Origin of the sequence: Methylomonas sp., from assembly GCF_023228165.1 — a bacterium.
Taxonomy (GTDB): domain Bacteria; phylum Pseudomonadota; class Gammaproteobacteria; order Methylococcales; family Methylomonadaceae; genus Methylomonas.
Genome location: NZ_JALOBS010000017.1, coordinates 73,009 through 113,924 on the forward strand (window position 1 = coordinate 73,009; position 40,916 = coordinate 113,924).

General features: G+C 44.0%; 32 protein-coding genes. 18 read left to right on the top strand and 14 right to left on the bottom strand.

All coding sequences use genetic code 11. The features are described from left to right. The first annotated feature begins 501 nt into the window (after positions 1-501). Positions 502-1,515 carry a hypothetical protein gene (locus M0R33_RS13995; protein WP_292570315.1) on the top strand — a complete coding sequence of 338 codons (1,014 nt, stop codon included), beginning with the start codon at positions 502-504 and terminating at the stop codon, positions 1,513-1,515. Between the two features lie 3 nt (positions 1,516-1,518). On the opposite strand, the gene M0R33_RS14000 is transcribed toward M0R33_RS13995, so the two are convergent. Further along, a complete protein-coding gene (locus M0R33_RS14000) occupies positions 1,519-2,142 on the bottom strand; it encodes a hypothetical protein (RefSeq protein WP_292570318.1) in 624 nt (207 codons plus the stop codon). Between the two features lie 103 nt (positions 2,143-2,245). Between M0R33_RS14000 and M0R33_RS14005 the strand changes: the two genes are divergently transcribed. Next, positions 2,246-6,022: a DNA gyrase subunit A gene (locus M0R33_RS14005; RefSeq protein WP_292570321.1), complete on the top strand. Its 3,777-nt coding sequence runs from the start codon at positions 2,246-2,248 to the stop codon at positions 6,020-6,022. 44 nt (positions 6,023-6,066) lie between these two features. Here the strand turns inward: M0R33_RS14005 and M0R33_RS14010 are convergent, their stop codons facing one another. Next, the gene (locus tag M0R33_RS14010) at positions 6,067-7,023 is read right to left on the bottom strand and encodes a hypothetical protein (protein WP_292570324.1); all 957 of its coding nucleotides are present in this window, start codon (positions 7,021-7,023) and stop codon (positions 6,067-6,069) included. A 16-nt stretch (positions 7,024-7,039) separates the two neighbouring features. On the opposite strand from M0R33_RS14010, the gene M0R33_RS14015 reads away from it, so the two are divergent. The 5 genes from M0R33_RS14015 to M0R33_RS14035 all read left to right on the top strand — a co-directional run bounded on the left by M0R33_RS14015 (position 7,040) and on the right by M0R33_RS14035 (position 10,782). Further along, positions 7,040-7,927 (top strand): hypothetical protein, encoded by an 888-nt coding sequence (locus tag M0R33_RS14015; protein ID WP_292570326.1) that lies wholly within the window; start codon positions 7,040-7,042, stop codon positions 7,925-7,927. Between the two features lie 101 nt (positions 7,928-8,028). Then, on the top strand, positions 8,029-8,649 hold the full coding sequence (locus tag M0R33_RS14020) for a hypothetical protein (protein ID WP_292570329.1): 621 nt from the start codon (positions 8,029-8,031) through the stop codon (positions 8,647-8,649). A gap of 116 nt (positions 8,650-8,765) precedes the next feature. Next, positions 8,766-9,461 carry a hypothetical protein gene (locus M0R33_RS14025; RefSeq protein ID WP_292570331.1) on the top strand — a complete coding sequence of 232 codons (696 nt, stop codon included), beginning with the start codon at positions 8,766-8,768 and terminating at the stop codon, positions 9,459-9,461. A gap of 60 nt (positions 9,462-9,521) precedes the next feature. Continuing rightward, complete coding sequence (locus M0R33_RS14030; RefSeq protein WP_292570334.1) at positions 9,522-10,361, top strand: hypothetical protein; 840 nt, start codon at positions 9,522-9,524, stop codon at positions 10,359-10,361. Between the two features lie 76 nt (positions 10,362-10,437). Continuing rightward, entirely contained in the window at positions 10,438-10,782 is a 345-nt protein-coding gene (locus M0R33_RS14035) for a hypothetical protein (protein WP_292570337.1), read from the top strand. A 32-nt stretch (positions 10,783-10,814) separates the two neighbouring features. Here M0R33_RS14035 and M0R33_RS14040 read toward each other — a convergent pair whose 3' ends face one another. Continuing rightward, positions 10,815-11,234, bottom strand: a complete 420-nt coding sequence (locus M0R33_RS14040) for a hypothetical protein (RefSeq protein ID WP_292570340.1) — start codon at positions 11,232-11,234, stop codon at positions 10,815-10,817. Positions 11,235-11,305: 71 nt separating this feature from the next. Between M0R33_RS14040 and M0R33_RS14045 the strand changes: the two genes are divergently transcribed. From M0R33_RS14045 to M0R33_RS14070, 6 genes are all read left to right on the top strand, one after another. Then, complete coding sequence (locus M0R33_RS14045) at positions 11,306-12,379, top strand: hypothetical protein (protein WP_292570343.1); 1,074 nt, start codon at positions 11,306-11,308, stop codon at positions 12,377-12,379. Between the two features lie 63 nt (positions 12,380-12,442). Next, positions 12,443-13,174, top strand: coding sequence for a hypothetical protein (locus M0R33_RS14050; RefSeq protein ID WP_292570345.1), 732 nt, complete (start codon positions 12,443-12,445; stop codon positions 13,172-13,174). 115 nt (positions 13,175-13,289) lie between these two features. Continuing rightward, entirely contained in the window at positions 13,290-13,676 is a 387-nt protein-coding gene (locus M0R33_RS14055) for a hypothetical protein (protein WP_292570348.1), read from the top strand. 87 nt (positions 13,677-13,763) lie between these two features. Beyond that, positions 13,764-15,035: a hypothetical protein gene (locus M0R33_RS14060; protein ID WP_292570350.1), complete on the top strand. Its 1,272-nt coding sequence runs from the start codon at positions 13,764-13,766 to the stop codon at positions 15,033-15,035. 66 nt (positions 15,036-15,101) lie between these two features. Next, positions 15,102-15,680 (top strand): hypothetical protein, encoded by a 579-nt coding sequence (locus M0R33_RS14065; RefSeq protein WP_292570352.1) that lies wholly within the window; start codon positions 15,102-15,104, stop codon positions 15,678-15,680. Positions 15,681-15,757: 77 nt separating this feature from the next. Continuing rightward, positions 15,758-16,477, top strand: a complete 720-nt coding sequence (locus tag M0R33_RS14070; RefSeq protein ID WP_292570355.1) for a hypothetical protein — start codon at positions 15,758-15,760, stop codon at positions 16,475-16,477. Here M0R33_RS14070 and M0R33_RS14075 read toward each other — a convergent pair. From M0R33_RS14075 to M0R33_RS14085, 3 genes are all read right to left on the bottom strand, one after another. Next, positions 16,470-18,959 (bottom strand): helicase-related protein, encoded by a 2,490-nt coding sequence (locus tag M0R33_RS14075; protein WP_292570357.1) that lies wholly within the window; start codon positions 18,957-18,959, stop codon positions 16,470-16,472. The genes M0R33_RS14070 and M0R33_RS14075 overlap by 8 nt on opposite strands. A gap of 401 nt (positions 18,960-19,360) precedes the next feature. Next, entirely contained in the window at positions 19,361-19,588 is a 228-nt protein-coding gene (locus tag M0R33_RS14080) for a hypothetical protein (protein ID WP_292570359.1), read from the bottom strand. Between the two features lie 310 nt (positions 19,589-19,898). Then, positions 19,899-21,170, bottom strand: coding sequence for a Ulp1 family isopeptidase (locus M0R33_RS14085; RefSeq protein ID WP_292570362.1), 1,272 nt, complete (start codon positions 21,168-21,170; stop codon positions 19,899-19,901). A 34-nt stretch (positions 21,171-21,204) separates the two neighbouring features. Here M0R33_RS14085 and M0R33_RS14090 point away from each other — a divergent pair, with 34 nt between their 5' ends. After that, a complete protein-coding gene (locus M0R33_RS14090) occupies positions 21,205-22,089 on the top strand; it encodes a hypothetical protein (RefSeq protein WP_292570365.1) in 885 nt (294 codons plus the stop codon). A 26-nt stretch (positions 22,090-22,115) separates the two neighbouring features. Here M0R33_RS14090 and M0R33_RS14095 read toward each other — a convergent pair whose 3' ends face one another. The 3 genes from M0R33_RS14095 to M0R33_RS14105 all read right to left on the bottom strand — a co-directional run bounded on the left by M0R33_RS14095 (position 22,116) and on the right by M0R33_RS14105 (position 27,421). Next, positions 22,116-23,729, bottom strand: coding sequence for a hypothetical protein (locus M0R33_RS14095; protein WP_292570367.1), 1,614 nt, complete (start codon positions 23,727-23,729; stop codon positions 22,116-22,118). Positions 23,730-24,262: 533 nt separating this feature from the next. After that, positions 24,263-26,047 carry a hypothetical protein gene (locus M0R33_RS14100; RefSeq protein ID WP_292570370.1) on the bottom strand — a complete coding sequence of 595 codons (1,785 nt, stop codon included), beginning with the start codon at positions 26,045-26,047 and terminating at the stop codon, positions 24,263-24,265. Between the two features lie 339 nt (positions 26,048-26,386). After that, positions 26,387-27,421, bottom strand: coding sequence for a hypothetical protein (locus tag M0R33_RS14105; RefSeq protein WP_292570373.1), 1,035 nt, complete (start codon positions 27,419-27,421; stop codon positions 26,387-26,389). A gap of 72 nt (positions 27,422-27,493) precedes the next feature. On the opposite strand from M0R33_RS14105, the gene M0R33_RS14110 reads away from it, so the two are divergent. After that, positions 27,494-29,008 carry a hypothetical protein gene (locus M0R33_RS14110; protein ID WP_292570376.1) on the top strand — a complete coding sequence of 505 codons (1,515 nt, stop codon included), beginning with the start codon at positions 27,494-27,496 and terminating at the stop codon, positions 29,006-29,008. A gap of 60 nt (positions 29,009-29,068) precedes the next feature. Beyond that, complete coding sequence (locus M0R33_RS14115) at positions 29,069-30,163, top strand: hypothetical protein (RefSeq protein ID WP_292570379.1); 1,095 nt, start codon at positions 29,069-29,071, stop codon at positions 30,161-30,163. A 35-nt stretch (positions 30,164-30,198) separates the two neighbouring features. On the opposite strand, the gene M0R33_RS14120 is transcribed toward M0R33_RS14115, so the two are convergent. Further along, positions 30,199-31,536 (bottom strand): aminotransferase class V-fold PLP-dependent enzyme, encoded by a 1,338-nt coding sequence (locus M0R33_RS14120; protein ID WP_292570382.1) that lies wholly within the window; start codon positions 31,534-31,536, stop codon positions 30,199-30,201. 51 nt (positions 31,537-31,587) lie between these two features. Further along, on the bottom strand, positions 31,588-33,366 hold the full coding sequence (locus M0R33_RS14125; RefSeq protein ID WP_292570385.1) for a hypothetical protein: 1,779 nt from the start codon (positions 33,364-33,366) through the stop codon (positions 31,588-31,590). Between the two features lie 102 nt (positions 33,367-33,468). Between M0R33_RS14125 and M0R33_RS14130 the strand changes: the two genes are divergently transcribed. Beyond that, positions 33,469-34,263 (top strand): hypothetical protein, encoded by a 795-nt coding sequence (locus tag M0R33_RS14130; RefSeq protein ID WP_292570389.1) that lies wholly within the window; start codon positions 33,469-33,471, stop codon positions 34,261-34,263. A gap of 67 nt (positions 34,264-34,330) precedes the next feature. Here the strand turns inward: M0R33_RS14130 and M0R33_RS14135 are convergent, their stop codons facing one another. Beyond that, entirely contained in the window at positions 34,331-37,930 is a 3,600-nt protein-coding gene (locus M0R33_RS14135; RefSeq protein ID WP_292570392.1) for a hypothetical protein, read from the bottom strand. Positions 37,931-38,155: 225 nt separating this feature from the next. On the opposite strand from M0R33_RS14135, the gene M0R33_RS14140 reads away from it, so the two are divergent. Next, positions 38,156-39,070: a Rho termination factor N-terminal domain-containing protein gene (locus M0R33_RS14140; RefSeq protein ID WP_292570394.1), complete on the top strand. Its 915-nt coding sequence runs from the start codon at positions 38,156-38,158 to the stop codon at positions 39,068-39,070. Here the strand turns inward: M0R33_RS14140 and M0R33_RS14145 are convergent. Further along, positions 39,067-40,344 carry a hypothetical protein gene (locus M0R33_RS14145; protein ID WP_292570397.1) on the bottom strand — a complete coding sequence of 426 codons (1,278 nt, stop codon included), beginning with the start codon at positions 40,342-40,344 and terminating at the stop codon, positions 39,067-39,069. The genes M0R33_RS14140 and M0R33_RS14145 overlap by 4 nt on opposite strands. A gap of 68 nt (positions 40,345-40,412) precedes the next feature. Next, positions 40,413-40,727, bottom strand: coding sequence for a hypothetical protein (locus M0R33_RS14150; protein ID WP_292570400.1), 315 nt, complete (start codon positions 40,725-40,727; stop codon positions 40,413-40,415). Positions 40,728-40,916 lie beyond the last annotated feature (189 nt).

Below are 40,916 nucleotides of genomic sequence, written 5' to 3' on the forward strand. Positions count from 1 at the left end.
TGCTAAATTATAAGACGAATTTAGCAAATTATCCCTATAAAAATTATAAAATTTTACAATGATTTGTTTGTTAAATTATAACAATATTACAAATAATTTTCTTGTGAAATTTTATATTTTGGCAAATTTTTATTTGCCAAAATATGAACAATAATAATATAACATCAAGAAAAACTGTGAGGATTGCTTCGCGCATATCGTGCTTTTACTGAAAAAATGCTCCGAGGTTCGGATTTGCGCGAGCGGAAGCAGTATCGCTGTGATCGATGTGGAAAGCAGTTTGACTTTCTTTCATTTTTATCTCGACATAAAAGCAAGAAAAATCCATGCATAGCTCCGGACATCACGGATGTACGGAATCCGCTTCGATGTAGTATCTGCCATAACGTATATTCATCGAAAGAATATCTGATTGTACATCTGCGCAGATGTAGCGCACGGAACGCCGAAAGAGAAACACTTACGAACGAATGTCGAGAAATCGAAAACAAAATAAGTGCGATGAAATTGGTTGCCGAAAAATGGCAACATGCATTGGAGGATAAGCAAATTCAAATACACGCGATTGACGCACTGCGGAAAACCGTAGATTCGAGTGTTGCTCCGCAACAAACATCCGCATGCGAAAATACTTCTCTTGAACTCACTGGTGTGAAGCACTCCGAGGATTTCCAAGATCGAGACTCTGCCGAACTAGAAAGAGACTCTAAAGGAAAAAAGCCATGTGAATCCGAAAATCAGGAAACAAAATACGCGCTGAGCGATAATACTCCTAAACGAGAAATACGCGGAGATATTGCGGCATTGCCAATTGTGCCAAGCATCCATGAACAATGCACTCTTCTTGCAAGTATTCCAGTATCTGCAGAGCTCCCGCGAAGTGGTCGAACGCTGCAGAGCAGTGACCCCTCCGGGAGAGCCTTTGGCGAGCTCGGCAAAGCCTCGACCGCGAAGCGGGAGCTACAAATCCAAGCAGACTCAAAACCCGACGAAAAAGATGAAATTTTTCCCATGCCAATATCGCAATGCGCAGAGCCAGGGATTCGAAATTGTTTAGATCCGAATATTTCTTATATGACCGAATGCACAAATGCGGCGTTTGAAGAATGGATTAACAAAAAGTCATATTTGCGAGTTGTAGTAGCATTTGTGAAATATTTATGGTTCTATGAAGCACATCCAGAAAATCATAGTATGCGCGCCATCATTGTCGTTCGGGCTGATTTTTCTTTTCGCGAAATCGAAATCATAGAACAAGGAAAATGGGTACTTTACACATTCGACACGGCAATGGTAAAAATTAGAGGATATCTTCTCGAATTTATTCGAGAATATTTCAAAAAACGAAAATCCTTGGACAATACGACTTTTCCAGAATTTTCCAGTGATATGGATGAGCAAATTGAACTCCATTGGCATGATGCGAGAATGATACGCACGATAGACGATTCGATTAACTACATGGTCTTCAGTAAGCAAATTTACGCCGAACGCGAGATTTTAGCATCATACTAATTTCTATTGCGTTGAAATTGGTATAACAGTTTCATATTTTTCTCCGAAATGAACTTGCGCAATTTGATATTTTGCATGGTCGCTAATTAATTGATTGATTATTTCAGAGAAACAACTAATAAAATTCGTTATGAGCGTATCGAATCGTTCCGTAACTGTTTCGCCATTAATAATATCAGTAAATTCTTCAGGCGGCGACTCTGGCTTCGGATCCGGCGCAAACGACCACAAAAATTTCTTTATCTCCCGATAAAAATCGCATGGATACCTTATCACAATTTGTGCAATCGCCGCTTTTTTTGGGTCGTCCTCCGCTGGATCGAAAAGGTGCTTACCAAATGTGATGACAAAATTAGTATTAAAAACGTTCGGCGGAGCTACAGTACACGCATCTGGAGTTTTATGCGTTCCGCAACTTCTGCTATGCGAGCAGTGAAGAAGATATCCTTTTCTTGTTGGGAAGCTTCTTGTGCATTTATCGCAAACCCATTTTGGTTGTTCAGGATTTTTACGTATCTCATGTGTGTCCGCCGTTGCCATTATTGCGCGATTGCTTCTATATTCGATGCGATGGTGGAATTTAATAGAAAGCGCGCATATTTCGCGAATTATTTTTTTGTCACCCATAAAATCTCCTCTGCGAAAAAAGAAGACTTTATCCCTTTAGCGCTCAGTCTTCTTTTGAATATGAAATGCTACGAAATATAAGCACTCGCGCCGCGAGTAAACCATGGCAGATAGTGCGCAGCAGATAGAAGATAAATACCCGATTATCGATATTTCAGAACATGTCCGAGATAAAGATATGTGGGCTGGCTCAAAAAATGCCTCAGAATCGCAAGAATTGGTATTCACAGTGGCAAAATCGCCGCAAGGAAGTAGCGATGCGCCGCCAAATTCGCGAATATCTGCCGTCGCAGAAACGCTACTGTTTTCTCCTTGCGCGTATAAATGCCTGGATGAGCCGATTGTTAATGCTCTTGACCATTTCGTGCGCTGCAATATTGCGGCGAAAAATGGCAAAAAAGTAACAATAATCTCGGCGAATATTTGCTTAACGGGCGAACATCGCGGCGAAATAGAAATCCGCAATGATGGCGCCGGCATTGAAATCGCGTTCCACAATAAAGCGCAAATGTATGTCCCGCAGCTCATTTTTGGTGAATTATTTCGCGGGTGCAATATTCACAAAGATAATGCCTCGGACATCACTGGCGGCACAAATGGAATAGGCGTCAAATTGACGAATATCCATTCCACGCGATTTTGCGTGGAAACAGCCGATGATAGCGGGCAAGTGTATTCGCAAACATGGGAAAATCATATGCGCGTCTGCGGGAAGCCGATAATTACGCGAAGAAAAAAAGGCGCACACGAAACAGGAACGCGACTGATTTTTACTTTGGATTATGGTGAATTGAATACGATGCCGGAAACCGCGGGAAAATTGCTAATGCAGCGCATGATATTCGCCGCGTTGTATGTGCGTTCTTTCGCAAAGAATCAATGCAGTGTTTATTTCGGCGATATATGCGTGAGTGATTTCACAGCAGAAGAATTAGCGGCGAGTATTTTAGGCGCTGAACGCATTCATTCCGCAATAATGAAGCCGAAAGTTGGCGGGCGAATGGCGCGCGATGATAAATTCACGTGGACTATTTTCGCGGCAGCAAATCGCGATTTGCTGACTTCCAGCCGCGCAGCCATTTCCGTCGTTAATGGCATAATTGTCCCGATTGGCAATCATATTGATAAAGTATTTTCTATTATTCTCGAAGGCGTCCGCAAAGAATGCAAGAAAGATGCGCTTCTAAAAGAAGAAACTATCATCACTCCTGCTTTGTTGCGCGGCGTTTTATCTTTGTTAATCGTCGCGCGAGTTGGAGAAGTCGGCTGGAGCGGTCAAAGCAAAGATAAATTGACTCTACCGAAAGAAATACTCGCCGGATATGATGAAATTCCTGCGAAATATTTACAGCCGATTGTCGAATTGGCGCATGTCGCTATTCTTGAACGATTTGTCAAAAAGTCGCAGAGAACGACTATCCAACATTCGAAAGAAATAGAATTGCCATCGAGCAAATATAATCGCGCTATTAGTGCCGGCACGCGAGAAGCTCATAAATGCAGATTATTAACTGTCGAAGGCGATAGTGCAATGAGCCAAATCCGAAACGGCATTACGCGGATTTTGAAGCCAAAATATTATGGCGCGATGTCAATGGGCGGCGTGATTATGAATGCGCGCAGAATTTGCCCGCGCATTAGCGATACTTCCGCGCTGCGATTGCTTAGGAAAGAATTTCTCAGTAATCAGTTCGTTGCTGCTTTCATTGCCGCAGTTGGGCTCGATTTCTCGCTGAAATACGAAACACCAGAAGAAATGAAGCACCTGAAATATGGTGGCGTTATTGCGTGCGTAGACCAAGATTATGATGGAATCGGCAATATATTCGGGCTGTTAATCAACCTCTTTGCGGCATTCTGGCCAGCTCTCATAGAAAACGGTTTCATCCAGCGGCTCTCAACGCCGATTCAGAGGGCTTATCCGAAGAATGGCGGAGAAGTTTTGGAATTTTATTCCGACCGCGAAGTAGAAGATTGGCGAGCAATCGCCGGTGAAGCAGGCGAAGCAAAATACAATATTAAGTACTATAAAGGTCTTGGCACTCATAGTACCGCCGAGATGCTGCAAATCTTTAATCATTTCGCAGACCATCTTTTCCGCTTTAAATTCGACGCAACAGCAGAACATCTTTTCGAGGTATATTATGGCGAAATTCCGCAATTGCGCAGAGAGCAACTTTCGCTGCCATGTACGCGTTTGCCATCGGAATTGCTCGCCGAAATCGAGAAGATGAAGATTATTCCTTGTTCTATTATGCTGACGACGGATGTCGATGTTTATCAGCGGGATAATCTCGAAAGAAAAATCAATTCCGCGATTGATGGATTTAATCAATCCGGGCGAAAAGTGTTCCACGGCATTGTGAAAGCATTCAAGAAGAAATCCACCGCCGAAATGAGAGTTTCGCAGCTCGCAGGCGCGATTTCGCTCACAGAAAATTATCATCACGGAGAAATGTCACTGGAAAAATCTATCACGAAAAAAGCATTTCTCGCGCCTGGCGGCTGTCAATTGCCCATTCTCGTGCCGCTTTCGATGTTCGGCTCGAGATTAATGGGCGGCAAAGATGCTTCAAGCCCGAGATATGTCCACACGCGCCCAAATACGCGCCTAAATCAATTGCTGTTTCCGATGGTCGATTATCCGCTCTTGGAATTTAATTTCGATGAGGGAAAGCAAGTTGAGCCGAAATATTATGTGCCGATTTTGCCAATAGCGATTCTCGAATCTGCGAAATTGCCGGCGCATGGCTGGGGAATGGCAATTTGGGCTCGAGAAGTAATGGATGTGATTTCACTCGTCAGAGCGAAAATCGTCGGCGCTGAATGCGGTTATCTTCCTTTGCGCCCGTGTTGCTTTCCTACGGCTGGCGGAAGGCGTGAAATAGAAGCCGAATTGCATTTCCCGGCGCAATATTACGATGATACATTTCGCGTTATTACTTCGCCTGCAGATGGCGAATACGCACACGCGCGATGCAAATGGAAAGGCATTATTATCTCCAAAGGCGGAGAAGAGTATTCTATTGGGAAATATGAGATTCGTGGCGAATCGATTGTCATCACTGAATTGCCGTTGCGCGTGTGGACAATGCCATATATTGAAATGCTCGGGAGACGTCACAATGCGGATGTAGACGCATCGCCAATAGAAAAGATTGCTAATAATTCCGATATGTCGGATGTGCGCATCGAGATAAAACTTAAGCCGGATGGATTAGCGCAGATTCTCACAATGCCGCGCGGAAATATCGGCGACCCAATTATTGAATTCTTCCTCTTGCGCAATAAACTGCAGAAGTATTTGAATTTCGTTCAGCCGGATTTAGCTGTGCGCGAATTCAAGTCTTATCGCGAAGTTGCGGATTATTGGTTTCCATTTCGCCGCGATTTGTATGCGCGCCGCATTGAGCGCGAAGTTGCGTTGATGGAACTAAAAGAGAAATATTATTCGGAGATAATCCGTTATATCGATGCGGGAATTGAAGCGAAGAAATATTCCGATGATGAATTGGAGACGATTCTAAATGGTGCGCAATTTGTGCGCTTCAATCGCGCGCGATTATTTGAGCCGGGATTTTTGCGAACGCGCGATGAATTGCGCGCCGAAATTATCGGCGGCAAAGGAGCATCGTTTGAATATCTGATTTCACTTGCGGACAAAAATAAGACGATAGAGGGGCGCAAAAAATACGATACACTTCTTCGCGACACTGGAAGCGAGCGGCGAACACTCCAAGCGCGCGCTGCACTTCCGCCATTTACAGCAGCGCAAATCTGGCTGGATGAGTTGGATGCGCTCGAAGTTGTCATTAATGACGGGCGCGCAACGGATTGGCTATTTGGCGATAAGGAATTATTCAAATTCACTACAAAATAGAAAAAATGAATGCACGAAATTATTTTTTGGATTATTTTTTTGGATTATTTATGAATGAGTGAGAGAATTAGCGCATTTAGCGTACTATCACCAGAGAATTTAAGAAGCGTTCCATCAATTTTATATTTTGCAATAATCTTACGCGCGAATGCGTATTGCTTATGGTCGATTGCATATTGTGCTGCTGTTGCGCAATTTGTATCGAAATGATACGCATCTGATATCTTAAGCAATATTGTTTCGAGGCTGGAGAAATTTTCGCACTCAATCGCGTAATTCGCTTCCTCCCAAGAGAACGGAACATCGATTTCCATTTGACGGGTGACATCGAGAAGAAAATTTGGCACACTCGCGGCATTTGCGATAATCGTTTGCCATGTTGTAGCTTTCGCGAATAATTGCGCTTTTTGCCAAGTGTTTATGGCATCGCTCGAAAGTGGGCATGGAGATGCATTTTCGCGTATCGCGAGATAAAGCGGATTTATGCGGAAATCAGTGCATCTCTTCCCGAATACTGCGGCAACATTTAACATTGAAACTGCGAAATGCATTCGCGCTGCAGAAATCGCAATTGCGTTATACGCTTCTGCAATGCGCTCTTGAGGCAAATCGGCATAATTTTCGCCAAGAAAAATCCTCATTCCCAGCGCGACTTCATCTAATTCGCACGCCAATATGATTGCGGGCATAATATAAAATCTAAGAGTAGTATTCATTTGTGGCAACTCCATGAGCGATTTAATCGCATCTTCATCTTTGTGCAGAATAGCGAAGCCGAGTATTTGCGAAATGTGGCAGATGAGAAAATCTATGGGCAGCGTTGCATAATCCGCCGTCAAATGAAATCCGCCGCCGGCATGAAATTGCGCGCAAACGGCGATATCCCCAGCGCTCGCTTCTTCATCGCCGCATTGGAATAAGCACCTTCTATTCGTGTCGCAAAGGGCGCAAATTGCGTTCATTCTTTGTTGTATATTAATTTGTCTATTAGCGGCTTTCAATTTGTGAGTTTTTTGAATGGCGAAATCTGAGGATAATTCGGCAATGAGTGTGGCGGAGTTACAACTGTTTCGCGGGAGTGTTTTGGCGAGCGATTATGCCGTTTTGGAACAACTATTCGCTACGATAATCAATGCATCAGAAGAATCCATACCATGTAAATTTAAAATAATCCTAACAATGCGCGCTGTTTCGCGCGAATGGCGAGATGCGATCGATACGTTTTTATGCGCGCAGAGTAGCATTATCTTTGATTGTCTCGAAATGGTGTATAATAAATTTCGCGTCTTTCCGATAATGCTCGCCGAAGGCTCGCTCGCTACGCGAGTGCTCAAAGGAGATTTCTCATTGGCTCGCGCGAAAATAGAAAAGATTGTTCGCAAAAATGGGACGCATTGCTTTCTTCCTTTGCGCGTAACTCTCACGCGCGGAATGTTCGCCGCCGGCATACCGGCAATCACCATCCTGTTTATCTTAGATTCGTTGTTTGGCGAAGATGCTTGCATATGTAGCATGCTAAATGAAATTTTAAAGATGTGTAGCATTAAAGATGATGCTTCGGTGATATATTCTGCAATATGCATCGCATACACATGTCGCACCATCTCCATCATGCATATCACATGGGATGATTTTATTCCACAATTAATATCTGCATCTCGTTATTGTTTTGAATTGATGGATGCAGGAAGATATAATATTAATTTTGATATACGCTTAGTAGTAATCGATTTAATCGGAAAATCGCTATTATCCCATCCAGCGCATGTGATTGCAGATATATGCGAAGGAAAAGTCGAACGATTAACCGCCATGTGGCACATGAGTGAAAAAATAATGAACAAACATTACGATTTTCATCAAGTTAAGCAAATTATGACCGCATTTGCTGATGCGACTGCATAATAAAAATGGAATAACCAGTGCGCTTTTATTTTTTTGAAATGCAGCTCCCGCGAAGCGGTCGAGCCGAAGGCGAGCTTCCTCGAAATTAATAAACTCGGCAAATGCAAAATGCCTCCAAAGAAGCGGCAAAATGCAATTATGCAGTTTTAGAACAAGTTGTCTATGTGATTTTTAGCTCCCGCGAAGCAGTCGAGGCGTTGCCGACTCTTCGAAGCCTCGACTGCTTCGCGGGAGTTTTTTTGAAATTCGTATTGATAGAATCAACAATAACACAGTTAAACAAGCATCAAGAGGAGAAAATGACAAGCCTCGCTCAAATAATGTGTAATAATGTCGACCCTCTTTTAAACGCGATCATGTTCGGCACGAGCGTTGTCTACATTCCGGAGACACTTAAAACGATGCTTTGCTTGCGCGCAGTTTCATGCGAAATGAAGGGCGCTGTTGATGATTTCCTCCTGGCAAAAAAAGCGCAAATTTTTGCCAAGATTTCTGAAGCATCCCGTATTTGGTCCCAGAGTTTCAATTCTGAAGCATTTCAGCAAGCGACTGCCGCCGAGGTAGCAAAGAATCGCCTCTTTATACCAACGCTGCAAAATTTTGCACAGTTGTTGTTTAATAATGGTATGCCATCGAAACAACTCAAGCAGCATCTTATCGTCATTTTCGGCGACCGCAAGGCAGTCAAAAGGATTCTTTTAAATTTCCCGTGGGGATTTTAGTTGCGAAATATCAAGTTTGATGTAACGGAATTTTAGTTATATTGTTTTTTTTGAATTTCGTTTCGATAGAATCAACAATAGTGTCACGCGATAGACATCAAATAGAAGATCGCAAAATGGCAAGCTTGGTTCAAATCATGTGCAACAATATTGACCCTCTTTTAGACGCGATCATGTTAAACATGAAACGCCCGCTATGCATTCCGGAATCGCTTAAAACGCTGTTTCGCATGCGTGCAGTTTCGTGCGAAATGAAAAACGCCGTCGACAATTTTCTCTTGGTGAATAAAGCGCAAATCTTCGCCGCGGTTTCTGAATGCGTTCGTTTTTGGTCTCAGCATTCCGAAGTCGAAGCATTTCAGTGCGTGATTGCTGATGAGTTAACGACGAATGGACTCTTTCTGCCATCACCGCAAAATTTCGCGCGGCTGATGCACAAAGGAAATTTGTCAATGAGGCAAATTAAATGGTATCTCGATACTATTTTCGATGAAGAAGAAGCATGTGTGTTTGGTATCGCATACGGCATTTTGGCAATGCCGAAGTTCGCGAATATTGATATTGGCGATGAAACGACTCAGAACTCATTACTCGATATTTTATATGAGTTATTGGCATACGGCGAACCGGGGCTTAAATTCGTTGATTGGGACGATTTCATGCCGGTCTTTATCGCTGCAGATAAAATATCGAAAGTAACGCAATATGGACGTGGTGTTGGTATCGATTCTAAAATCACCCGTCTTTTCGATTTGGCTCTTTTGAAGAAACCGCTCGCGAAAGTGATATTCGAACGGCAACAATCGCCATAGGAGTGTTGTTTAATATTTTTTTGAAATTCGCGCCAATAGAATCAACGAATACGCCACTAAATGGAAACGACAGATGCGAATTCCTGCTTGGTTCAAAACATGTGTAATAATCTCGACCCATTATTCGAGGCGATTATGGGAAACGCTGAAAATCCGCAACATCCAGCGGATTGGCTCAGAACACTGTTTTGCATGCGCGCAGTTTCGCGTGAATTGAAACTCGCTGTTGATGAATTCTTCTTGAGGAACAAAGTGCTGATTTTTGCAGCGATTTCAGACGTGATTGCATCTCGGAGCAATAAATGTACCGTTGAAAAATTTCAACATGCCAGTGCCGTGGAGATTGCAACCGAAAGACTCTTTTTGCCCGCTCCACAGAATTTCGCGAGATTATTGTTTGCTGATTGTGTGCCGAGTCCGCAGATAAGATATTATCTCGAAATTATATTCTGCGAAGATGCTGTATGCGTATATGGCATGATGTATGGAATTTTGACATTATCAAAATTCGCGAATATTAGTGATGCCGATGAACCAACGCAACTTTCGGTTCTCAATATTTTGCTGAGTGTCTTCTTCGCTTATGATGACAAGAGTCTTAAACTCGTAGCTTGGGATGATTTTCTTCCGGCATTTATTGCAGCAAATAGTGCCACGGATAGTGTAGATTATGATAACGCAATTGTATTTTATCTTCTGCATCTTATAGAAAAGTCTCTTTTGAAACAACCGGTTGGCGCGTTGATAGCACTTTGCGAAAATAGTTACGAACAGTTAATCAAATTATGGAAATCCACCGCTAATAATATTGATTCGCATCACAACACTGACTCTATAAAGTTGAGCACAATTTGTGCGGCATTTATGGGGGCTGCTAAAATTCTTGAACCAAAGGAATAGTGAATAATTTGTGAAGTCTTCTTTTTTTGAAATCCGGAATCCTGCGAGTTATATAGCCATCACGCGCGAGTCGCAAATGCCAAAAAAAGACCCTTATGCTTGTAAATTTTCAACATGCACAACCGCTGCATCATTCGGATATATTGGCGGAAAACGCGAATTTTGCAGCAGGCATAAAAAATCAGGAATGATTAACGTCGTTCATCCTCGCCCGCGAGGATATAGGAAAACGCGGCAATGCCGCGATATTCCGAAAGAAACTTCGGCACAGCCGTCGGGGCTTTGCCTAATTCCAAATTCACGCAAAGTAAATACGCCACATACGAAATTACAAACGCCGATTCTGCGTATCGGCATAATGACAAAGCAACAATGCAAAACAATCATCGCAATTCTGCGCAAATGGAAAAATGCCGCGTAGTGCGCGTCAATTCTTTTTTTATCCGCAGCGTGCTAATGCTTCAATCCCCATTCCACGAGAAAATCGCGGAAGATATTGGTCCATACTTCATCCCCGCGAACGCGCGCGATGAAATCCCAAAGCATATCACGATTTGTATCGAGAAAGCGAGCGGCAACATCTTCATCGTGTTTTAATAAGAAAAAGAAAATCCACATGAATACATCCAGATGCTCAGAGAATATAGAAATATTATCAACATTTACCATCTCTTCTGCAAGATTCGCGAGACAACACTCTACATTCATTTTTGTCTCAGTCAACCAAACTTCAACAAAAAGAAGCCGAAATAATTCATGTTTCGCGTGGAATGCCTGCCGTAACTCCGCAAATGCAGCGATTTTCGCGCGCCATTCGCCGCGAATGTCGAATTGCATTCGCGTGCGAATTGCTTCGCGAATTGCGCTATCCATTTGCTGCTATATTTTGATTTCGCGACGAAATCCGCCCTTTCAAAATTTGAATGGCGCATCATATATAAATAATGGCTACTCCTGCAGCTTCTCGCCCTTCAAAATCGGCAAAAGGTACGCCACAATCCGCGGTTTATAACCTGCAAAACCCTATAGTCGAGAAATTCGAAGACCATGAAATAGTCCCTCATTGTTCGCCTGAATTTCAGAAACTCTTACCAACGGTGTTCAATGTTCATCAATGTTCGCTAATTATTCGCGGAATAAATCAAGGAATAGCCAATGCAATTCGCCGCGCTATTTCTTGCGAGTTAATACTTAAACAACTCAAAATGGAAGAATTCGTCACTAACGACCGCTTTCTTCAGCGCGATTTAATCCTAAAACGAATCGCACTTATTCCTATTAATCAATCGATTCATCTCGGTGCGCGATTCGAATTATCAGCGGAAAATCCAGACAAGAGCATTCCTCTCGATATTAAATCTGCTGCGCTTGTCCAATCTGGTAGTGATACGAAAACTCGCCAGTTTAATGAAACTTTCACGCTATTCACTCTTGCGCCAAAGAAAAGTGCGAAAATGAATGCGATTGTGGTAGAAGCGCCTCAATCGTCGACAGACCCGGCTGATACACCGCCGAGCGTTGCATTTCGCGGGACTGCAATTCCTCTCGACCAACGCCCAATTGACCAATTCGCGCCGAACGAAAAAGAGCCGCATTTGCCATACAACGATACTGCAGTTTATTTGAAATCATCAAGTTTGAGTTTTCCGCATGATTTTCTTATTAAATTTGGCACAAACGGCAATATTCGAACGGCAGATTTGCTGAAAATGACGCTCTCTTCTATTGTTTCGCGTTTGGAGCGTACTGCAAAACTAATTCCGCAGACGATTAACACTGGCGAAGTAAGTGTGTTGGCAATCCCAAATGAAACGAATACTATCGGCGGCATAATTCGTTGTGGGATTTTCACGCGATATCCGGATATCGATTTTGCTTGTGATTGCGATGATACGCAAACTCGCGCAATTCTCATCAAAATTCTCGATAAGATGCCGCTGGAACAGCAAAAAGTAATGATTGGCGAAGTACTCAATGATGCGATTACGTCGCTGAAGAAAATCAGTGAGAAAATTTAATGCGATTGGTGCGCAAAATTAATTTTTTTCACTAAAAGATTGCTTTCTTTGAATATATAAAAAATGGCAGTATCTGGCAATAATTTCGCATATTTGTTGATTCAAGAAACAGAAAATTCCAAGAAGATTCTCCAATTTGTTCAGGAGAACCGCGAGCAATTTATTCGCGCAGCGTTTCAAATTCGCATATTGCGCGAGTTTGATGATGCGTTACTTACGAGATTTAATATTACGCGATTGCCTGCGTTGATTTTGAGCAATGGCAGTGTTGTGGTTGGCTTTGCGGCGATTTCCGAAGCATTACGTGGTGCAACTGGGCTACATTCGCCATATGCGATAAATATGCAATCATATCAAGATAGATGCATGTACGCAAAAGATGACGATGATTTGTCCGAAGACGCTGATGAAAAGCGCACGGAAATGTATCAAAAGAAAATACGCCAACTTAATAGTCGCCGCGGTTGTGTAATGCCGCCGGACGGTGCGCCCGCTGCTGATGTCGCTCGGCAGAGCCTCGACGCATCCGGCGGTGCCGCAAATGCGCCACGCGCACAGGGCGAAATTGCGAATGCTCGGCAAAGCCTTGACGCAGTTCCTCGGAATGTCCGAAAGCCAACTCATGTGGAAGAAATTCCAGCTGCTCCAGCTGCTCCAGCAGCACGCGCTGCTCCCACGGCGCCTCCACGTGGAGGCAGAGGAGCACCCAGAGGCGCGCCGAAATCATTCGAAGATGGAGAACGCCTCTGGTTAGAAAATACCGTACACGGCGGCGATAGTACATTTACAATATAATGCGAGAAAATAACATGGCATATTAAAAATAATTATCCTCCACCATATAAAAATGGCAGCGAAACCACCATCCGCGGCATCAGAATTCTGTAATCGCATATCACGGATTTTCATCTTGATTGGCAAACAACTCGAAACCGAAGAAGACAAAGCGCTCCTGGATGACATTAAGCGAAAATATCAGTTTTTTAGAGATACTGCCGGCGTTGAAAGTGTGATGGATGAAGCCGGAGAAGCACTTTTATCTTTCGATGAGCAGATAGCAAACCGCAATGAAGAGTTTTTCGCTAAATGCAAATTAGGTGAAGTTATCACAAATAAGAATCGAAAGAGAATCGCCGAAAACGCGGGAATTTGTGGAACTTCACCGGAAAAAATGTTTGCAAAAATGCAGTCTCGCGCTGCGGTTGTATTGGATGCACAAACAAAATCGAAGATTTTCGATTTGGCAGAAGAGTTACTGCAAATTTACGCGCAGAGCGAACTTGCGAAAAATAAGTGAAAATCGCGAATCGCACTTCGCGCTTCTTTTTTGCGCGAATGATTGTCGTTTTGGAGGAAACAGCGAAATGAAAATATATATTAATCGATGGCGGCGGTCAAAATCAAGCAGAAGAAAGTGCATCTCGCGGAATCCAATGATGAGCAGAAGTTAGCAGGCATGTTCGATAAAGTCCTCAACAGTGAAATCGGCGATGTTAAAGTCTCTTATCCGCGCTATCTGCGGCTCTGCGAGCTCATAGCGCGCATTTCGAAGGTTATCAGTCTTTTCTCGCAAAGCAATATTTTCGCGAATTTCGCATCGGCGCGCAAAGATTTGCTGAAATTTTTAGACAACATCAGCGAGTTTCAGTCAACGCATCTTTTCTTTCGCGCAGCAGAACAGCCGATCACGGATATAGCCGCTGCAACGCAGTTTACATTGACGCCAGAAGAGACAAAAATCTTTACGCGTATATATCCTGAAATTCGCGAAAAAGGCGTCGTCAGAATGCTCATCATTACTTGCGACCGCATTGTCGCATATAAGACGTATCTTTCAAATCCGGAATCTCTGAACGGCATATTTCTTGAGAACATGTCCGAACGCGGATTTCACCCATTCGCGTTTTGCGAATTCAATATTCGCGATGCGTATTTGAGCGGCTCAGAAGAAGAGAAGAAACTAATCTTATTTACTTTACATAAGCTTCTTATGCTCACTGGCATTCTGTATGGAGAATTATCATCGCCGGATATTTGCGTTGATGACCTCGCGAGTACTATTCTCGAATGTGTGGAGAAATTGTCTAAAGTGCCAAAATTGAGCCGCTGCAGAAAGGCATTCCAGAAGATTTTACAAGGAACAGATATGCTGAAGCAGAACTTTGGCGAATACTACAAAGATTACATACAAACGCGCACTCAATCTACTATTTTTGAGAGTTTTATTTCGGATGTAGCAAAGAAAAACGCAGAAGAAAGTGACCCAGAATTATCCATGCAATTCAAGAGGATAGTTGAATACTTCCGCGAAACAGCCGGCGCGAAAGTCGCCGAAAATAAAAGCCTGAAATTTCTCTTTGATTCAGTCGAGGACAAATTTAAGGTGCTGGATAAACAGACGACAAACACTGCACAAGTGAAAGAAGTCGCGAAAGAAGCGCGCCAAATGCTCGCGCCATCTGAAGGCGGCAAATTGGAGCCAGAACTGGCTGCTGAAGATGAACATTCGCGCGGCGACTCCGCCGAGCACGCCGAAGGCGCGACCGCAATGCGGGAGCAAAAAATTGACGATGCGAAACTTGATGAAATGATTCAGGCGCGCATCGATGAGCTCATGAAAGCGATGAAGCCGCCAACAAGCGGCGACGCGAAATAAATCGCCACGCGCGGCTATTTAACGCGCTTTTTTTTCGTCGGGCATTATTATACGAAATCATCTGCGATGGATGAAATAATCGTGTTCATATTTATCATTCTCTTGATAATCGTTATAACTGTCGCCACGCAATCGCGAAATGTACGCGATATTCCAACGGATTGCATTTTGGATGTTGCGTTAATTGCATCAGTTGTGTTTTTGCTTTATAGGACACAAAACGCTCAGCGAAGTGGTGTCGCCGAAAGCAAGCGCGAAGTCCCGAGCGCCGATACTATTTCCGTTGCGCCAGTACTCGTAGATGATACGCAGCCAAATAACGAAGCTCGGCAGAGCCTCGACCCCGAAGCGGGAGAAGAAATATCACCGCCCGGAAATCATGATGACGGAGAATTTCCCATGAATCCGCCGCCAAATTTGGAAACGCCTGAATATGCGGCAGACCAATTTTCATCCGACCAACTTACTGCATCTTCTTTCGACTTAAATACGCGAATTGCCGCTGATATGAGGCGCCGTGAACGCAACAAGCGAATGATAGATGGCGCAGTTGCAATTAATGCATCGCCGGGATTCCGCGAAATTTATCGGCAAGAATGCGATGAGTCCGAAAAGAGAATATGGTGGGAGGATGTTCTTGCTTAAAATATCCGTTTGCTACTATTTTTCTAAATCCAGCGGAAAATCTTTTTTTGATATAAAAATAGAATCAATCAGAAAAAATGCAGAACGCTGCGCAAAAGAAAGCAGTTTTGATTGTCGAAAATTCGCCAGATGCGAGAAGATTAGAATTATTGCGTAAATTGGGCATTTCGCGAACACCTCAGCCGTATCGCGCCGTGGCGAGCCAATCATCGGCGGCGATATTGCCGAAAACTAATCCGCCAGCGAAAATTATTCCGCCGGCGAGTGTTGCTATAATTCCCAAGCCGCTGCCCGTTGTGCCTGTAGTTATTGCAAAAGAAATCGTATCACCGCCCGTTGTGCCGGTAGTCGCAAAAGAAATAACACCACAGAAGCCAATTGCCGCGGCAATTATTCCACATTATAGCGAGGAATATCCTCGCGATAGCGATGAAATAATCCCGCGTGTTGCTCCAAGTGCAAAGTGCGATACCAAAGAAAAAATAGTGGTGTCAGAAATAGCAATCCCCGCGAGAATGGAGTCGCCATCTCTAATTGTCGAAAATCGCGAATTAAATGAGGTTCGTGCGGCATTACAGGCGATAACGGTCGCTACTTCTCTTGCGCCAAAAGTCATTGAAGCGGCGCGCGAAATAGTCACACCAGAGGTGCCGTGGCAGTGCCGAGTCGAAAAAAAGCAAACACCAATTGTCCCGCCGAACACGCACGCAGTGCGCGAGCCTTCGGCGAGCACTGCTGCAAGAGTGATTCTCTCGCCGAATATTTCCGCTATCGATATTGCGACATTGACTAAATAATTGCGAGGTCTTCATCATCTGATGCTGTTTCATACTTGCCGACGACTTTATCTTCTTTATTTTTTGCGATTTCTTGCTTTGGTTCTTGTTTTGCGCTTTCGACATGCTGTTTTGTTTCTGCAGTTTTTGCTTCCGCGGTTTTTGCTTCCGCGGTTTTTGCTTTGACGGCTGCTCGCGCTGCTTGCTCTTGCGCAGTAATCGCGCCGGCAATGGCAGAATAATCTGGCAAACTTTGGTCAACTTCCATGTACGCATTAATTCGCGGGTCGTGTTGATAAATTTTCACACCATAAATGCTTTGCGCGCTTGGAATGTAAAAATACGTATTGCCGCCGTATTGCACTTTGCGCGCGGAAACTGTATGCGTTTCAGCCGGAACGCATGGGTCGAGTGCTCGCAAATCGCGCATCAATTCCGCAGTGAATAGATTATGTTTATTGGGAACGCAAATACGACAATTTTGCCCACCATTTAGCGCGCATTCGATTGATACTTCTTTAAGCGCTTCTTCGAATGAATTAATGAGCTTTTTTCCTTGCATTGTCATTGCGAGAATTTCCTCATCGGTTGTGGTTCCTTTGAAGCCAGGAGGACCAACAGCAACATATAAATAAGTAGATACATTTTGCTCTTCTGGCGGCAAATCCGCATGCGAATTATTGCGAATGCCGCGCGCGCGAACTTGCTGAATTCTGCCATAATTCCAATACGGCTCGAGAATATGAATATGGCGCACGTGCATTAAATCGAGTCCTTCTGCGCCAGTTGAAGAAACAAGCAGAAGCGCGATTATTTCGCCATGCGCATTCTCTTTGGAATTGAATATATTGCGAATTATCTCTCTATCATCCGTAGGAATATCGCCGATTATTAGCGCGAATCGTTTTCCGCCGCCAACATCGAGCGGTAATTGTTTCTGCGGCGGCGTTTCAGGCGGCTGCGATTGTTGCGGAATTGCATTCGCATACATTTTCTCCGCCATGAGTTGCGAAGTGATACTTGTTGGCGGTTTGTCATCGAGAATTGGTACGGATTCATCGCCACTGCCATCTATTTTTTCGAGACTTTCTTGAAGCGCCTGCTGTTCTGCGGATTTAATGGGACGAAGTATTCCAACACCGCGGCTGGTTTTCTCTGGCAAAACGAATGCCGAATATCCATGTTGCTCCAGAAATCGCGCAAAGATGCCCAATCCGCCAATGCCAGTAAATTGCGAATAAATAAGCCCTAATTGTTTATCATGCGACGCAAGAATAACTTCCAACATTCTTTCGAATTTTACGGACTTTATAATGCCAGGTATCGCTGTTGGTTCTTTTATTTGTGTCAATCCTTTTGGCGGGCAATAATTCGAAAGCTGGCGACTCTGAACGCGATAAGTCGAGCGCGGTCCGCGCGGCTTCTGAAGTGGTCCCAAATCTTCGCGATTAAATACTCCAAAGCGTTCTGCGGATTCTGATTTTTCTTTGTCTCGCGCAAGAAGATAAACGCCGAATTGTTCTTCTTCCATTTTGCATTTTATTGTTTGCAAATCATATTCCTGAGGAAAACTCACGCCTTTGAGAACTGCATATTTCGTTTCTCCAGACACAGGTGCGCGTTCGGCGCGAATTCCTGGTGTGCTTTTTCTATCAACAAATGAAACGAGTCCGAATATGCGATTCTGGAAATAGTTTTTCTTTATGATGCTCGTTCCATCTTCGGAAACAAATTCGCGGCGGAAATCCTGATAATATTCTGTGAATAGCGTAAAATTGCGCGAACCGAGCATGTTAAAGCACACAGCGAGTTCGAAAGGGTCATGAACAATTGGTGTGCCACTCAGAAATACAATTTTCAAGTCGTGAGAACGCATGACGAGGTCGTATAATTTACTCGCATTCGCGGCGCCATTAGAAACTGCCCTAAAGAAATTATGCGCCTCGTCGACAATTAGCATTCGCCCATCTAAGCGAAGTTCATCAAGCAATAGTCCAATACGCGTCTCCAGCGATTGCCGCGTTAAATGCTCGGCGCTTCGTCGTTGCGCTGTTTCCATTTGCGCATACATATTCGAGGCGTTCATCGAAACAAAAGAGAAATGTTTATCTATCCATTCTTCGATTTCCGGTATTGATAATTTTTTCCAATTTGGGTCAAACTCACTGCGCATTTGATGATACTGGTGAATTGCAGCGCGCATATTCGTTATGAGCGATTTCGTCAGCAAAACAATAACCGGGCGTTCTTCTATTTGGTCAATTGCGATTGACATCGCGAGAAGGCTTTTTCCCATTCCCGTGCCATGATAAATGAGAAGTCCACGGGCAGTAGATGAAACATTGCGCATGTAGATGCGAACAATATTTTGATGATACAAAAGAAAATCTAATCCACTGTCCCATTTCGCGCTTTTCAGGTATTCGAAGAGTTCGACTGCAAAATTAGTTGAATTTCTATCTAATTCGCGCGTTTCACCTATTTCATCGCCACCATCTTCCATTATTTCGTGCGAATTCGCTACGCGAGCTCTTATATTCTTGTGTCGTGGAAGGTTCGAGAAGAAAATCTAACTCATTGCGCAAAAAAATAATAAAGCATGCGATTTCGCATGCGGGTGAAATATGCAAATCACATATTTACTTTGCCGCATGGCGAGAGCGACGAGAACGACGCTTCTTGCCTTCACCGCTCTTGCGCGAGCGACGACGAGCGCCTCCAGCTACACTTGCCGCATAGGGGCAACCTCCGTGGCGCTTGCCGCCACTCTTATGGGACCTGCGTGACCTTCTTCCTCCAGCGGGCATTTTATCTTCTCACGTTTGACACCTCGTATATATCTTTAGTTGGAATAACTTTTCGAAAAAAATAATTAATCGAATATGAAATATTTCGTGATGCGAATTATTTCGCAATGCCGAGTAATTTTGCCCGCAAATTTAATTCTCTTTCCTCTTGCGCGGAAAGTTTCTCTTTGCTACCAGTGAGGCGAACCACCAGCACAATAATGATAATGAAAACTAAAATTACGCCGATTAACATTGCCCAGCCCATCATCATGGAACGCGCTCCTTGCCCAATTTTATCGGCATTGGAAAGTGCCGGTCCCACCATCATCGCAGCGGTTGCCATTTTCTTGAAGTGACTATATATTCAGCTTCTCAAAAAATAAATAAAAATTCGCGTATTTGTGTTAATCTTAATATTCGAACGGCTCATGGTCCGGCAAACTGCGCGATGTGAAATCGGCATTGGAAGTTGGTACAAGCGCGACTGTTGGCAGAAAATATGGATTGAAAAACGCAGATTGCTTATTATTGCAGTTGCAAGGGATAAGCGGTTCTGTTTTTTCTCGCGTGAGGAACGCGATAATAATGATAAGTATAAGTATTATTATCGCAATGACATACATTGTCGGCATCGTGTATATTTATCGCGAACTTTATTCCCATTCGATTTTTACTAATTGTTTAAACTTATCATAATCAAACTTGCAGCGCATTTGTGCTCCATTTGCATTTAGTATTGCAGGTTGTTTTCCGCGGAAGCCCGCCGAAGGCACTGCTGCGCGGGAGCCGAAAAGATGCTGGCGAAATTCAAACATTAATTGGTCAGGGACTGGTGTTTTCAAGAAATAATCCGCGGGAACTCCATGAAGGCGCGCCCAAATATAAAACAGCGAATAAACGCCGCATTCAGTGCGCGAATGCTGATGGCGAATACGGCAAACATTAATCAATCGCGGCGCTGATTCGCCACCCGCGATTGCCTTCAATTCGCCACAGGCTCGAGCGCATTGCGCGAGTTCATCGCGCGTTTTAATCATCCATTTCACCCATTCTGGTGCTGGATTATTGCCGGCGCTATTAAAGAATTCAATACTCCATTTTTTGGGATTTTCATCTCGCGTATCAACGAACAATGCCATCCAATGTTTGCCGCCGCCAGAATAATTATCGCTGTTAATCACACACGCAGAGGTCCGATAATTCTCGGCATATAACTTTCGCCAATCAGTTGTCGCGAGAGAATCTGGCGAATTCACGATGCGAGTATCGCGGATGGAATGTTGCTCATAATCGCGCATATTAAAATTATATGCGAAAAAGCCCGCAGACTCGCCAGAGGCTCGGGCGCTTCGTGCAAACTGCGGTTCCATGCTCCAGGCGTTCAGTGTGTCATCAATATCATAATTATTAAGTAGTTTAACATCTACCGGACCTTTCCGCTTAAACGCAGTCGCATTTTCGAGGGCGAATGTCTGTGCATCAATTTTGTCTTTCATTCGATTCAGCACGCATTTCCCGTCTTCGCAATGAAGAGTTTCTTTTGCTTTTTCGGCAATTTGCTGTGGTTCGCCGGCGACAATCCCAAGTTTATCGCCGATTTTCTCAATCGTCGACGGCAAAAGGCACGCGCATTTTTCATCGCGCGTCAATGCGCAAACAGTGGAAATATTTTCCGGAATGAGTTTCGCGAGTGTAGCATCTTTTTTCGCCGCTTTGTCTTTGGGAAAATCGTAAAGAATTGGCGGCTCCAGTTTAAGGTCCACTAAAGCACCCGCGTTTTTTGGCGAAACATCCTCTTCATCGTCGACATCATCAAACGCGCCTACAATCGCGAAATCTTCCTCGTCAACATCGACGATTGCAAAATCGCTGCTTTGCGTATCATCGTCGCTCACAATCGATAAATCTGTATCTACTTTTTTCATCTGTTTTGTATATTATGCAGCGAGATAAAATAAGATGGCAACTGAATATGCAACTGATTATTCTTTTGATTTGCCTGATGATGGTACGATTCTTGTCGATGAGTGCGATATTCTCGGCGAATTGCGAGAAGGAGGATTTATCGAAGATGAACAAGATGTAAGCGACCACGAATCAACGCGCGCCGAATACAATGAAGTTTCCTATAAAATAATTCTATTTGCCGAAGAATTGCAGCACTTTCTCGAAACCAATCCCCCAACGGAAAGTTTGCAACTGAAGCTTAGAGATTTATTATCAAAGTCTCCATATGTGAAAATCGGCGATTATCTTTGCGAAATAGAGATTTGCAGCCACATTCGCGAAACCTCGGCGAAAATCGCGCGTGAATTCGATACATTACGGCGGAAATTCGCCGATTATTCTGTGCATCGGCTTCAAGCGAATGGTGCGATTACTATTATTGCGCCACCGCCGAGTTCTGGAGCTATTTCGATATTCGCCGATATGGCATCCGAACATCCTGATATTATCGGTTGTTGGCAAAATCTCATTATTGCGACGGAAGAATGCGTTGCGTTTGTGCGCGAAATTGCTGCTTTGCAGCCGATATGCGGACTAACGCCGGAATTTATTTCGCACATTGATGATTCATTCGCTTCTATATCTGCAGTCGATAGAACGCCGCTTCTGGAGAAAAAAATGATGCCAAACGGTGAGATTGATAAACTATTTCAGCGAATGATTGCCGCTGAGAATCAAACAAAACAGGATATTATTATTTGTATCAAAGAAGCACTTCACATCGAAATCGCAATCGCGAAAATTGCAAAAAAGATAGAAAAGCAATTTACCATTCTCGCTTCTATTTTGGCGCAAATAGCAGATTCTATTGATTGCGTAACTGCAGCAATGGAATAAGAGAATGGTAGCAAATATATGCGCGCTTAGAGTGGAATCACGATTGCGCGTTTTTCCTCTTTGTTGAATGTGATCATTTGCCGAGAAATGCAGCTTCTGCACCTATCATAACCGATACAGACTGTAAATATTTTAAATGGGTCGTCGAATATTACCGGTACCGCAATGATTGATTGCAACAAATCAATAAGAATGTCGACGCGATTGTACGGATTCATTTTCCCACTGCCCGTGTCGAGCGTCTGATAATCACCAAATATATTGCAAAAGATGGCAGTGATATGCTTTTTTTCGAAGGCATATGGGAGATTAGCCGCGGTTTTTATACGTTCTAATTCGCTACTATTTTGCGCGGACTGAAACTTAACGACAATTATATTTTGCTGCAAATTAAAGCAAGCCGTGACATCGCTGCCGCGTGTGCTTGTATCCTTTGTTTCGAATTTATCTTCGACACACCATGCGATATGTTTTTCTAGAATAGGAATAACGCTCAGAACAGCACTAAGAGTAGACTTCGGCGAGAAAATGGATGATTTTCTCGAGTCGGTCGATATTTCTTCGCGTGATTCTGCAGGCGGCGTATTCGCTGTTGATGGTTCTGCGACTATATGTGGCAGAGTGTTTGCCGTTGGCTCCGCAGCTTCGCGTACACTTGCCACTATTGGCTCTTGTGCGTTTGCTTGTAGCGCAATTGCTGCAGTGCGATATGATCCCGCCACCGATTTGAATGCATCACATAATTTTGCTGCTGATTCGATTGTTTTGCGTATTTTCTCTGGTGTTGCGCGATATTTTTCAGTCTTTGCAATTTTGCGCGGCGGCGGATTATCCGCATCTGAATCGTATTCTTTTGCGACGATCGATGCTTTATTCACTGGTATTGATTTTTGCAAACGCGAACCACGTGTTTTTGCTAAATTTTCGATCTTTTCGCGCATTCTCGCTAATGGTAAGAATTCGTCATCGGCATATGATTCGTCCATTGGAATTGTTTTTGGGTCTGCCGGATGCGTTGAGCATTTGGCGCGCCGTGTTATCAAGCCTTTGGCGAGCCGCGAAGCGATCGAGCCTTCACCAAGCTCCGCTGAAGGTGTCGAGCCTTCAGCGAGCTCGCCCTCGGCTCGACCGCAACGCGGGAGCTCGCCCTCGGCTTGACCGCTACGCGGGAGCTCCGCCGGAGGCGTCGAGGCTTCGGCGAGCTCCGCTGGAGGTGCCGAGACTCCTACAATTCCTCTTTCTGGCGATTTATTTTGGCATGGCGTTTTTGAATCTTCTTGTAATACAACCACATGTTTGTCGGTACGCCAATATCCAAACATTCCTTCTTTTTTATGGCGAGCACATGCCACGGCTTTTTTGCCAGGATATCCGTAACTCGCTTTATGCGGGCGTTGATATGCAAGGTAAGATTTACCGATTTCTCCTCCGCACTCGACACAAATTGCACCAATAACATACCAAAGATAATCCGGATTAGCTTTCGGGAAATCAGGCGATATTTTCTCGATGCGTTTATTACGTTTTTTAGCATGCTCAGCACAATAAGCGGGCATTTGCAAACGAGTGCCCCACGTTGCGCGTTTATTACAAGTGTGGACTACACAAATCGGCATTTCGTTAATATTTTGATTTGCCATGTTTCAAAAAAAGAATACGGTACAGCAGCCTTTCCATTACATTGAACTCGATATTTCTCGAAAAGAAGAATTATCCATTCATTTACCTTCCAGCCTATAAAGGCTAATAAGCAAGTTTTTGACAACTTGTAACAAGCCGAACGTATGGCGTTATTTTTTATTCTATATTGCGAGCACCACTAACATCCCTGCCAATATTCGAATGGCGGGTTATTGTGCGCGAGCTGTATTTTGCCAAATATTTTCGGGCAAAGAGCGTTATTCCTAAAATAAGATTGTTCGATAAGTGTTTTTTACTAACGCCGCCACTTTCTAATCCGAAAATGAGAAATGTTCTTTGCTCGAATATTGGATAATGCTGATTTATAATTGGCACAAGCCAGTTTTATTGTCATCCGCGCCAATTGATTTGTGGATAATTAACCAGAACGCGAAAAATCTCGAAGTGAAATGGGTATCCTATACCGCGGGTTGCGCCGCTTTTCAAAAAAATAATAGAATAATATTAGAATAATGAATTTGGCTGAATTTCCTTAAGACACCGGAGCATCCTTAGCAGTTTCTGCTGGCGCAGCGGGAGTTGCCGCTTTTACGCCGGGCTTTCGCCCCTTCTTCTTTGGTTCAGCAGACTCGCTGGGGGCTTTTCCAGCTGCAGTGCCACTTGGCACCACTGTGGATGATGCTCCAGCCTTCTTCTCACTCTGCTTTGCTTTCATTTCGGCATTTTGCTTCGCAAGCGCCGCAATAACAATTGCGTCAATATCGGTTATCACTTGCACAGCGCGGTCAGTCAAGAACGCCTCCATGCGCATATCGCCGCTCTTCTGCTGCACATTACGGATGCTGAATTCATCCGAAGGAATGCCCAGATTTGCACTGCCTTCATGAATGAAGAACCGAAGTGCGCCGGAAACTACAGCGATGCTTACAGTCTTCGCGCGTTGAGTGTGAATATACTCATGCGCATATGCGGCAGTGCGCTGAATCAGCGCAATGAGAATTCCATTGATGAAATCCTTAAATCCGAGATTGAGCCGCATATTGCTGATGCCGAGTTGCTTGAGAACGCGCTTATTGATGCGCGCGATATAAGTCTTAAAGCCGAGAGAATTAAGACTGGTTTCCTCAGTGTCCGCAGACTTTGCCGCATCCGCAGCAGCGGCTGCTGGCTCCCGCGGAGCGGTCGAGGCTTCGCCGAGCTCGCCTTCGGCTCGACCGCTACGCGGGAGCTCTTCATCTGCCGCTGGCGCTTCTGCTTCCTCTGCAACATCAAAGGATACCTCAACCGGCGAAATAATTGAGCGCACTTGAGTTGTCAACTTATGCTTGATGGCTTTAATATACTCATTTGCTGCGGCGAGTGCTGCATTCGTAACGCGCGTGTACATCTGCGTATCATATGCCTCATTGTAAATCGGCAAATTTTCAATCAGCGGCAACAGTGAAACAAACTTGCGGCGCGTATCAATATCCAAAGACATGAACATTTCAGTCGTCATAATCGATTTAGGATTCTTCTGTGCTTGCGCAGTCTTAATCACGGCATTAAGAATTTCGCACGTAAGCTTATTGCAAATATAAGTCATGTAAGCGACAACATCCTTACTTATGCGAACACGCACTTTACGCGCTGCTTCGAGCGCATCATCCAATTCCTTTTTCTTTGCTTCATTCTTTTCGGACTCTGATGCCGTGAGCATCTCGTGAATCTTGCCTTCCACGCAGACATTCAAGAGATGATTAAATTGATGGCGAACACGCGCTGCAGGAATGAGGTCAGTTGTTGTGCCGCTTTCCTTGAAATCAAATGGCGCTGCATTATCGATATGAATCGAGCCGCCATTTACTTTTGCGCAAATCGCAGAAAATGCGATTTTTGGCGAAACATCTCCAACCGCAGTTGCGGGAATTTCCTTCGCAGCGGCGGCTGCCGCTTTAGTGCGATTTGGCTTCGCCGCCGCAGATTGTGCAACCGGTGCATCGGCTGCTTTCTTCTTTCCTCCGCGATGTTTCTTTTCCTTTACGGCTTCGGTCGCCACTGCCGCGGGAACGGCAGCAGGTGCATTCTTTTCTGCGGCATTCTTCTTCTTGCGTCCCTTTGGAGCGGCTGCAGCCTCAGCCGGCTTCTCAACGGGTTTCTCAGCCGTGTTCTCAGTGGGCTTCACTGTGGCATTTTCAGTGGGTTTTTCAGTGGGCTTTTCAGTGGGCTTTGCGGGCTTCGCAGCATTCTTCTTTGTTTTTTTCGTTGTTGGCGCTGGTGCGCCAACGGCTGGGTCAGCAGAGACTCCTACGGGGTTCTTCTTCTCATCAGATGACATTTCTTGATTGTTTTGTGGTTTGCTTACTTGATTGAATGGTTCGTCGCCGATAATGCTCGTTTACGGTGTTTTCCACGTGATATAATGCTTCAGTAGCATTGTTTTATAATAAAATTCGCAACCTCAATTTTATGCCAAATTGGCAATAATTCGACCAATTCCGCAACAATTTCGCCGCCCCAAAAATACACAAAAAAGAAATGGAAAATAATGGTATTTATTTAGTTAGAATTGAATTTTGGTGTTATCTCGCGCGCGAACAATCCCTTACTCGAGCACAGTGAAAAACTCGCATCATTTCGGTAGAATCTCTGCGGAATCGCGCACGAGATGTACGATTCATTTCTTTGAATGCGCGGCGCACAATTCTGTACCTTCAACAACGCGATTTTTACACAATCCGCGCCCTACTTTCTTCTTGCACATCACTATTTCACTCGGAGTACTGCCTGATGCAGTGTCAGTGCTTGGCGAAGCCTCGACGCCTCCGGTGGGGCTCTGTCGAGCTGGATTGTGTTCCTTCAATATTGCATCAGAATCTTGCGCTGCAGCGGATTCATCTTCTGGCGAATTTGAAGGTGAACCTTCAACTGGTGCGCTTTGCATGAGTGGCGAATCATCTTCCACTTTTTGGGCTGAAGTATTATTATCTTCTTCATTTAGTGATTCTGCTTCATGTGGTACTCCGCCGGAGGCGTCGAGGCTTTGCCGAGTTGCTGGCGCAGCTGATTCCGCAGTTTCGCAATTTTCGACGCGTTTAGTTGCGGATGAGCGATTTTCTGCTGGTTTCGCAATCGGCGACACATCGGCGATTGGCGGCGCCCGTGAAGCCTCGGCGTCGCTTTCGCGCTTTGCTTGCTGCTCAATGATGCGTTTTAATTTTTCCGCACGAGTCAATTGTGGCTGAGTTGGTCTCTCTTGCGACGGAACTTGCTCATATACTGTTGGACCTGGCGGTGCATCGCCGGGTGGGTCTTTCTTTCGTTTCAAGATAAGATACGCGATTACAGCGATAATAATGATAATCAATACGATAATAATGACAATGAGCTTATTTTCGCGGATTGTATCCAAAATGCCCGGATGTTGTGCTACAGCGGCGGTTGTTGCAACTGCGCGCGCAGCAGCGCCATAACGCGCCCCGCGATTTAATACGACATCGCTATCTGCATTAATAACATGCGCTTCTTCGCGAACTGGCTGCATATGCGCGGCGGGCATAGTTTCGCCGATTATTTTCCTTGGCGCTCCAGTGGCAATTACGCGCGGAACATTTTGTCGCTCAGGCGCGCGCTGTGTAAATTCTGTATCGCCGCAGATATCGAGTGAAATTGGGATTCTTTCTTGGGATGGATCGCTTTCGCCGTGTTGCATTGTGTGATTTTCTTTAATTGACACGCCAATCTCGATAATATATATTCACTTTCAGTATATAGTAAAATGGAAATGTCGAAAACAGAAATTGCCGCGATTTCATCAGCGGCTGACTCAATTGTATCATCGATTCCCACTCTATCGCGAAGTCAAATTGACGCGCTACTTGAACCATTTCCGCAGGAATCCGAGGGTTCGCCTTCGTTGAGCACTCGCGCAGCGAGCGAGGCTCCGCCGAGCATTCTCACGACAATGGAGTGGCTTTCCAAAAAATATTCCGCGATTTTGACGACATGTACCGCCGAAAATCCAACCGTACTCGCTGCCGCGAAAAGTATTCTCGATGCAATTCCACAAAAAATAAATCCACCCGCCGCAGATAAGATTATGGAACTTATAGCAAATGAAATAACTGCCGGCAGGTGTAATGGTTTTCATATTAAGTTATCGCAAGTTCTCCAGCAATCCGGCAATAATACCGCGCAACTCCGCAATAGCGCAATTGCGCAGCGAAACGCATCATTCGGAATTGAAACTGTCGCGCTCGACCCGCAGATTCCTCTATTCGAGCAAATTCTCGCAGCAGGAGGACTTTCGCCGATTACACAGAGTATCTCGAGGAAAACGCTGTTTCACGCGATTGGCGAAGAATATCAAATCGCGCTATCACTGGAAGAAAATCTCGATTTCTTGGCGCGCAATTTGGGCGTAACTGTTTTCTTCTTGAATAGCATAAGCGAAAAACCCATCGAAACAGATTCACGCGGGCTTTTCGATGAGCAATTCATCACGACGCGCAAATTGTTTACAAATCCACGCGCTGGTTTGACTGAGCAATTTATCACGCGATTCAACACAATTCGCGAATATTCGCGCATGGAAAACGCAGATAAATTGCCGATGTTCTATGTTTCGAGTGGGAAACTTCAAGAAAAAGTCCTCATTCTTGAAACGATTACTGGCAATGTATTTCGCGTTGTGAGTTTGCCGGCGCAATTTACCAGTGATGATTTGGAGCAGATTGGCAATGATTTCGCCGCCGAATCTGGGAATATTGCGGAGATATTGCAACGCGTGTGCGTTCCTATTTCCGCTGCGAAATTTCTCCTTGAAGGGCAATCCAGGCGCGTAGATACTTATAATGCTATTCTTGAAGAAGAGATTTTGCGCGAATGCTTTGATGACCGCAGTACGCAATTCATCAATATGTATCGCGATTCGCCGCCCGACAAATCCGCGATTAGCACATTTATCGCGGCTTTACTTAGGAAAATCCTCGCGCGTTTGGATGAAAGCCGAGAGAGTTTATCCTTGAGCGAATATTATGGAATTGTATTTGATGCATACGCTACTGTCGCAGGTAGAGATTTTGTTGAGCCGGAAAAACACATTTCCGTATATGCGCGATTGCGCTCCATTTGCCAGCGATTAGCGAGCGGAGTAACGGAAATTCAGCAAAAAGCAGATGGCGATAGAGTTATTATCGAATCTGCGCTTTCGAAATTCTTCGAAACAACGCTAATCGACGATATAACTGAAATATTCGATATCCCGCTTAAAGTCTACTTTCTTCGGCGATTTGGTTGAGAGCGGCTCGCAAAAACGCCATCTAAATAAAATAGGAATAAAATTATATTTTTTGGTAATATGTCAGAGAATTGCGCCGCCGAAATTCCGAAGAAGCGCCCCGGGCGCCCGCGTAAGAAGCCGTCATTTCTCCAGCCGACGAGCGGCGGCATTCTTCAAGCCCCGCAGGATGCGAGAAATTCAGTAGAATTTACTTATCAACATCCCGCCGAAATCAAACGCATCGTTAATCTATTCAAAGCGTATAATACTATTAATCTCGAATTAGAGTTTGCAAAAAATCAATTCACCATCTCCGGCAAAGATTACACAAATAGAGTAACTATAATCGCCGCAGTTAATTGTAGATATGTTTCATCTTATTATTGCGCGGAACCCTGTTGTGTATCTGTGAAACGCGATAAGTTCGAAATCGCCCTTGCGCCGCTCGAAAAATCGCACAGTCAGATTACAATCTGTATCAATCGCCACGGAAATACAACTCTGTGTATTGTGCTGCATGATACGCTCTATAATAGCGATGACCAGTTTGAAATCGAATCGCCGCAGTTAACGCAGATAAGCGAAACTCCGAGTAAGAATTTCGATGATGCGACTTACCCAGTGCGATTTGTTATCAGTGGTGCACATCTGAAAAACAAGATAAAAGACCTGAAATATTCTGTCCGCGATTTCTCCATACAAAAGCAAGGAAATGAGCCGCTGCGCATTTGCATGCATGAGTTATCGCGTTTCGCATATTCCGGCATTTATACAGACCCGGATAAGATTCATCTTGAATCATCAATTGCGGATTGTGATATTTTCGTTTCTGTTGTTCCACTAAGTTATATTCGTCCATTAACATCTCCAAGCTTAACTGAAGATTTAATAATTGCCGCGGATTCTCAGCGGAAAATGATAGTACGCACTGGGCTTGGACGCTTAGCATTAGAAGCCGATGATTATGCTATTCAACTTACAGTTGCGATTGACGTGCTGACTTCTGAACAAGCTGCGCGCTATGAATCACCGGCGGCTGCGAGCGCTGCTCCGCAAGAAACCGCAATTGCGGCTCCGCAAAGCGAATCTGTGACAAAAAAAGAAGAATCAAGCGGCAAAACGCAGCAGACAGATGACCTTGTGGATGAAGATGATGCCGATGACGAGGACTAATTTCGCCGCACAATTTGTGCGCGGTGCGTTGCACGTTACTTATTTTTTTCATCTCGCACGGCTTTTCCGCTCTTTGTTATCTGCAATTGGCGAATTCCTTCCGCAAGAAAGCCATTCACAAATGCGCGAATATCGGCAATAGTGGTTTCAGTGCCCATCGAGACCCTGATTACGCCGTCCGATATGATTGTCGGCACATTCATCGCCAGTAAAACGTGCGATGCTCCTTTATGCGAAGAAAGACACGCGGACGAAACGCTCACAATAACGCCGGCATCTTCCAATTTCTGCTTGATGAGCGAATTGCACGCAGTTTCGCCTACATGCTTCGCAATGGACATTAATATTGTATTAGGTAAATAATCTCTCGGTCGCGCTGTATCTTGCAGAATAACGCATTCTAATTCGTATTTTTTGCGTGATTGCATGTATTCTTCGAATGTACGCGTTGGAATTCGCGCATGAAGCATCTTTACTAGTTCTGACTTCAGCGTGTAGTGATTTCTTGTTGTGGATTCCATTCTCTCGAAAGTAAATACTGTCCCGGCAAATGCCGCAGCAATATTGTGTGGCGCTTGTGTTCCGGAACGCCATTGCATTTCGCCTCCGCCTGGACTTAAAGGTTCGAGATGATATCCGCAGAGAAATTGCTCTTTGATGACAAGCGCGCCAAGCCCCGGAGCGCCATGAACTTTATGGAAACTTATGCTCACTGTATCAATACCACTTTTCACTAAATTAATAGGGATTTTCCCATATGACTGAACTATATCGCTATGAAACGGCACTCGCATTTTGTGCGAAACGGCGGCAATCGCGGCGATATCATTAATCGCGCCTGTTTCATTATTCGCATGTTGTATGCTTACCAGGCATGTATTTGGGCGAATTTCGCGCGCAACATCTTCTGCCAAAATATGCCCACTCATTTTCGGCAATATTCGCGATACTGTGCAATAGCCGCAGCGTTCTAATTGTTCGACAAGTGCGATTATTGATTTATGTTCAATAGCCGAAACAATAACATGTGGAATAACATGGGTTCGCAAAGTGAATGCCTCTATAGTACAGCGAATGATGAAGCAATTTGATTCCGACCCACAAGATGTAAAAATTACTTTATAGAGATTCGGCGCGATTTCGCCAATCGTTTGGGCGCGTTTCGCAGTATCTGCGGCATCGGGGCGATCCGTGCAGCAACTCTGCACACCGAGACTTTTCGCTATGTAATCGCGAAATTCGTCCATCATCTTTTTGGCTTCGCGCGCAGATGGATAAGTCGCCGATGGATTGCCATGATTCGTCCATTTTATCATTTCTTGCTTTGCACATTCTGGCATAAGCGTCGTGGCATTGTTATCGAGATAAATCATCTTAAAAAATAAGCGAGTATATATTTGTTCGCTCGCTCATTTTTTGATGAATTATTCGTCCGTATTGTCAGCGCCATAATAATGGAAACGCAAAGGAAAGCGCGCGTGAATATGCAGCAGACTCTTAATTATGATTGTCTCCAACGAGACAGAAACGATATCTGTTATATTTTCCAAATCTGCAAGAGAATAATCCAAGAATAAATGCGGATGCTTTGAAAGATTGAGTTTCCAATCATAAATTTCGCGCGCATCAATCGTAAATATTTTATGCGCTGCATTGGCAACTTTCTTTGGAATTTTTGCGCCGGAATGATAAACCTGTATGCCGGCTAATATTCTGGGGCGAAATATGGCTCGCGCTTCGCCATTTGTAATGACTAAAATATTTCCTACGGCGTGTTGCTGCGATTTCGGCACAATTTCTCCAAATTCCCCACGGCAGCTTTCCGCCGGCGTGGAAAGTAGTGAATTTTTCAATATATGCGCGGTTATTAATTCTAACTCATTTAATCCTGCATATTCGGGGTCATCTTCGATTAAAGTTTCCCAATTAAGCCCGGCACAAGAATAATCCACGAGTAGTTGTCGAACACCGCGATCTATACGCACGCGCGGCTTTGTACCGCGGCATATTGGGCATGGCTGAACGCGTATTTGCTCGAGGCAATCATCGCAGACAGTATTGCCACAACTCGTGCACATCGCAACAAACTCGCATTCCGCAATCGGTGTGTAACAAATAACGCATTCTGCGGTATTGACAAAGTTCTGCTCAATTGCGCGAGAAAGAGTCTTTTTTTGGTCGAAATGAATCGCCACTTTCTCCAATACGCATATTTCTGGATCGCGCGATAGAATATGAGAATTAATAATACTATAATCTAATGCGATTGGGCAATAAGTGTATCGGCGCGCATCTTGCTCGACGAAGTCTCGCTCGCTGCGCGAGTGCTCCCGCATTGCGGTCATGCCTTCGGCATGCTCAATGAAGAATCCTTGCCCAATGCACGAGTGCTCCCGCAATGCGAGAGCACCTTCGGCGTGTTCAATCCTCGAAGATTGACTCGGCATTAGTTTGTATCGCGAATGCAAAGTAAATGTTTTAAGCGCTCTTTTCAAACGTGCCCCGGCAAAATTATTCGGACTAAGAAAATCTTCAACGCAATCGTTAATTATGCGCGCATGGCAAATATTCGTATCGAAGCGAAAAGGAAGGCTAACCACAATGACATCAGCTTGTCGCACGCGCGTTTCATTGAAATCCAATTCATTCCATCCATGCGGTTCAAAATAGGAGAGATTCGTATCATTTTCTAATGCGCGTATCCATTCTTCTTTGCGCCACCGCGCGTCAGTGACGATTAGCGTACTTCTGGAGAAAGTCTGGGCTGAATCTGCGCTTTGCGGAAGTTCGAATCTTGCTGGAATTGGATTCCGCGCAATAAACGCCAAAATTGCCGTTGTTCGCCCGCAACCACCAGGAATATCGCGCAAATCGACAGTATCTTCTTCTCGCTCTCTTCCAGCGATTAACTGGACTAATTCTTCTTGATATGGATGAAGCGGAAATATCACATCAAAAATAGATTGCTGCGAAGCAGCGGCGCTCGATTCGCAATACTGGGTGGTATGCCTGATTTCTTGCTCGGCGAAGCCTCGCTCGCTGCGCGAGTGCTCCCGCATTGCGGTCGCGCCTTCGGCGTGCTTTTTCCCAATCTCGTCGGTTGTCGCCAAATGGGGGAAAAGCGCCATTAATTCCCGCAAATGCGCGACTACTGAATTACTTCCATTGCGCCGAGATTTAGCAGGAGGACGAAATGTAATCATTATTAGTATATATTTTGGCATAGCACATTCAAAAGAAGAACACGCGCAGTTGCGCTTTGGATTTGTGATGTAATTTCATTCCAAATATTTTCCAAGAATAGAGTGGCAAAAAAAGATGGAAGTTGTATATATACAACAATCGGGCACTTTGGGAAAATGTTCGCGCATGCCTTTGGCGTGTGGATAAACGCACTACTAATCGTATCCGCGATTCTCAGCGGAGTTTCTGCTGCACCGACAGCAATTTCTCGAAATTACAATGACAGCATTTGTTTCGCGATTGACATTGGCGACAAATATGAAAAAATTACAATCGACATCATGCAATTATGTGCCGGCGGTGAATTGGAGGCGCATTTGGGGAAATTACCAGATTGTTCGCAGTTGTCGCTCGTAAATTGCGCTGATGCCGCAACGAAAAGCAGCGCGATGCACGTTGAGGCGCAACTCATTCCTTGCGATGCAGAGAGTTGGGGATTTGCATATATTTCGCTCAGTAATCCGGCGAAAATCGCATGCCAAATCGCCGGATTGATAGAAATTATCCCTCGAGAAATACCTCCATCATCATCGCAGCATAGCGAAGAGGAAAACTCATCGACGCTTTCTTCCAATTCATCTTCCGCGCTTCCGCCTCTAATACCAGACGATAAGTTTACTATTATTTATCTTCTTATTGGTTTGACTATGGGTCTCGTTGCGATACTTGTTACTGCGAAATCTATTTCTGTGATTCGCAATCGCGTTGCAGCAAGTCACGCAGCAACTGCCGCAGCGAAAAAAGAAAAACACGAAAATGCCGCGACAACCGTAACTTCACAGTGTGCGCCGGACAATATCGAATTTACTCCAGCAAATGAGGTAATGCTTCGCGTATTAGAGTCGGCAGCGAAATAAGTCGATTTGCTTATTGCCATTTTTTTGCACAAAAAAGAATGAATGTGAATTTGATTTGCGAATTATTTTAATGGGGGTTGAGGCTTTGCCGAGCTTCAGTCAGGACAATTTTGCCGCCGATATAATCAAATGGACCAAGCGGGCAAAGCCGATAAGCATCTGGCATCTTGACTATTCCAATCCCATAAACGGCTTCCGATGCTTTAGCAACAAATTTCAGAACGCTATCTGTTTCACCGGATTTCGCGCCCTCGGCTGCTTCTAAATGCGGAATTACGCACACAGCGCTATGAATGCCGCGCTGAATACGCTGGCAATTCGAGGAAATAGCTTTTTCTATTTCGCGCGCGGTATAGAAATGAAAATCCAATACTCCGCCGATAAATCCACAATTTGCCAATAATCCGCCAATAACGCGATGCAGCTCATATGAGTGCCGAAATTGCAGTGTTTTCATCCCGCATTCTCCATGTTCTTCGCGAATCGCAGTATATCGCCGTGCCTCAGCCGTGCGCAATACCGCAAATGGAGAAGCGCTTCCTTTCTCTTTTTGCGCGGTGTCATATTCTTTGAGATTTTGGTAAACTGTTTGATTTTGTGGCAAAGAATACACCTTTGCGAATTCTGGCGAAATATCGCTCTGCCACCAATCGAATATTATGCGCAATTCGTGTTTGCGCATTTCATGAAGTTCATCTTCGGTTATTTCACTATTAATCTCCGAAGATTTCTGCTGCAGTGAATTGTATTCTTGCGCAGTTAATTCCGCAGCGGCTGAAATCTGTTTTGCGCGCTTTTCATCCGTAGCATTTGCGGCGCCTTCAAACTCCGAAAGCACTTTTTCGTATTCCGCGCCGGGCACTTCTTTGTTGCAAATATAACGAACAGATGCCCCGGTTGAGCGAATCAATGAAATCAGCACTTGCGAAAATGCATTTCGCGATTTGTTGGTGATGCATTGATTATACATCCAAAGAGTGGAAAAATTCGTATCTTTGATAAATGGAATGCCATTCGGCTGAAATTCAATATCCAAAAGATGACAGCCGTCTAAATCGCGCGTTAATGCCTCAGCGCGCATTGATATCCACGCAGATAAATCTGCAGGCGTTTCTGGCAGAGAACCACCGGATTCGGCAATGCAGTGAACGAAACTATGCTTTGCAACACTGCGAATGCGCCCCATCATTTGGATGCACGTTTGCGCAGTACAGGAATTATCTGTGAAATAAGTGAATATTTGCGAAAAATGTTTGACTTTTTCAAATGAAACGCCAGCCGTAAGCGTCGGCGTGTAAATGAGTACATCGCATGTATCCCAATATTTCGCTACGTCCGAAAAATGCTCCTTTCGCCGCGATTGGCTCGTTTCTGCAGAATAAAGAAGAATCTTTTTATCTGGAAAATAGGTTCCCAAATAAGTCTCAACTTTGCGAGCGAATGATGCATTATTTGTTGGAATCACTACGCGCTCACCTGCAGCAAGCGCGGCATTTAGGCGATGAAGCCAAACACCGCGGTCGTCAGTGAAATAATGCGTATCTTCTGTGGCATTTTGGAACGCATTGTTTATCAAAATAGTATCCGGTAAATTTGCATTCGCGATTCCGCGTATGCGCTGAATTACGCCAACAGTTCTCTCGCTCAAAAATGCGTCCATAGCAATAATGTGTTTCGCATTGCGCAAAAGCCACTCAAAAACTGCGAATGAAATCGCCGGCTTCGAAGAAAGCCCTGCGGCGAATTGCTCAATAATAGATTCTGCTTCATCCAAGATTACCATGTCGACAAATTCTAAGTCCTTCGGCGAAATGCGATGAAGTGATTCTACTTGAACAATCATCTTATCAAGCGCGAGCGGCAATTCAGTCGGAATATCCGAATAAAGCGTGAAATCCGGGAATGCCGCTTTACTCGTTGCGGAAAATGTTCTGCGGAACGAAACGAGAAGTATCTTCTGGCTCGCCGAAGGCTCGCGCGAAGCGCTCGCTGCCTCATAGCTCGGCAATGCAGACACGAATTCTTTCAATGCCTTCGTTTTGCCAATCTTCATCGGGGCTCTCACAAGAAGAGTCCTCCAATTCGGCAATTCGGTAGTAGCATCTGTAAATGCTTTCATGGTTGACTGAGAGTATTCAACTAATTTAATTCCTGGAAAGTCTCGCAAGATTGCCGAAACTTCGGGAATTAATGAACTCGCGCGTAGCGCTCGAGGCTCTGCCGAACTCCCGCGTAGCGCTCGAGGCTCTGCCGAACTCGCCGCAGGCTCGAGCGCTTCGCGCGAACTCTGTGAAGCCTTGGCGGTTTCATCTGGACTATCTCGCGTTTGCAACGGAGATGGCGACTGTAATGGTGCTTCGATGCGTGCTCGAAGAACTCCAAACCAGTCTCTTTGGGAACAACTATGATATGTATGATTCCTCGATAACTGACTTAATGATTGTTGTAAAGATATTGATGATTGATTTAAACTTGTATTAAAAATGTTGCATACCCAAACTTTCCGGACAGGATCTCTTCGACATGCACGTGTAACTGTTATATATGATGAATCTATGATGCTGTTTTGCTGAGAGTTTCCCCCCAAACAATTATCACGTGTATGCCCTCGACGATAGTTGATATTTGCAAAGAGAATGAACGTGTTATCCACGTCATGAACTCTTTCGCAAATATCACATCGCGAGGGTGCTATTCTGTCAAAAATCTCCATCCCATTAATAAACCCACCCTTGCTGCGCAATATGTGCGCCTGCATGATTTCTGGAATAGCTTCCCTCGCGGCTTTTTCTATAATCGCCGCCAATTCACCATTTTCACTACTTTCTTTCAACTCGTTTAAATACCCATCAAGCATGCTGCCAGTAATAGCAGCAGGTAGGTAATCCGAAATTAATGGCGCATAACTGCGAATAAGCGTCATAATAAACTGCTCAGCTCGCGGCATTTGTGCCAATGACCTCGGAAAAACCACGCGTTTCACGCGCGGAGACATCTTTCCCTCTTTGAAAGGTCTTTCACCAAGTATCCGTAAATTTTGAATGCGTTTGTTTACACCTGCATCAATGAATTGACGAAATTCCTGCGGTATGCGTTGTATAATTGCTTCACAAATTCTCTTAGCTTCAATATTGGAGTTAACAGATTTGTCGACAACTACATGGAACGATACCTTTTCTAATAGACCGCCCTTCTTTGCATCATCTGACAATGAAGAAACATCTTCATCATAACACGACGAACAAAGGATAATATCTCGCTGCATTAGCGAAATACCACAGTCTTCGAAATATGAATGTATTGCATTAATCAAATTATCAATTAATTCGTAACCCATATCTCGCATTTTTTCATAAAGCACGATATCTTTTACTGAAATATCGACATCGAACTTTATTTTTTGCCTGCAATCGCCGAATATGACTTCGTGGTACGATTTTGCAGATTGCGCAACTTGCGCGCCAGAGGAAGATGAATAGCGAAATTCGAAGAAATCCATTGCGTTTTGCTCGTATAGTGGCTGTTTCTCGAATACGACATATTCGCGCGTTTGTATTTCGAATACTATAAACGCGAGCATAAGCCGCCCATTATTCCTTAGATATGTTTCTGCCCCGGATTCACCTTTCAGCTTTTCAAAACGCTTCGGCGTATTAAGGCTGCACATATCTACTTGTCCTCCTGATTAAGCGAATGATGAATTTCAAAAAAAATAAGGGGGACGACGCCCGAGCGTACAGGCTTCGTTCTCCTAAAAAGACTGCTACAGTGTATACTGGCTTAATTTTATTTTTCTGGAAGGCTGATATTCGCAGATTACTACTATTAGAATTTGAATCCACGTTACTTGACCAACGAATGTTTCAAACTGGCATATATAGACGAGAAAAAATTGAATTCAAAATTGGACAACAAACTTGACACCACACTGATGATACGTATACATTTAAGCGCGATGGACTACTCCAAGAAAACCCGTAAGGAATTAGTCGCCCTCTGCAAAGAAAATGGAATCAAAGGATATAGTGGAAAGAAAAAGGAAAATCTTATAGAAATGATTCATCAAAAAGAATCAATTTCAGTACCAATAATTGAGACAAAAACTGATGCGAAGATTAAACCACCAGTAAAAGTGGAGCTCCCGCTTTGCGGTCGAGCCTTCGGCGAGCTCCCACTTCGCTGTCGAGCCGGAGGCGAACTGCATACTGTACTATCGATGGAAAAAGTGGAACGCATAAAAAGATTGAAAGAACATTTAGCACTCTCAAAAGTAAAACACGAAGACCAAATAATGAAATTGGCAACGCTAAAAGAGGCACATACATATTGTGTGATTCACTGCATATCTGCGCAACAATATGGTCCTCTACTTGAAAGATTTATACGAACAAAGTTCAACTATATCAAGAATAAAGCAGAAGATTGTACTGGCGACTGTTCTAAGGATGGAAAGAACTCAGAAATAAAAGTATCACTTGGAGGAACGACCCATACAAAGTTCAATTTCGTTCAGATTAGACCGTCTCACGACTGCGAGACTTATATACTTACTGCATACAATCTATCTCCTGAAAATGTGGATTCAGAAGGAGAATTATATATATTCAAAGTTCCAAAAGCAGAAATCAAAAAAATAGTTGCGTCCTATGGTGGATACGCACATGGAACCATCAAGGAGCACGGCATAATCACAATTAATTCTTTGAATGACGATAAGAGTATTAAAGAGTATGCTCTCCGTCCTTCTATAAATGACGAGTGCTGGAAAGCATTAATGATATTCAGAATTCCTGAATATATTATTTAATCGTAGGTCTCACTATAAAGTCTCACGAGATCGCCTCTACCTATTGAGTTTTGCCGCGCTGTATCAAGGCTTATCGTATAATCAAGAGCAGCAAACCGTTCCATTAATATCTTTTTATCTATTTTCGATTTAATCCAGTGCCAACTTTTAGGACGTAATGTTTCAAGTCCGGTGTTAATAATTTCGCCACATTTTCCACCATACGCACGAATTGCGAAGTCTGCTCCTTTTGGTGGCGTTGGTTGTCCTTTTGGATCTTTTGGTCCGAATCCCAAGAAATCCCAATCATCATGTGTAGTTGATAGCTCGACAATGGTGCGTTTCGTGTCTTTTTTTTCCCAGATTTGGAAACAACATTTCACCATCATGGGAGGATAAAACGAACAGGGTTCCATGGGGATTTCTTCATCGAAGACAAGATGAAAGTTTGCATTTAGTTTATTATGAACGCTTACACGGCGAAATGTTCTTGGAATAATGAAAGCGATTATATCCGCCCAGTTTGACGCGTGATTAAAGAACTTTATAGCCAGGGAACTTACTCTGCCAAATGGGGGGTTCCCAACAACGAGTATTTTACCAATATTGCTCGGAGGTCTGTATGTAAGAAAGTCTTGTTTGATAATATCTTTGTGCTCTGGTGAAATATCAATACCAAGTTTTTTATCGGTTGGAATTCTTGTAAGGAAACTTCCGTTTCCCGCACTTGGTTCTATTACCATTCCCCATTCGGACCATTTATAACGAGAACCAATACTTGCTAAACATTTTTCTGATATCACCGAAATTGTATAGAATTTATCGAGCCCTACTTCACGAACCACTTCTGCCTTTGTGGTTTGTACTGAAAGATCGGCGGAGCATCCGGCGAGTTCGGCAGAGCCTCTACCCCTTCGGGGGAGTTCGCGCGAAGCGCTCGAGGCTTCGCCGAGTTCAGTACTGATTGTTTCGTCTGTCACTGTGGAACTTTCTATAATAGAATTGATAACTGCTCCAGGAATCGTTAGAAGTCGATTAATATCATCCTTTTTCTTTCCACTATATCCTTTGATTCCATTTTCTTTGCAGAGGGCGACTAATTCCTTACGGGTTTTCTTGGAGTAGTCCATCGCGCTTATTAAGCGCTGTGATACCACTGGAATATTAATTTTAAGTTCAATCGGGGATTCAAATTTTATCTCACCGTCATCCGTTTTGGATAGAATTTCTGTTGCTTTTTGTTCCACGGGTGATTCAATCATATTATCCTTTTTACGAGCGCATTTGCGTTTCATATATATTTCCGACTTTGTGGGAAAGTTTTCTGGTGGATTTTATGACTATACTTTATACGCTCAATTTTTCATAATGGCATGAATGTTTCATCAACGCTGTCTGATTTTGTTTTCCCGGAATACAGATATTCGCCGAGATTCGCGCATTGTAGCCATTGATTTGCATTAATTTGTATTGATTTCAAAAAAGAAACGGTGATAAAATGCGCAATTCGTTTATCCATGCGGTATATGTTCAGTTTTGGCACTATTTCTTCGAGAAATATGAGCAAATCAACGCAAACAATCCGCGACAATGCGGCTCGCCCGCTACGCAGGGTTGCAACTTGTAGCAAAAAGGTTGATATTTCTTGAAAAGAATTGACACTAAAATCTATCCACATGGCTTTTTTCCTTCTCCATCTAAATGTAGATGGGTATATTTTTTATATACAGATGAGCCAGCATGCAAGTCCTGCAGGATATAATCAAGAAACAGTCCGTCAAAACATTCGGCAAGACACGAAAGACTCTTCCCCCGCAAAATGTAGAAAGTCAGAAGACGTGGTTTAATATTTCAGAGACGAATTTTG

Bases quoted from the DNA above. Each gene is read 5' to 3' on its own strand.
- M0R33_RS13995 (WP_292570315.1), top strand. From the start codon at position 502: ATGAAATTGGTTGCCGAAAAATGGCAACATGCATTGGAGGATAAGCAA.
- M0R33_RS14000 (WP_292570318.1), bottom strand. From the start codon at position 2,142: ATGGGTGACAAAAAAATAATTCGCGAAATATGCGCGCTTTCTATTAAA.
- M0R33_RS14005 (WP_292570321.1), top strand. From the start codon at position 2,246: ATGGCAGATAGTGCGCAGCAGATAGAAGATAAATACCCGATTATCGAT.
- M0R33_RS14015 (WP_292570326.1), top strand. From the start codon at position 7,040: ATGGCGAAATCTGAGGATAATTCGGCAATGAGTGTGGCGGAGTTACAA.
- M0R33_RS14020 (WP_292570329.1), top strand. From the start codon at position 8,029: ATGCAAAATGCCTCCAAAGAAGCGGCAAAATGCAATTATGCAGTTTTA.
- M0R33_RS14025 (WP_292570331.1), top strand. From the start codon at position 8,766: ATGGCAAGCTTGGTTCAAATCATGTGCAACAATATTGACCCTCTTTTA.
- M0R33_RS14030 (WP_292570334.1), top strand. From the start codon at position 9,522: ATGGAAACGACAGATGCGAATTCCTGCTTGGTTCAAAACATGTGTAAT.
- M0R33_RS14035 (WP_292570337.1), top strand. From the start codon at position 10,438: ATGCCAAAAAAAGACCCTTATGCTTGTAAATTTTCAACATGCACAACC.
- M0R33_RS14040 (WP_292570340.1), bottom strand. From the start codon at position 11,234: ATGGATAGCGCAATTCGCGAAGCAATTCGCACGCGAATGCAATTCGAC.
- M0R33_RS14045 (WP_292570343.1), top strand. From the start codon at position 11,306: ATGGCTACTCCTGCAGCTTCTCGCCCTTCAAAATCGGCAAAAGGTACG.
- M0R33_RS14050 (WP_292570345.1), top strand. From the start codon at position 12,443: ATGGCAGTATCTGGCAATAATTTCGCATATTTGTTGATTCAAGAAACA.
- M0R33_RS14060 (WP_292570350.1), top strand. From the start codon at position 13,764: ATGGCGGCGGTCAAAATCAAGCAGAAGAAAGTGCATCTCGCGGAATCC.
- M0R33_RS14065 (WP_292570352.1), top strand. From the start codon at position 15,102: ATGGATGAAATAATCGTGTTCATATTTATCATTCTCTTGATAATCGTT.
- M0R33_RS14070 (WP_292570355.1), top strand. From the start codon at position 15,758: ATGCAGAACGCTGCGCAAAAGAAAGCAGTTTTGATTGTCGAAAATTCG.
- M0R33_RS14075 (WP_292570357.1), bottom strand. From the start codon at position 18,959: ATGGAAGATGGTGGCGATGAAATAGGTGAAACGCGCGAATTAGATAGA.
- M0R33_RS14080 (WP_292570359.1), bottom strand. From the start codon at position 19,588: ATGGCAACCGCTGCGATGATGGTGGGACCGGCACTTTCCAATGCCGAT.
- M0R33_RS14085 (WP_292570362.1), bottom strand. From the start codon at position 21,170: ATGAAAAAAGTAGATACAGATTTATCGATTGTGAGCGACGATGATACG.
- M0R33_RS14090 (WP_292570365.1), top strand. From the start codon at position 21,205: ATGGCAACTGAATATGCAACTGATTATTCTTTTGATTTGCCTGATGAT.
- M0R33_RS14095 (WP_292570367.1), bottom strand. From the start codon at position 23,729: ATGGCAAATCAAAATATTAACGAAATGCCGATTTGTGTAGTCCACACT.
- M0R33_RS14100 (WP_292570370.1), bottom strand. From the start codon at position 26,047: ATGTCATCTGATGAGAAGAAGAACCCCGTAGGAGTCTCTGCTGACCCA.
- M0R33_RS14105 (WP_292570373.1), bottom strand. From the start codon at position 27,421: ATGCAACACGGCGAAAGCGATCCATCCCAAGAAAGAATCCCAATTTCA.
- M0R33_RS14110 (WP_292570376.1), top strand. From the start codon at position 27,494: ATGTCGAAAACAGAAATTGCCGCGATTTCATCAGCGGCTGACTCAATT.
- M0R33_RS14115 (WP_292570379.1), top strand. From the start codon at position 29,069: ATGTCAGAGAATTGCGCCGCCGAAATTCCGAAGAAGCGCCCCGGGCGC.
- M0R33_RS14120 (WP_292570382.1), bottom strand. From the start codon at position 31,536: ATGATTTATCTCGATAACAATGCCACGACGCTTATGCCAGAATGTGCA.
- M0R33_RS14125 (WP_292570385.1), bottom strand. From the start codon at position 33,366: ATGATTACATTTCGTCCTCCTGCTAAATCTCGGCGCAATGGAAGTAAT.
- M0R33_RS14135 (WP_292570392.1), bottom strand. From the start codon at position 37,930: ATGTGCAGCCTTAATACGCCGAAGCGTTTTGAAAAGCTGAAAGGTGAA.
- M0R33_RS14145 (WP_292570397.1), bottom strand. From the start codon at position 40,344: ATGAAACGCAAATGCGCTCGTAAAAAGGATAATATGATTGAATCACCC.
- M0R33_RS14150 (WP_292570400.1), bottom strand. From the start codon at position 40,727: ATGTGGATAGATTTTAGTGTCAATTCTTTTCAAGAAATATCAACCTTT.